This window comes from Micrococcaceae bacterium Sec5.1 (assembly GCA_039636795.1).
In the GTDB taxonomy this organism is placed as follows: domain Bacteria; phylum Actinomycetota; class Actinomycetes; order Actinomycetales; family Micrococcaceae; genus Arthrobacter.
Genome location: CP143430.1, coordinates 5,227,036 through 5,283,212 on the forward strand (window position 1 = coordinate 5,227,036; position 56,177 = coordinate 5,283,212).

Genomic DNA, 56,177 nt, shown 5'->3' on the forward strand with positions numbered 1-56,177 from the left:
TGACGCGTCGCCTCCGCGATCTAAGTCCGGGAGAGGTTCAGCAACTTGCCAGGAATCGTGCAGGAGTGAAACGGTATCGGGCGACGCCAACTGCCGTCGACGCACTTCAGGAAGCACTGATACCAACTGCCGGCGCGGCGCTGCGCAATAACGAGATCGCTCACCGATTTGGGCTCGCCGGCGGAGGCGGATTCTTCGACGGGTACGCAGCGCCGGGAGATGGCAGCAAGATCGCCGCCGCGCTGGGAATGGTCGATGATCCCAGTGGAAACGTGACCATCCGGGAAACCTCGCTGTCTGAACCTTTCGTGGAGCAGACCACACCCCTGGCCGCCATCGCGGTGGACCTCATGGATTCCCTGGCTACCAGGGAACGTTCAGCTGGTATGCGCGTCCTTGAAGAGCTGCTCAATGGATGATCAAAATCGCCGGAATCTTGGCAAGCGGCCCACTCGCGACATACCCATACCAATTGGAGGTTGGGGAAGTCCATGGCCACAGTGCATGGAGTTGGCAAAGGCGCTACCTGCTACAAAGTGGACGCTGGTCGGTGGGCTCATGGTGCAACTGCATGCGGCCGCGGCAGGCCTTCGGGTCACCCGGCCAACGGCCGATGTAGACATAGTCCTTCATGTCGAAACGGGGGCTGTAACCGCATCCGAAGTCACCGAATCGTTGGGCGGACTCGGTTACGAACTGCAGCCATCCATCGATAGATCCGCCCCGGCGCACCGCTTTATCCGCGGCCAGGAACAAGTGGATGTTATGGTCGCTGATCATGGAGTCGCAAAGCCTCCCCAACGCCTTGGCGGACGAGACATTTTCAGGCTCCCGGCGGGCACGCAGGCCTTGCAGCGCACCATGTACTGCCAGATCACCACAGGTAAAGAAGCAGTGACTATCAGCATCCCAAACACGCTTGGCGCTTTGGTCCTGAAGGGCGCAGCATTTAGGGAAGACTCACGCGATGGTCGTCGCCATCTTGACGATGCAGCGGTGCTGGCCGCAACCATTACCGACGCCCTAAAGGTGGTGCCAGAACTGAAGGGCAGCGACCGCAGCCGTGTCCAAACAATCCACACAGCTTTGCTGGATCCTCTTCATCCCTCTTGGCTCATGCTTGAAGAACATGATCGAGTCGGCGCAAGGGATGCCTTGCGCATCCTGGCCTCAAATCCGCAAGGACTCGTTCTACCGATGGGGCTACGGCAGTGAATCCGCCGAACGCGCCAAAGCTTCCAGTCGCCGTCGAGCACTGTCAGGACTAGTACTGGCAGGACGAGAGCTACACGAAAACGGAGGCCCCGACGCCTTCGCGTCCGGGCCTCCGCAAGCTCGATGAATCAAGCCTTCCTGCGCGTGACCAATCCCCAGATGACCAGTACGATCAGCGCACCTCCGATTGCGAGCAACCAAGTGGAGATCGACCAGAATTCGTTGATGCCGACCTTGAAGATGGCACTACCGATCCAGCCACCCAGCACGGCGCCCACGATTCCCAGCAGGAGTGTTGCGATCCAGCCGCCTCCCTGCCTGCCCGGCATGATGGCCTTGGCAATGGCTCCTGCAATCAAACCCAAAACAATCCAACCAATGATTCCCATGTGTTTCCCTTTCTCGTACGTTGGCCTCGGTCCAGCACCAACAGGTGGCGCCGCCATCGGCCTGATTGCTAGCTGCCCGCGTGTGCGGCGAATTATCCCGACAACTGCGGGCAGACGTTTTGTAGGGCTTCCCTGTTACTGAAGGAGGGATTCAATCTCTCCAACTGGCAGTCCGGCTACTTCGGCAAGTGCCCGGGGTTCGACTCCGGCGTCGACGGCCTTCTTGAAAGCCAGGGCGAGAGTGTTCTGGGAAATGGCCAGCTCATGTTGAAGGCTTTGGCGGCGAAGTGCCGCGACCCAGACGCCGCTGACCGGGTCAAGGGCGTCAATGTCCATTCTGAATCCGCAACTGCAAGCCCACTCCGGCCATATTGGCTCCACGGTGATCCACTGCATGGAGTCGTAGCCGGGTCCTGCGGAGATAGCCATGTGCGAACCGCAGTGGACGGGGCCCATCGGCAGTACCCGTTCCGCAGCGAGGTCCACGCTATTCCCAGTCACTGGTGTGGAGCTTGGTTCACGCAGTGCGACTGTCATCGTCTTCTCCCACACATTCCCTAGTAACTAACTTGGCTAACTAGTTATATGTGTACTTATCATTTAAGTCCAGCCAGCCGGGACAGTCGCACGCACCCGCCGCCAAAGACTGGGCGCCACCACTACCGCCGCGCCGACGGCGGCACCGATGACCGTTTCGATGATGCGGTCCCGCAGCAGCAGGCCGGGATCGACAGGGGCTGCCAGCAAAGTAGCGACCAAGGCAAGCGGCGTAACGAAAATCTGCGCCACAAGGTACTGCCGCGCGATGAACATTTCAGCGCCGAACTGGCAAGCAGCGATCACCAGGACCATGGCCCACGGCGCGGGATTGAGCCAGAGGATGCCAGCAAGCAGCACCAACCCGACCACCGTTCCGGCGATTCTTTGGATGCCACGGCTCACGCGATGGCGCGTCGAATGCCCCACCAATGGAACCACTGCCGCGACCATGGCCCAATAAGTGTGGCCGAAGCCAAGCCTCTCCCCCACCAGCGTCGCGATGGTCCCCGCAAGGCCGGCCGCAATCAGGTATCCACCGCCTTCCAACCAGATCGCCCGACGTTCCGGGGTGGTGTGGCGGATGCGCGGCGGCCGCTTCCACGGGGTCCTGTGGCTCTTGAAAACCCGGGATGACATACCGATCAGAAGGCAGAAGACCGTCGTCCCTGCCGCAACGAGCATTGCCTCCCCAAGCGGCGGCTGCGCCTGGATGGATGCGATCGCAGCGAAAGCGAAGATGTGAAAGAGGGAGCCGCCGGGTCTCAGCCTCCAGGCCGCGACCACCACCGAGCACCCACCTGCCACGAGAGTGGTGGCAGCAGTCAGCAGCCACGAATACGCGGCGCCTTCGATCCCCCAGGATTGCGCTCCCCGCGCCATGAGCGTCGCCAGCAGGATGATCAGCAGCATGAAACTACCGGCACGCAGCTGACTTCGGAAGCGGACGCTGTGCGGTTCATTGCGACCATAAATGCCCGTAAAGGCACCGAACGAAGCAAATACGGCCAGATCCAACCGCCCCAACAGCGTCAGTGAAATCAATGGAACAAAGACACCTACAGCGCAACGGAGAGCTGGGTGATGGTCCTTGTTTCCTGGACCCATCGTGAACATTTCCGCTACAGCCTTCAAGGTGCGGTTCGCCTTTCGTCGCAGGATAAAAACGTACGACGGCGGCGCTGGCGTCCGCTCCAAGGCTACGCTCCGGGCGCTGGACTACTCCGGGTTTGCGTACAGATAGTGCCCCTTATCACGAGGAATAAGGGGCACTATCAGTTGTGCATTACTTGTTGCTAGAAGCGGGAGGCTGTAGGACTGGTGAACTGGTTGGTTGAGAGCGGATTGCTCGCAATATCCGTAATGCCGGATGCCGGCGTGTAGCTTGGGACCGGAGTGGGGGACGTGGAAACCGTGTTGCCGCCAGCGGTTCCACCGCCCAGTGTGATGGTGAGCGTCCTTGCCGCCGGATTCCAGCTCAGGCTGGAGGCGTTATTGCCATTCCCGCTAAAGCTGAGCGCCGAGTCTGTGTAGTTGCCGCCCAGTGCAACACTGCCGAACCTGAGGGTTGGGCACCCGGCCCCGGTTACAGTCAGTGCGCTGCTGGTAGAGCTTACGTTGACGACGTTGACTACCACGTTGTCTGCATTGTTGCCGGCTTGGGTCTGCACGTTGGTGGTGTTGTTGGCCCATATGCTGCAGATCGTGGTCGGGTTGACGGGTTCCGAGAAAGATATCGTCACCGAATCGCCCTTCTCCATCTTGCCGAGAGTGCCCCCCGAAACGTTGTTCAGCTGAACCCCCGTCACCGTTGGCGAGCTCACGTCCTTAGTGGATGTCGCCGTTCCCGCAGGACCGGTGTTACCTGCCGCATCGGTGGCTCGTGCGGAGTAGTTGATGGTCCCTGGGCCGAACGCGCTCAGGTTCAAAGGCGTCGCCGTCCAGTTGCCGGAACTGTTGGCGCTTACAGTCTGGGTCACGGGCTGAGCTCCTGTACCGGTAACAGTCAGAGCCACCGAAGACAAGGCCTCTGCCGTACCACTTACTGGAACAGCGCTTACGTTTCCACTGTGGACATATGCTGGCACCGTCAAGGTTGGGGCCAGCGGTGGAGTGGTGTCCGTAACAGGTGTTGCGCCGGTGCTTCGAGCGCTTTCCGCGCCCTGCCACAGGGAAAGCAGAGGCGTCACCGTGTAGAACCAGGTGCCGGCAGGAACATTGCCCTCCACACAGCTGAGGGCCGTGATCGTGCCGCTACAGGTTCCCGTCGCGCCAACTTTTGTACCGCCGGTCGCTGAGGCATAACGCGCGATGCTGTACCCGCCCACGGACCGGCCTGCCGCCGTCGTACTCGCTGCCCAAGTAACCGTCACGCTGGTTCCGGAAACGGAAGTAGTGGGCTTTGCGCCTTGGGCGACGGCGTCGGCCTTGGAAGCAACAAAGCCACTGTTAACAGAACTCCAGAAAGCGCTGGCAGCGGGTCCGCCCCAGGAGACGAGGAGGATGCCGAGAACGATCACGAGGGCGCGGTTCCATGCGCCCATCGTCAGCCGGGACGAGGACGGCGAAGCAGCGGACAGACGAAGCGGGCTCACTTCCGTACCTCCAGCGTGACGGGGACCTTGAATTGGGCGCCTTGGCAGGCGGAGAGTGAGGCCGCGCTCATGCTGGCTGCATCCGGCAGCGTCAGCAGGATGGACGTATTTGCCTGAATGGTGACGGGCTGGGCCAACGGTGTAGGAGGTGGCGTGAAGGTCACGCCGGTGGTGGTGCAGGCGGCATGCCCGGCATCGGCAGTTACGGCGCCATTGCCAGCAATACCGTAGATGGTGACCGCATGGGCATTTGGGTTGCTTGCGCGGAGGATGACATCGGCTGTTCCACCCGGAACGAGGCTGGTCTGCAGGGTATCCCCCGCGACCAACGCATCCACCGTCACCGTTTGCATGGTCCCGTTGATCGCCGAACCGCTGCCGATCCCGGTGGTGGCCCAATAGGCGTAGGCGGTCCCAGCGCCGCCCAGAATGCAGAGGGCAATAGTGGCAGCAGTGGTGCGGGCGATCCGTCCGCTACGGAGGTTCCGGCTGAGCGTTTTCATGTCAGTTCGCCTGTCCCGTCCCGGAGTAGATGAGTTGGAGTGTCGCGCCTTTGCAACCGTCTTGGAGCTGCAACGTGTCCAGCATCCTCACTTGCGGCCACTTGCTTTGGGGCACTCCCAGCGAGGTCAGCGAGCTGGGACCCGAAGGAGCTGCGAACGGGTACGTTCCGGTGTATTGCGTGATTTGGTAGTCAGCGCTGCTACAGGGGAGGTTGGCCGCAACCGCTGCCGGCGTCCGCACCACCTGCGCAATCGAAACCGTGAGGTTGGTGACGGCGATGCTCTTGTTCTCGGGGTTGGAAATCTGCAGTTCCACTGCCCGCGACACCCCTGGGGCGAGCAGACCGTTCAGCGAACCCGTGAGTCCGAACGTCCGCTTGACTTCCTGAACCTGCAACTGCCCCGGTGCGGCGTTGGACTGGAGGGTCCCGCTAGCCCCCGTGACTGTGAAGTCGGACTTGCCGGCCGGCGTCGTGGTCGCCGTGGTGACGGTCAACGACACCTGGGCGGTGGCGCCGGATCCCAGAACCATCGACGACGGCGACCACGCGACTGCCGCTCCAGCCGGAAGGCCCGTAACGGTGAACGTTACGGGTCCAGTGAAACCGCCCGTAGAGGTGGCTGCCACCGTAAAGGTGGTGGATTGCCCTTGATCCAAGCTGCGGCTGGAGGGAGACAACGTCACCGCAATCCCCTTGCCTACTTTGGCCGAATTGCCCTGCGTAGCGCTTTGCCCGCCGCTTGCAGCGAGTGTCGCCACCGAAACAAGGGCAACCATCAGCGCAAGCAGCAGCGCCCGGAGTGGTAGTCCGGATCGACGGAAAGGCGCGATGCGCTCTGGCCGGTGGTCCATGGAAAGCTCTCTTTTCGGACGGAAGCGTTCAGGTGGGAAGAATGCGGAAGCCGGGGACCACCACTCGCAAGGTGGTCCCCGGCAGGCACGCGCTACTGGCTGGTGACGTTGACCGTGACGGTCGCGGACTTGCAGGCATCCTGGTTGGCGGTGCCGCTGTCGTTGAACTTCAGGACACCGCTGCCAACGGACGTTCCGGTCGAATTGGCGGCGACGAGTGAGTTGCTCGTATCGGCGGTGACGTCAAACCATGCCGGAAGACAGGCGGCGTCGCTCGTGGTTACGTTTGCACTCAGGGCTCCGACTACTGTCCCCGAAGTCGTCGAGTTATCGGCGGTGTAGGCCACTGCAGTTTGGTTGCCCGGTGCCAGGCCGGCATTGAACGTGGCGTGCAGCGTGACAGTTCTGCCACCTGATGAGTTGGCGGCTGAGCCGTTGCCTGATCCGGTGGTGGTCCAGTAGGCGTAGGCAGCTCCGCCACCTACGGCTACCAATGCCACGCCTGCGACGGTGGCGGTGATCCGGCTCTTCTTGGAAAGCTTGCGCATGGTATGACTCCTTGGTTGATCTTTTTCCGGGGAGCCGCATCGCAACCCCCAGCACCCGACCGTTTCCGACGGATGAAGCGATGCCCCCAATAGTTCAGCCAGCAGTGGCACCGTGGCTACTCTTGGGTGTACGCCTCTTTTCCGCCCGACCAAGGGGTCAGGAATACGCTGAACCGGCTGGCGAGTACTCAGTTTTTGCGTTCGGGACTACTTGGTTCGGCGTTGCGTCGTCAGCGTGCAGGACGGGCTTCTGTGCGGATCAGATAGCGCGCTTTGCCGCACCATCTCTGGACCTTCCGCGTTGATGGCTATGTTGGCGCCGGCTGGTTCAGGAGTACTCAGTTTTAGGCGGCCTGGTACTTGACCGCAGGCGGCCGTTGCGGGCCACGCATTACGGAAATTCAGGTGTCGATGAGCCAACATTGTGCCCATCTTGAGCAAAAACTGCGCTGGCGTTCGATCATGACGGAGGCATGAAGGGGTGCATCACCTCAAAAGAGTGCCTTGCCGGGACCTTTCAGTTGGGGCCCCGCCCCTTCCCTGGCTTCTCGCCACTCTGGCCCTTGCCGTCGGATTGGCCGCCCCCTCGGCCCACGCCTGCTGATGGGCTGTCTCCCGGCTCAACGACCCCCGGCGATTCGGTTTCCTGCGCAACGTCAGTTGGGCTGGCCTGTTGGCTGGCTTCTGACGACGGAGCATCCCCTTGCCCGCTGCCCGAGTTCGACTGAGGCAGCTGAGACGGAGGCAGCTGAACGGTTTGAACCGGCCCTGGAATGAGAACTGTTTCCACCGGCCCAGGGGTGGTAATCGTCACCACTGGCGCGGGAGTGCTGGTCGGGGACGGGACGTTGGATTCCTGCGTAACCGGGGACGGCGATGTAACGTCTGCTGGCAGCGGACCCTGACCAGACAGGGCAACGGCGAGGGGGATGGCTACCGCTGCCGCCAGAAGGACCATCAACAGCGCCCGGAGTCGGCCCCCTCCGCCACTTCTATGAAGCTTCGGGGAAACTACGGTTCTTGGCCCGACGGCGGGTGCCCTGGCGGGCAGGGGCGGCAAAAGAGCGGTAGCTGCTGGGTGTGCGTACGCCTCTTGCCAGGGGCGACCCAGGAACTCTTCGATCTGCTCAGCGGTTGGCCTGTTGTCTGGCTCAAGGTCCGTCATGGACTTCAGCAGCTCGGCTATCGGGTGATGGATCTGCTCTGGAATGACGGGGGCACGGTGAAGACGGGCTGCAGCCGACTCGATCGGCGTCCCGGGATACTCGGTCCTACCAGTGAGGCACTCCAGGAGCACCAGGCCGAGGGAGTAGATGTCGCTGGCAGGAGTCAAGGGCCGGCCGAGGGCTTGTTCAGGACTGAGGTACTGTGCGGTTCCCACCGTCATTCCGGTGGCGGTGAGGCGGCTGCCTTCCAATATTCTGGCCACGCCGAAATCGGCGAGTTTCACTACGCGATCAGGGCCTGGAGTTTCCGAAACCAGGATGTTGGCGGGTTTGATGTCCCGATGAATCACTCCGCTGCCGTGAACTTGCACTAAGGCACCCGCAAGGGCGTGGCCGATATGCGTTGTTTCCGCGAGGCTGAGCGGTCCCTCAGCAAGCACCGCCCGCAGATTATTACCCGAAACCAGTTCCATGACGAGGAAAGCCTGAGGCGGGCCGGAAGTTCCGGCGTCCACACCGGCGTCGTAAATGTGCACCAAACCTGGGTGGTCAAATCCTGCCAGCAACCGCATTTCTGCCTGCTGACGCTCTTCGAAGCCCTCATCTGCTGAGCCCGGCGAAAAGATCTTAAGTGCAACGTCGCGGAGCAGGACTTCATCACGGGCCCTGCAAACAGTGGACATCGCTCCGTGCCCGAGTAGCTCCAGAATCCGGTAGCGGCCGTTGAGTATGTCCCCGCCGCCTGTTGGATCAACGAGAGCTTCACCGCCTGCGCTCACGGCCCTACACCTCTTGCGTCCAAGCGCGCTGCGCCGATTAATCCTGCGCTGCGATGCAGTTGATAAGTAACCTTCTTATGGCAAACGTACAGCCTCCAGGCCACCTTGCCAACCATGAAGTTTGCTACTACTTTTCCGGGAAAAATCGTCGGAATTGCGCGCCTCGGAGCTCCATTTACCGCCGCCCCTGGACCACTGCTTGCGGCGTTGGGAGTGCGTCCAAGGAATTGAAACTGTACAGCTGAATGCCCTCGATCCCCGGGCGGGCTGAGAGCTCCTCGATGAGTGCGTCCGGCGTGTACCGTTCCCCGATCAGGAGCCTCCGCGCAAGCGGACCTTTGCGGCTGAGGAATTTCAGGGACGATCCAACTCCGATCTTGGTGGCAAGCGAGACCAGCTTTGCCTTGGGCACCGCCCCCGCCACACCTGCCCAGACTGGAAGCAGCACACCTTCACGGCGGAGCATGGCCACATACTCCTGGATCTTGTCAGCCGAGAAACACATCTGGGTGACGATCTTGGTGGCGTTGTCTTGCTTCGCCAGCAGCGCATCAACCAAGTGCAGGTTGGTGATGTCCGGATGCCCTTCGGGGTACCCAGCCACTCCAACGCTCATGGCACCGGAGGTTATCTGGGCGATGTCACGCAGCAATTCCCCACCTGTGGAATACGAACCCGAGGGCTGCCCGTCGCCACCGATGGCGAAGACTTCCGTGATGCCCGACGCCGAGCAGTCGCCCAGTATTGCGGACAGCTCGGCGCGGCTTTCAAGAGCCTTCGCCGCAAGATGGGGAACAACCGTGTAGCCGAGCTCCCGTAGTTGGACGGCAGTACGCAGCGTGGCGCCGACACCGTGCTTGGGCAGGCACGTAATGCTTATCGCGGTTGACGTCGGCAAAGCCTTGCTGACGGCGTCCACGATTCCCTCGGACGGGATGATCTCAACGCGAAGGGGAAGCATGAGGTGTCCTTTTGATGTGGGGTTAGGCGTGGGCGGCGAGGATGGTGGAGGCTTCCTGGCGGGTGGTGCCGGAGGACTCGATGTGGGCCAGGGCGGCGGGGATTTCCCAGCCCTTCTTGCGCATTGCGGTGGCCCACAAACGCCCGGCCCGGTAGGAGGAGCGGACCAGGGGCCCGGACATGACACCGAGGAAGCCGATTTCTTCGGCCTCGTGCTGGAGGTCCACGAATTCCTGGGGCTTGACCCACCGGTCCACGGGCAGGTGCCGTTCGGAGGGGCGCAGGTACTGGGTGATCGTGATCAAATCACACCCGGCCGCGTGAAGATCGCGGAGGGCTTCGGAGATTTCCTCGCGGGTTTCGCCCATGCCCAGGATCAGGTTGGACTTGGTCACCATGCCCAGGTCCCGGCCCTGGGTGATGACATCCAGGGAACGTTCGTACCGGAACGCCGGGCGGATCCGCTTGAAGATCCTGGGCACGGTCTCGACGTTGTGCGCGAACACCTCGGGCTTGGAATCGCAGATCGCGGCGATGTGTTCGGGTTTGCCGGAGAAGTCCGGGATCAGCAGTTCCACCCCGGTGCCGGGGTTCAGTTCGTGGATCTTGCGGACCGTTTCGGCGTACAGCCAGACACCTTCATCGGCGAGGTCATCACGGGCCACCCCGGTGACCGTGGCGTAGCGCAGCTGCATGGCCTGCACGGACCGGGCCACCTTGGTGGGTTCGAACATGTCCACCGGGGAGGGTTTGCCGGTATCGATCTGGCAGAAATCACAGCGCCGGGTGCATTCGGACCCGCCGATCAGGAACGTCGCTTCCTTGTCTTCCCAGCACTCGAAAATGTTCGGGCAGCCGGCCTCTTCACAGACAGTGTGCAGGCCTTCCTTCTTCACCAGCTTCTTCAACCCGACGAACTCCGGGCCCATCTGGACCTTGGCCTTGATCCACTCGGGCTTGCGTTCAACCGGGACAGCCGAGTTACGCTGCTCAACGCGCAGCAACTTACGGCCTTCAGGTGCCAGGGTCATGGGTTTACTTCCTTGTTGGTTGTAGGGGTCAGCATTCGACGACGTTCACGGCCAGGCCGCCCATCGCGGTTTCCTTGTACTTGGAGGACATGTCCTTGCCGGTCTCGCGCATGGTCACGATCACCTCATCCAGCGACACCCGGTGCGTCCCATCACCCCAGAGCGCCATCTTCGCCGCGTTGATCGCCTTCGCCGCAGCAATCGCGTTCCGCTCAATACACGGAATCTGCACCAACCCTCCGATCGGATCACACGTGAGCCCCAGATTGTGTTCCATCGCGATCTCCGCCGCGTTCTCCACCTGACCCGGCGTACCACCCATCACCTCGGCCAACCCGGCAGCAGCCATCGACGACGCCGAGCCCACCTCGCCCTGGCAGCCCACCTCAGCACCCGAAATGGACGCCTGCTCCTTGTACAACACACCCACCGCACCGGCGGCGAGCAGGAACTTCACCACCACATCGTCCCTGTCCTTTTGGGTGGCCTGATCCATGCCCGGGGCGTAGTTCAATGCGTAATACAACACCGCCGGGATGATCCCCGCCGCGCCGTTCGTCGGCGCCGTGACCACCCGCCCGCCCGTGGCGTTCTCCTCATTAACAGCCAAGGCGATCAGGTTCACCCACTCCTGCCAATACTTCGGATCGTTGCGGTCCTTGTCTTCCTTCAACAACCGCTCCAGCCAGTCAGGAGCACGACGGCGGACCTTCAACCCCCCGGGCAACACACCCTCACGCTTCAGGGATGTTTCGACACACGCCTCCATCACGTGCCAGATATGAAGCAAACCCTCCCGGATCTCCTCCTCACTCCGGGACGCACGCTCGTTGATGAACATGATGTCGGAAATCCCCAGACCCTTGGACGAGCAGCGGCCCATCAACTCAGCAGCGGTCCGGAACGGCAACGGCAACTCCGCCTTCGTCTCCTCCAACTCGGCCCGCGCAGCGTCCTCCTCACCCTCCCGGACAATGAACCCGCCCCCGACCGAGAAGAACGTCGCCTCCCGCAGGATGTTGCCCTCGCCATCAGCCACGGCGAACTTCATCCCGTTCGTATGCCGCGGCAACACCGTCAACGGATGCAGGATCATGCCCTCAACCGCATATTCGAGAAGCTGTCCGCCAGCCAGATTGAGCTTCCCGGTCTCCGCGATCGAGGCCAACCGCTCCTCCACTTGGTCAGGCAGGATCTCCTCGGGGTCGAAGCCTTCCAGCCCAAGCAACACCGCGGTGAACGTGCCGTGTCCCTTACCCGTCGCAGCCAACGACCCATACAAGTCAACCCGCAAGGACGCGACCGACCCGAGCACGTCGGACGCACGTAGCTCACGGGCAAACACCGCCCCAGCCCGCATCGGCCCCACAGTATGGGAACTCGACGGGCCAATACCCACAGTGAACAGATCGAAAACACCAACAGCCATAGCCGTGATCCCTTTCAAAACAAAAGATGTCTAAAGCAACCCGGGGTCACTTATGGCCCCCAAACGCACCCCACATGGGCCACAAGTGACCCCGCGTTGCATGAATCCCAGTGCGCCGTCGCCGATTCGGGGCTCCGCTGCCAAACATGCCGTGCGCACGGCACACTTCGCAGCCACCCCCCGAATCGGCCCCCAATACATTCCCAAACCAAAAGAAGAATGTGGGCTAAAGCAACCCGGGGTCATTTATGGCCCCCAAACGCACCCCACATGGGCCACAAGTGACCCCGCGTTGCAGCTGCACCCGAGGCTCCCAAACCAACCCTGCGTCCACGGAACACCCTCGGCAGGTAGACCCATCCAACACAAGCCAACGAACCCGCCAATCCCGCCCCAAAACGGCAACCCGACCACCGGCCCCCATTGGCCCGGCATCCCGACCTGCCGACCCAAGAGCTGCCCCTTCGGGTCAGGGCTCCGGCAGCATGCGTCTAAGGGAGCGTCACGTCCGCCCAGCGGGCGTCTACGCGACCGAGCATGCAGAGGGGGTCGGACTCGACGGGCCTTCCGAGCCCGACGACGAACCGAACCCGACGACGAACCGAACCCGACGGGCGACTTACGCGAGGTTCGAAACACCCGGGTAGAGCGGATGCGCCTTCGCCAGCACATCAACCCGGTGCCGCAACCCGGAAAGGTCCGCATCGGCGTCGGCAATCAGAACTTCGGCGATGATGTCCGCAACCTCACGGAAGGCAGCTTCCCCGAATCCGCGTGTAGCGAGGGCCGGGGTGCCGATGCGCAGGCCGGAGGTGACCATGGGCGGGCGCGGGTCGAAGGGGACGGCGTTGCGGTTGACGGTGATGTCGATTGCGGCGAGACGGTCTTCGGCTTGCTGGCCGTCGAGTTCGCAGTTGCGCAGGTCGACGAGCACCAAGTGCACGTCCGTGCCACCCGAAACAACTGTGATCCCCTTTTCGGCAACGTCCGGCTGGACCAGGCGTTCGGCGAGAATCCGGGCGCCAGCAAGGACGCGTTCCTGACGTTCCCGGAACTCCTGGGAAGCGGCGATCTTGAAGGCGACGGCCTTGCCGGCGATCACGTGCTCCAGCGGTCCACCTTGCTGGCCCGGGAACACCGCCGAGTTGATCTTCTTGGCGATGTCGGCGTCGTTGGAGAGGATGATGCCACCACGAGGACCGGCGAGGGTCTTGTGCGTCGTTGACGTCGTGACGTGGGCATGCGGGACCGGCGACGGGTGCAGGCCAGCTGCAACCAATCCGGCGAAGTGAGCCATGTCCACCATCAAGTAAGCGCCAACGGACTCGGCGATCCGACGGAACTCGGCGAAGTCCAACTGCCGCGCGTAAGCGGACCAGCCGGCAACGATGAGGGCAGGCTTGTGTTCTTGCGCCAGGCGTTCGACTTCGGCCATGTCCACGGTGTGGGTGTCCTCGCGGACGCCGTACGGGACCACGTTGTAGAGCTTGCCGGAGAAGTTGATCCGCATGCCGTGGGTCAGGTGGCCGCCGTGGGCCAGGTTCAGGCCCATGATGGTGTCGCCCGGCTTGATCAGCGCGTGCATCACCGACGCATTGGCCTGGGCACCGGAGTGCGGCTGAACGTTCGCGTACTCGGCGCCGAACAGGGACTTGATGCGGTCGATCGCGAGCTGCTCGATCACGTCAATGTGCTCGCAGCCACCGTAGTACCGCTTGCCCGGGTAGCCTTCGGCGTACTTGTTGGTCAGCACGGAGCCCTGAGCCTGCATCACAGCAACCGCCGTGTGGTTCTCTGAGGCGATCATTTCCAGGCCGTCGCGCTGGCGGCCCAGTTCGTCGTCGATCTTTGCGGCGATCTCAGGATCCAGGTCCGCCAATTGGGCGTCCAACGACGCCGACACGACCTGCTCGAATTCGGTCACGGCTGCCGGGTTCATAGTTCGCCACCGTTCGTTGCAGCATATTCTTCGGCCGACATGAGCGGGCCTTCTTCCGTGGCGGCCACCTTGAAGAGCCAGCCGGCACCGTAGGGATCGTTGTTGATCAGAGCGGGATCGCTGACAACGGCGTCGTTGATCTCAGTCACCTCACCAGTAACAGGCGAGTACAGGTCAGACACGGACTTCGTGGACTCAACTTCACCGCAGGTCTCCCCTGCAGTAACCGTGGAGCCAACCTCAGGGAGGTCGACGTACACGATGTCGCCCAAGGCATCCGCGGCTACCGCAGAGATCCCAATCCCCACAGGCCCGGCCCCATCCGAAGCAACCCACTCATGCTCAGCCGAATACTTCAGCTCGGCAACTACTTTGCTCATTCCAATTCCTAACTTCTTGTGTGTTTTGAAAACTGTTCGTGATCCCGGCGGTACTTGGGTTGGGTGGCGGGGAACCGAACTCCTCCGCGTGCTCGGTCGCGAGGACGCCCGCTGAGCGGACGTGTCGCTTCCTTAGACGCACGCTTCCGGAATCCGGCTCCCCACCGCTGGCCCACACTTTATAGACCGCTCACCCTCCGAAAGACCCGCGAACCGAGGCTTGGAACCTGCTTTTCAGCAGGTTGCCTCGGTCTACTGGACCCGTGCGCAAGGTGAGCCGCGCGGTCCCCTTCGGGTCTGGCCTCCGGCAGCATGCGTCTAAGGGAGCATCGCGTCCGCCCAGCGGGCGCTTCTGCGACCGAGCATGCAGAGGAGGTCAAACCCGACGGGACTTACCTGACCGCTTGACCTACTTTTGGCGCTTGTAGAACGGCAGGGCCACGACTTCGAACGGTTCCGATTTGCCTCGGAGGTCCACTTCGACGATCGTTCCCGGCGCTGAATGTTCGACGTCGACGTACGCCAGGGCGATCGGGTAACCGAGTGTTGGGCTCGGCTGGCCGGAGGTGACTTCGCCGATGAGGGAGCCGTCCTTGAGGACCGAGTAGTGGGCGCGGGCTGCGCGACGGCCTGCACCTTTGAGGCCGACGAGCTTCTGTCCGATGGTGGATCCGACGCCGGCAGCCTTGATTGCAGTCAGGGCTTCCTTGCCGATGAAGTCGCTTTCCTTGGTCAGGGAAACAACGGGGCCCAGTCCTGCGGCGTAGGCGTTGACGTAGCGGGAGAGTTCGTTGCCGTAGAGCGGCATTCCGGCTTCGAGGCGGAGGGAGTCGCGTGCCGCAAGGCCTGCGGGGATGAGCCCGTGGCCCTCGCCGACTTCGAGGAGGGCTTCCCACAGGCCAGCTGCGTCAAGGTTGGGGATGTAGATCTCGAAGCCGTCTTCGCCGGTGTAGCCGGTGCGGGCGAGCAGCAGGTCCTGCCCGTTAATGGAGACTTCAACGGCCGCGTAGTACTTCAGTTCCGTCACCAGTGCGTGCTGCTCGGCAGGAATCAAGGTCAGCAGAATGGCTTCGGCGTTCGGACCCTGTACTGCGATCAGTGACGTCTCGGCCGAGGAGTCGTCAACCACGACGTCGAAGCCCCCGGCCCGTTCCAGCAGTGCCGCCGCAACTACCTTGGCGTTGCCCGCGTTGGGGACCACGAGGTACTGATCGATGCCTTCTCCGGGAGAGGGGCGGCGGTAGGAGATGAGGTCGTCGATGATGCCGCCGTCGGCGTTGCAGATCAGCGAGTACTTGGCCTTGCCCACGGCGACCGCAGACAACTTGCCCACCAGCGCGTAATCCAGGAACGCTGCCGCGTCCGGGCCGCTGACCCAGACCTCGCCCATGTGGGAGAGGTCGAACAAGCCGGCGGAGTTCCGGACTGCGTGGTGCTCGGCGAGCTCGGACTCGTACTTCAGGGGCATCTGCCAGCCGCCGAAATCCGTGAAGGACGCGCCGGCCTTTTTGTGCTGCTCATAAAGAGCGGTGTAGTTCTCAGTCATGACAGTGAGTCCTTAGTTTTCGAAGTCCGTGAGCGGAGGGCAGGAGCACACAAGATTCCGGTCCCCGGCGGCGCCGTCAACGCGGCCGACCGGCGGGAAGTACTTGTCCTGCTTGAGGTGGTGGACCGGGAACGCTGCCTGCTCACGCGTGTAGCCGCGGTCCCATGCAGAACTCACGACGGCGGCGGCCGTGTGCGGCGCGTTGCGCAGCGGCGAGTTCTCAACAGTGAAATCGCCGGCGGCAACCTGCTCGATTTCAGCGCGGATGGTGATCATGGCCTCGATGAAACGGTCGAGCTCGGCCAGGTCTTCGGACTCGGTCGGTTCCACCATCAAAGTTCCGGCAACGGGGAACGCCAAGGTGGGAGCGTGGAAACCGAAGTCGATCAGGCGCTTGGCCACGTCCTCGGCCGTGACACCTGTGCGGGCCGTCAGTTCGCGGAGGTCCAGGATGCACTCGTGGGCAACAAGTCCGCCCTCGCCCGTGTAAAGGACGGGGAAGTGCTCATCCAAGCTGGAGGCGACGTAGTTGGCCGCGAGCAGCGCCGACTTGGTCGCTTCCGTGAGGCCCTGGCCGCCCATGAGCTTCACGTAGGCCCAGGAAATCGGGAGGACGCCAGCGGAGCCGTAGCGGGATGCCGAAATGGCCACGCCACCTTCAGACGAAACGTTGTTCGCATCACCGGGCATGAAAGGTGCCAGGTGGGCCTTGGCCGCGACCGGGCCAACACCGGGTCCGCCGCCGCCGTGCGGGATGCAGAACGTCTTGTGCAGGTTCAGGTGCGAAACGTCGCCGCCGAACTTGCCCGGCTGGGCGAGCCCAACGAGGGCGTTGAGGTTTGCACCGTCAACGTACACCTGGCCGCCAGCAGCATGGATGGAGTCACAAACCTCGCGGACATCGGCGTCGTACACACCGTGCGTGGACGGGTAGGTGATCATGATGCAGGACAGGACGTCCTTGTTGGCCTCGATCTTGGCCGCCAGATCAGCGTGATCGATGGTGCCATCGGCGGCCGTAGCCACCACAACAACCTTCATGCCGGCGAGCACAGCAGAGGCTGCATTGGTGCCGTGAGCGGAGGCAGGGATGAGGCAGACGTTGCGCTGCTCGTCGCCCCGGGAGAGGTGGTAGCCGCGGATCGCCAGGAGCCCAGCAAGCTCGCCCTGCGAACCGGCATTCGGCTGGATGGAGACCTGGTCGTAGCCGGTGATCTCAGTCAGGTCGGCTTCCAGGTCCTCAATCAGTTCACGCCAGCCAGCCGTCTGGTGGTCCGGAGCGAACGGGTGGATCGAGGCGAACTCGGGCCAGGAGATTGCTTCCATCTCGGCGGTTGCGTTGAGCTTCATGGTGCAGGAGCCCAGCGGGATCATGGTGCGGTCCAAGGCGAGGTCCCGGTCGGACAGCTTGCGGATATAGCGCAACAGCTGAGTCTCGGAACGGTGAGTGTTGAACACCGGGTGCTGGAGGAAATCACTGGTGCGGAGCACATCAGACGGAAGCTCAAACCCTGAAGCGTCCTTCACCGGGCCGGCACCAAAGGCGACGGCTACCGCGGAGAGGACCTCCGGCGTCGTGGTTTCATCGAGGGAAACGCCGACCGTGTCAGCATCAATGCGACGCAGGTTGATGCCGCGGGCTTCGGCGGCCGCGATGACTTTGTCGGCCTTGCCGGGTACGCGGACCGTGAGGGTGTCGAAGAAGACGTCGGAGACGAGCTCGCGGCCCGCCTTCTGCAGCGTCGCGGCCAAAACACGGGCGTGGCCGTTGACGGTTTCGGCGATCGCCTTCAGACCTTCGGGACCGTGGTAAACCGCGTACATCGAGGCCACGATCGCGAGCAGTGCCTGGGCCGTGCAGATGTTGGACGTGGCCTTCTCGCGTCGGATGTGCTGCTCGCGTGTCTGGAGCGCGAGTCGGTACGCGGGGACGCCGGCGTTGTCCTTGGAAACACCAACGATGCGGCCGGGAAGCGTCCGCTCCATGCCTTCGCGGACAGCCATGTACGCAGCGTGGGGGCCGCCGAAGAACAGCGGAACACCGAAGCGCTGCGCAGTTCCGACGGCGATATCGGCACCTTGTTCGCCCGGGGGCGTGATGAGGGTGAGCGCCAAAAGGTCGGCAGCGACAGTGACCAGCGCACCCCGTCCCTTGGCCGCCGCGATGACGCCGGAGTGATTGAATACGCGGCCGGAAACACCCGGTTGCTGCAGGACGATGCCGTTGATGTCGCCGTCGGGAAGGCCCGCCGAAAGGTCAGCGATCTCCACTTCGAAGCCCAGCGCCTCTGCCCTGCCCTTCACGATGGCGATGGTCTGCGGGAGGAGGTCGGCGTCGAGAACGGTCTTGCCGTCCTTGGCAGTTTTGGACTTGTTGGCGCGGCGCATCAGCAGCACGGCCTCAGCCACAGCGGTGGCTTCATCCAGCAGGGAGGCGTTGGCTACGGGCAGCCCCGTGAGGTCCTGGACCATGGTTTGGAAGTTCAGCAGTGCTTCGAGGCGGCCCTGGGAAATCTCCGGCTGGTAGGGCGTGTACGCCGTGTACCACGCGGGAGCCTCGAGGATGTTGCGGCGGATGACCGGGGGCGTGACGGTGTCGTAGTAGCCCTGGCCGATCATCTGAACGGCGGTCTTGTTCTTGGACGCGAGCTTCCGCAGCTCGGCGAGGACCTGCACCTCGGTGAGGGCGTCGTTTCCACTCGAAAGCCTAAGTGCAGCGTCCTGGCGGATGGAATCGGGGACCGCAACGTCTACCAAGCCGTCTACGGAGTCGTAGCCGATGGCCTTGAGCATGGTGTCAACGTCGGCCTGGCGTCGGGCGCCGATGTGCCGGTCCGCGAAAGCGGTGGGGGTTGATTGAACAGTCAAGAGGAACTCCATGATTCAGGCGCCCTATGAGCGCCACGATGATGTGGGTTCCTCCCCGCTCTGTATTGGACCTGAGAGATTCCGCAGGAATGGTCGCCTGCTTGCACCGTCGGTGAGCCCAGTTACCTGGACTGCTTTCCAGAGTTGCCTCGCCGTGGCGGTACGTGGGCCTGAGAGATTCCTGGGGAGGATTTGCTCCTACGGCGCCTGACTGGATGTACCGGCAGGACTCTCCCGCCACAGATCAAAAGCGTTGCGTCACATCAGTGACACGGTTCACACCATAGCCGGTTATCTCGAAAAAGCGCAAGCAAGGGATACCTACCGATGCATTGCCTCGTGGATCTGGAGGGCGAACCACAACTGGGCAACCGCGGAGGTTTCACCCATGTCCAGCCCCGTCAATTCGCCGATTTTCCGGATCCGGTAGATGATGGTTTGCCGGTGTGCGAACAGGGCAGCCGCAGTCTTTTGCCACGAACGCTGCGAGTCCAAATAGGTCCTCAGCGTGACGAGGAGATCGCCTTCCTGACTCTGCTCGTAATCGAAAATCGGCCCCAGAAGACGCCGGACCAGCGCAGTCCCTTCCTCGAAACCTGTCAGCCCCAGCCATGATGGTCCTTGCGCGTAGCGAGCCAATCCGAGCTTGTTCGCCCGGGCCGATCCGAGCGCCCAGAGGGACTCCTGCAGCGCGCGCTGAATGCCGGCCACTGCCGCCGGAGCGCTGATTCCGATCGCCGCATCCACCCCTGCGCAATGCACCAGGATGTCGTCCGGCACATCAGCAGGGATCACCACGTGCAGCCGACTGTTCCGCTTCAAGGAAGCCGACGCAACCCCGTGCCGCCACAGCTCGATGTGCACGTTGGCCAGCCTGTCGCCGTCGTTCGCTGTTTTGTCTCCGGCGGTCTCGGACATGGAAACGAGCAGGAAGTCGTGCGGCGGAACCCCAAAAGTTGCCAGCCGGCTCTCCATCTCGGCCGCGCCCAAGCGCCCATCCATGGCCTGCAGCAGGAACTCGCCCGCCAGCCGATGGCGGCCTTCCAACGACAAAACGATGCGCGAGAGCTGCAGTCCCAGCACGGTTGCGGCGTGCAGGAGGACGACGGCGTCCGGGTGCGGTTCGCTGTTGGGCAGCACCACGAGGAGCGCGTTGGCGTGGGTCGGGATGTCCATGGTCAGCACGTGCCGGCCCCGGATCCGGTGCCACTGGAAATTCTTGCCCGCCAAGGTCACTTGACCCGAAAGCGGAGCCCATTCATCGGCGAGGAATCCAGGGAGCCCCTGTCCTTCCGGGTGCCACGGATGGAGGCAGCGGCGATCCACCACGAACAGTTCCGCGTCCAGCTCGGTGGCAAGCCGTTGGACCAGGCTCTGCCAATGGTCCTCGGAGGCTCCGGCCGTGCGAAGAAGGTCGTAAACCCTGGCTGTCTGCCGCAAGCGCCGCGACTCTTCGAGCAGGGAAGATTCAGCAACCGAGCGGGCGATCGCGATGAACGGCAGCGGGTACGGGACGTTGATCAGTGGCAACGGCAGCCGGTCGCAGGCCGCCAGGAACTCCTGCGTCAGCGGGGGTGCGTGCATCTTCTCGCCGATCGCCAAGGCGCTTGCCCCGCTGTCCATGAGGGCCTCTGCGAGCGCCACTTGTCCCGCGGCATCGGCGGGAATCGACAGCCCATTGGTCATCATGAGCTCGCCGCCGGTGACCCATTCCCACAGCCTGGGCAGGTCAGAAGTGTGGGCCCACGTGATCCGGTTGTCGCGGCCTGTGTCACCGGCCAAGAGGGTGAGCCCCAGCTGCGGTTCAGCCACGAGCTCGGCGACGGTGATTGCCATCGGATGGGGTCCTGACTCTATGATTCCGGGGACCGTTTCGGGCGGTTTAGACATTCGTCTAAGCGCCTCGGCCATTTGTAGTCAATGTACCGCTATTCGCCGTGACCCGCGTCACGAAGAATGGAATTACTTACTTCCCGCTCAATGGCGAGCACCCCCTCACACCAAGGATCCGTCAATGACAATTCACAAGCCCATCGGCCCTGTCGACGCAACCAAAGTCCCGCGGTATGCCGGCCTGGGCACCTTCGCCCGCCTCCCCCAAATCGACCGGGTTCCGGACTACGACATTGCGATCGTCGGTGTCCCGTTCGACGGCGGAACCTCCTTCCGGCCCGGCGCCCGTTTCGGTCCTGCCGCGGTTCGCGAGGCCTCGCGTCTCCTCCGCCCGGGCTACCACCCGGAGCTCGACGTCGAACCTGTTTACGAAGCCCAGGTTGTGGACGCCGGCGACATCGCCTGCACTCCCTACGACATCACCCGGGCGGTCCGTGAGATCGAGGAGCAGGCGTTGCCCTTGATCAGTGAGGACAAGCGGCTGATCTCGATCGGCGGCGACCACACGATTGCCTTGCCCATGTTGAGGGCCCTGAACAAGGTCCATGGTCCGGTGGCGTTGCTGCACTTCGACGCTCACTTGGACACGTGGGACACCTACTTTGACCAGCCCATCACGCACGGAACCATCTTCCGCCGGGCGTTCGAGGAAGGCCTCCTTGTGGAGGACAAGTCCATGCACGTCGGCATCCGCGGCCCGGTGTATGACCGTAATGACTTCCTCAGGGACCACGAGTTCGGGTTCCAGATCATCCGCTGCTCGGACCTGGATGTTATCGGCGTCCCGGCTGCAATCCAGCAGGTGAAGGACAGGCTCGGCGATACCCCCGTCTACGTCTCCATCGATATCGACGTCCTCGACCCCGCGTTCGCACCAGGGACCGGCACCCCGGAGATGGGCGGGCTCCACTCCCGCGAACTCCTGGCCCTGCTCCGCGGCCTGAACGGCATCAACATTGTGGGCGCCGATGTCGTCGAGGTCGCCCCGGCTTACGACCATGCGGACATCACCACGGTCGCCGCAGCCACGCTCGTCTTTGACCTCCTCGGCCTGATGGTGAACCGCAGCAAAGCCACCAGCTCTGCTGTCCGTGAACTGGCTTCGACCTCCCGGAGTGCGTCATGAGCACCGTGCCAACAACCGAAGTACCGCGCCTCGAGGACAAAACCATCCAGCCGATCCCGCTGAATGAGCGCCACGGCAAGGCCAGGGACCTTTTCACCATCTGGTTTGGCTCCAACATCATGATCATGACCATCGTGACCGGCGGACTCGCCACCACGGTGTTCGGCCTCGGTTTCGTGCCGGCGCTGGTGGGCATCATCATCGGCAACGTAGTGGGCGGCGTCTTCATGGCCCTGCACTCGGCCCAAGGTCCACAGCTGGGCGTGGCCCAGATGATCCAGACGCGTGGCCAGTTCGGCTCGTTCGGCGCCCTGTTGATCGTGGTCATCGTGGTGGTCATGTACGTAGGGTTCTTCGCCGCCAACCTTGTCTTTGGTGGAGAAGCAATGGCCGCCGTCAGCCCCGGCATCAGCGTGGATGGCGGTATCATCATCATCGGCGTGGTCAGCGTTATCGCCACGATTTTCGGCTACCGGCTCATCCACGCTTATGCCCGCGTCCTCAGCGTCGCGGCGGGCTTGGCGCTGTTGCTCGCCTTCGTCTGGATCCTGGTGGTCCACGGCCTTCCCGCCAGCTTCCTTGGGGAGGGCAACTTCAACTGGGTCGGCTTCATGGGGACCATCTCCGTCTCGGCCCTGTGGCAGTTGGCCTACGCACCCTACGTCTCCGACTACTCCCGCTACATGCCGCAGGGCACGGGGTCAGCACCGGCGTTCTGGGCTTCCTACTCGGGCTGCGTCCTGGGAACGTTGTTCCCCATGATCCTGGGCGCCTTGGTGGGCACCCTCGCCATGACCATGAGCGCCGACAACGTCGAAATCGTTGGCAGCCTGGGTGCGTTGCTGCAACCGTGGACCCTGATCATCGTGGGCATTTTCTGCCTGGGTGTCGCGGCGTCCAACGCCATGAACCTCTACTGCGGCGTCCTGTGCACCTTGACCATCGGCCAAACATTCAAGCCCTCGTGGTTGCCACGGGCCAAGACCCGCACCGTGGCGGCGATCATCCTCTTCGTCGTAGCTGTCTCGATCGCCTTGTTCGCCCGCGACAACTTCATCCTCTTCTACACCAACTTCCTCTCCTTCCTGATGTACGTCCTGGTCCCCTGGACTGCCATCAACCTGGTGGACTACTACCTTCTGCGGCATGGCGACTACCGGGTTGAAGACTTCTTCAAGCGCGACGGCGGCGTGTACGGGCGGTTCAATTGGGTCGCCATCGGCTCCTACCTGGCAGGCGCCCTCATCCAGGTTCCCTTCTCGGCCACCGCAATCTACACCGGCCCCATGGCCACCGCGTTGGGCGGCGTGGACATCTCCTGGATCGTCGGCCTGGTGGTTGTTGCTCCCCTCTACTACTTCGCGGCCCGGATCTTCCGTCAGAAATCAGAAGCCGCTTCCCTTCGTTCCGCTGCACTCACCCCAGACCTCATCTGAAAGCGAATTGTCATGCCCCTCACAGACACTGCCCACCCGGAAACCGTCCAGTTCACCGTTCGACGCACCAGTGCTGACCCCTCCCCGGCGGGCGTGCTGCCTTTACCTCCGGCCGGGCACTTCATCAACGGATCCTTCGTCCCGGGCTCCACCGGTCAGCTGATCGACGTCGTGGACCCCACCACCGAGCAGGTCATCGCCTCAGTGCAGGCGGGCACCGCGGATGATGTCGACGCCGCCGTCCAGGCCGCCGTCGTCGCCCAAAAGACCTGGGGTGCCACCACCCCCAAGGAGCGCGCGGACGTCCTGAACCTGATCGCCAACATTATTGAAGAGAACCGGCAGGCGTTCGAGCTCATTGAGTCCGCCAATACCGGCAAGCCGCAGGCGGTGGCCGAGGACGATGTCACCAGCACCATTGATACGTTCCGCTTCATGGCCGGAGCTTCGCGGACCCTGACGGCCATGGCCGGCGGCGACTACGCCACTGACCACACCTCCGTGATCCTCCGCGAGCCCGTGGGCGTCGTCGGCGTCATCACCCCTTGGAACTACCCGCTGCTGATGGCTGCCTGGAAGGTCGCACCGATTCTGGCTGCCGGCAACAGCATCGTCCTCAAGCCGTCCGAGCAAACCCCGTTGTCCACCCTGAAGCTGGCGGAATTGCTCGCCGGACGCATCCCTGATGGGATCCTCAATGTAGTCACGGGCCAGGGCCGAACTGTGGGACAGCGGCTTTCGGAGCATCCGGACATCGCCCTCGTTGCCTTGACCGGCAGCGTCGTGAGCGGCCAGGCTGTCGCCGAAACTGCGGCCAAGTCCGTCAAGCGCGTCCACTTGGAACTTGGCGGCAAGGCGCCGGTTGTTGTCTTCCCCGACGCCGATCTCCGCGCCGCCGCTGCTGGCGTCCGCAATGCAGGATTCTGGAATGCCGGCCAGGACTGCGGTGCTGCCTGCCGGGTGTTGGTGCACGAGTCCGTGGCTGAGGAGTTCACCCAGCACTTGGTCCGGGAGGTCAGCACCCTGGTGATCGGCGCACCCGACGCCGGCGACGACGTCGAAATCGGCCCCATGATTTCCCGGCCCCATTTTGAACGTGTCAAGGAATCCTTGGCCGAAGCCCGCGAGGCGGGCCTGAATATCGCGATTGGGGGCTCGGCGCTGGAAGGACCCGGTTACTTCATCGAGCCCACTGTCATCTCCGATGTTCCTGCCGGAGCCCACATCGCCACCCACGAGATCTTCGGGCCCGTGGTCACCGTGGAGACCTTCAGCACCACCGAAGAAGCCATCACGCGCGCGAACGAGAGCCCCTATGGCTTGTCGGCCTCCGTCTGGACGCGCGACTCGAGCCTCTCCCTGCGGATTCCGAAGCAACTGGACTTCGGCACGGTCTGGGTCAATGCGCACCTTGTCCTGGCGTGCGAGGTACCGTGGGGCGGATTCAAGGGATCCGGTTACGGCCGCGACCTCTCGCTCTACGCCCTGGACGATTACTCGCGCACCAAGCACGTGATGATCAACCACGGCGCATGAGCATTCAGACAAGCAACGGAGCTTTCACCATGACCACCAACGTTTCCCGCCCTGGCTCTCTGCCAGGTGCCGCCACGCCTTCCGCCCCCTTCGGGACGGACGTGACTTGGACGAATTGGGGTGGAAACCAGAGCGCGACACCCGCCTTTACGGTTCGGCCCAGGAACGAACAAGAAGCGCTCGACGCCGTCCGTTTCGCCATCCGCGAAGGGTTGCCTGTGCGGGCGGTCGGTTCGGGGCATTCGTCCTCACCGCTGGTTCAGACCGGCGGAGTGCTGATGGACATGTCCGGCCTCTCGGCGATCACGGGCACAGATCGTGTGGCCCGCCGCGCCAGGGCCCTTGCGGGAACCACCATCAACGCTTTCGGCGATGCCCTGTGGGAGCAAGGGCTCGCATTGGGGAACCAAGGCGACATCGACAAGCAGCAGATCGCCGGCGCCCTGGCCACCAGCACCCACGGTTCGGGCAAAAACCTGGGCAGCTTCTCCTCCAACCTTCGCTGGGTGAAGCTGATCAATGGCTACGGCGAAGTCGTGGAAATCGGGGAGGGCCAGCTCCGCGAACTCCGGGCTGCACAGGTTGCGTTGGGCACGCTGGGAATCTTCCTGGAAGTGGAACTGGCCGTTGAGGACAGCTACTACCTCCAGGAGCAGATCACCTACCCCACGTGGGCGGAAACCACGGCTACATGGCAGACCGATATCGATTCCAACAGGCACTACTCCTTCCTTTGGTGCCCGGAGGAAGATTCCTGCGAGCTTCTGGACCTCCCTGGTTCACCAGACCACGCTATGGGCGACCGCAGCTACACCAAGCGTTACAACATTGTGGACGTCCAGGACGAACGCGAGCTCTCCGCCGTCGAGGGTGCCAGGCTGGATCGCTCCTACCGGATCTACCCGGGCGGCTTCACTACCCAGTTCCACGAGCTCGAGTACTTCGTCCGCAGCGAGGACGGCTTTGCCGCCGTCGAGGCCATCCAGGACCTGATCCGCACTAAATACCCCGAGCAGAAGTACCCGGTGGAGGTCCGCTGGGTGAAATCCGACGACGCCTACATGTCCCAGTTCCAAGGGCGCGACAGCACTGTCATCACTCTGACCACCGAGCCCGGAACCGACTACTGGCAGTTCTTCCGGGACGCGGACGCGCTCCTGCAGGAATTCGAGCCCCGCGCACACTGGGGAAAGATCCACTTCATGACCCGGGGCCGCCTTGAGCGCCTCTACCCGGAGTTGGACACCTTCATCCAGGTCCGCCGCGAGTTCGACCCCAGGGGAATGTTCCTCAACGACCACACCCGGGCACTGCTCGCCTGACCGAGCATTCTCGGAAAACAGGCCACGATGTGAGAGAGCATTCTCGAAAACAGGTCAGGATGTGAGAGAGCATCGATCAAACCCGATGCTCTCTCACATCCCCACCCCCTCCCGGCATCCCTCTCTCACATCCCCACCCCCAGGCGGCATCCCTCTCTCGCATCCCCACCCCCAGGCGGCATCCCTCTCTCACATCCCCACGCCCTGGCAGGATCCCTCTCTCACATCCCCACCCCCTGGCGGCATCCCTCTCTCACATCCACACCCGCTGGCGGCATCCCTCTCTCACATCACGTTGACACCCTTTTGAAACCTTGGAGTGGTAGTTTGATCTCTGCTTGAGCCAGACACCCGCACCCAATCGGAGGACATTTCCATGCTTAAGGGTTTCAAGGACTTCATACTTCGCGGCAACGTGATCGAACTGGCTATTGCCGTGGTCATCGGCAGTGCGTTCACCGCACTCGTCGCCGCTTTCACCACCAACATCATCAACCCAGTCATCGCGGCTGCAGGCGGCGTGAACGCCGACGGTCTGGGCTTCCGGATCTGGCAGGACAACCCTGCCACGTTCATCAACTTTGGTGCCGTGCTCACGGCAATGGTGACCTTCGTGATCACCGCCGGAGTGGTCTACTTCATCTTCGTAGCGCCCATGAACAAGATCAATTCAATGGTCAAGAACCGCCTCTCCACCGAGGAACCCGAAGAAGAGCCACTGCCGGCTGACACCGCCCTTCTGGCCGAAATCCGGGATCTCCTGAAGGATGCAGCGGCCCATCGTGGCACCGGACGGGGCTCGGATCTGGATTCTGATTCCGTCCACTAAGACAAATTCGCGAGCGCTCCTCCCCGGTTGCTTCACATAGCCCGGCGTTCTCCCCGCGAGAACGCCGGGCTTTTGCGTTGCCAGCGTGGTGCGGGCAGGTAGTAAGTGGGCAGGAATGCAGCCGTTCGACGCCAGTAACCAGAAACGTGACGCGCAGGCAACCCTCACGAAACAGGCGTCGGGCAGCATGAAACCATGAAGCCCAAAGCGAGCTCTCCCGTCACCGCGGACCTCCGATGCGATGTCTGCGGACAGTTGCCCGAACCGCCCAAGGCCCGGCTCACCCTGGCCAACATCGCGGTGATGCTTCCCATTGAGCTGCTGGTTCACGCCGCCGTTGTGGAAACTCACCTCCCCTATGTGGCCAAGGTCCTGCTGCTGACCGTGACTGCAACAGTGCTGGTTATCTGGGTGGCCGAACCGTCGGCCGCCAAGGTTCTCCGCCGCTGGTTGCATGCCCCTGCCCTCCGCCAGCGGCACAAGCTACATGCGGCCCCGTCTTTGTGGCGTGCTCGGGTCACGCTGCGCGACCAACCCGGTTCCCTGCAGAAAATCACTCAGTCCCTGGCCAAGCTTGAAACGAATATCCTCAGCATTCACGTTCACCCGATGGACGGCCCGGCTCGCGAGGGCACGGACCGCCAGGCTACAGAAGCCGCGCAAATAGTGATGGATGAGTTCGTCCTCTCCGCCCCGGGTGAGGTCACTGAACACGAACTGCTGAAAGCGCTCGACGACGGCGGCGGGCGTGAGTCCCACGTGTGGCCTACCACCGCACTCGCGATGGCTGATGGCCAAACCAAGGCGCTGAGCCTCGCCACGCGTATTGCCGGGAACCCGGATGAACTCCCGCACGCTGTTGCCGAACTGCTGTCCGCGAAAGTAGTCCCCAACGATCCGGAGAATCCGGCACCCGAGGCGAGTGCCGGCGTCGGGCCTTCAACGGACATCCTCAAGATTCCAACAGCATGGCATGGGCCTCTTGTCTTCTCCCGTCCAGGCGAGCCATTCACGCCCGCAGAGTCTGCCCGCGCGCACCGGCTTGCTGAGCTCGCGGAGATTTTGGCATACAGTCCTGACATATCTCCAAGTTCGGCATACCAGCGCTAATCAGCGCCCCTTCCCAGTTACCGCCCCGAAAGCCCGGAATTTCCCAGGAAAGGCCAGATTTTCTGGCGTCCGTGCAGGAGTAACCGGGCAGGAGCGTTCGCCAACCAGCCCACCCGGTCACATTCCGTTCCCAGATTGGGTATACCAAAACTCTTGACAGTGCCGCCCGTCACATCTAACTTAGATTTTGGGATCCCAAAACGGGATCCCAAAAAGACCCGCTACCGGCTGCGGCCCCCGCCACCAAAAGGGCAGGGATCGCAACAGTTGCCGCCGGCACGGATCCAGCTGAAGCGATATCGCGCCCCGGCTCATCCCCCAAAGACATACCCAAAGACATTCCACCCCCTGTTGACTCCTCTGAAGGAGAAGCTGTGTCTCCCCAAAACACCCAACTGGCAACCCAGGAAAACCAGGAAAACGAGCCCAAATCCGGCAAGGGCGGCGTGCAGCGACGCACCAACGTCCGCTGGAAGCTCTTCATCCTGCTCCTGGTCCTTGTCTCGGTCAATTACATTGACCGTGGATCCATCTCCGTAGCCCTGCCCATCATCCAAAAGGAATTCAACCTCCCGCCCGAGCTTGTGGGGCTTCTGTTGTCGGCGTTCTTCTGGACCTATGCACTGATGCAAATCCCCGTTGGATTGCTGATCGACAAGTTTGGCCCCCGCAAGGTGGTTACCGCTTCCTGCATTGGTTGGGGCGCGGCGACTGCCGCCTCAGGTTTCGCCGGCGGATTCCTCAGCATGTTCATCGCCCGCCTGGGCATCGGCGTAACGGAGGCAGGCGTCATGCCTGCCGGCGGCAAGCTCAACGCCATCTGGATGCACAAGAAGGAACGTGGCCGCGGCGCCACCATCCTCGACGCCGGTGCTCCCCTGGGTGCTGGCCTCGGCGGCATCCTCATCACCTGGTTGATTGCCTCCACCGGCAGCTGGCGGATGTCCTTCATCATCGCCGGCGCCCTCACGATTCTCATGGGCCTGGCCGTCTGGTGGTACGTCCGCGACAACCCCCGTCAGCACAAGAGTGTCAACAATGCTGAAGCTGACTACATCGAGGCTTCACACGCCGAGGACGACGCTGAAGCTGCCAAGGAAGGTGCGCAAGGCAAGCGCGCCCTGCTGCCCTACCTGAAGTTCCGTTCCTTCTGGGCAATGTGCTTCGGCTGGCTCGGCTTCAACGGCGTGTTCTACGGCCTGCTCACCTGGGGCCCGCTTTACCTGGCACAAGCCAAGGGTTTCGATCTGAAGACCATCGGCTGGTCCACGTTCGTAATCTTCGGCGCCGGGTTCGTCGGCGAAATCCTCGGCGGCATCATCGCGGACAAGTGGCGGGCATCCGGCGCATCCGCCAACCGGGTCATGCGCACCCTCCTGGGTATCTCCAGCGTCGTAGTGGTGGGCGGCCTGGTAGGCGTCACGGTCGTCGCAGACCCGATCACCGCCGTCGTGCTTCTCTCGGTAGTCCTGTTCTTCCTGCGCTGGGTTGGCCTATTCTGGTCCATCCCGTCCATCCTGGGCGGCCGCACGAATGCGGGCGTACTCGGCGGGGCCATGAACTTCAGCGGCAACATCGCCGGATTCGTCACCCCGATTGTGGTAGGCCTGATTGTCGGGGCAACCGGCTCTTACACATGGGCTCTGCTGTACTTTGTTGGATCCGCCGTGATCATGGGCATCTCCGTCCTGGTCCTGGATTACAACAAGCGACTCCCGGTCTAACTCGCCTGACCGGGCTGGCCTGACGGTCCTGAACCGCCGGATGGCCGGAAGCCCACCTGGTCGCCGGGCGCACTGCCTCACACATCACGAAATGGAGCTGGAAATGCTAGCCGCAGAAGACACGAACATCACTGACCGCCCCCTGCGGGAGTCAGTGCGTGACACGCTCCGTTCCAGGATTTTTGAGGGGCACTATGCGCCCGGCACCAGGCTGGTGGAGCGCGACCTCGCCGCCGAATTCAACGTCTCCCGACTGCCCATCCGCGAAGCACTGCGCATGCTGCGGCAGGAAGGACTTATCCGGGACCGCGCCGGCCGTGGTTCCGAAGTCAGCGGCCTGAGCCCCAAGGATGTGGAGGACCTCTTCGACGTCCGTCAATCCTTGGAAGTCCTCGCCTGCCGGCTCGCCGCCAAGCGGGCCACCACCGAGAACCTTAAACACCTCGCTGGCCTGCTGGAGGAGGCCGATCGCTGCCTGGCCAAGGGCTCCATCCTGGAAGCCCACCGCGCCAACAGCGATTTCCACGATGCCATCACGGCCATCGCCAACAACGACTTTCTCCGCTCCGCGCTGGAACCACTCCAGGGTCGCATGCACTGGCTGTTCCGCCACGTCAGCGATCTCCCGGAACTCATCCAGGAACACCGTGACCTGTTCGCTGCCATCGCCAGTGGTGACCCTGACCGGGCCGCTCTCCAATCGGCGTCGCACATCGGCAAGTACCGCGAACAGTTCCCCGAGGATTCCAGCCACACCGAGCCCAAACTGCAACGGAAAAAACCATGAGACTCCTGGTCATCAACCCCAACATCAGTGACGACGTCACCGCCCTGATCCAGGCCGAGGCCTTGCGCTCAGCCGGGCCGGACACCGAATTGATCGTTCGGACTGCCGGGCACGGCGTCGAATACATCGAAACCCGCTTCGAGTCGCTCATCGCGGCCGGCGCAGTGGCTGAGCTGATCGCCGAATACGCGCACGACGGCGGCGCCAGCCTTGGGCGGGAACGCGACAGCCTTGGGCGGGAAGGCGGCCTTGCCGCTGTGGACGGCATCGTTGTGGCTGCTTTCGGCGATCCGGGAATGCCCGCACTGAAGGAACTGGTGGACGTACCGGTCATTGGCATCACCGAGGCGGCATTGTGCGCGGCGGCCTTGCAGGGCCACCGTTTCTCGATCATCGCCATCTCGGATCGGATCCAGGCTTGGTACCTGGACTGCGTGGAACGCTTCGGTTTTGCCGGCCGTCTCGCTTCCATCCGCTCCATCAACCAAAGCCTGAACTCGATAGGGTCGGTGCAGGCAGACTTCAAGGAAACCCTGCTGGCGCTCAGCCGGCAGGCCGTCGCTGAGGACGGCGCCGACGTCGTGATCCTTGCGGGTGCGCCGCTCGCAGGGCTTGCCCGGGAGCTCGAAGGACAGATCCCCGTGCCCGTGGTGGACGGCATTTCCGCCGGGATCCGCATGACGGAGGCCGTGGTCGCGTTGAAGTCCGGCGTTCACCGAGGCGGCTCGTTCGCAGCGCCACCGGTCAAACGGCGGCAGGGTCTTTCGGAAAACCTCGACGCTGTCCTGACCGGTGCTCAGTCAGCAGCCCACTCCGCGCACCTCTCCTCCGCGCCGGTTCCGGCGTCGCCCGCCCTCCCGTCCCGCTAAAACTTCCACGAACAAGGAGGACAACGATGTCCCACTTCCCCGATCTCGTCATCGCCAACGGCACCGTCGTCAACAGTTTCGGCAGGCAAGCCGCCCATGTCGTAGTCGACGGCGGACGCATCGTTCAGCTCGTTGACGCTGCCGAAGCCATTCCCGCGGCCGCACGAACCATTGAAGCCTATGGCCAGTTGGTCATCCCCGGCGGCATCGATGGCCACTGCCATGTTGCCCAAGTGACGGGCCGATTCCGCACTTTGGATGACTACCGGACCACGTCAACGGCGGCGCTCTGGGGCGGCACCACCACCATCATCGATTTCGGCATCCCCCGCGATGCACAGGAGACTCCGCTCGAAGCGGTCCTGAACAAGAAGCGCCTCGCCACAGAATCCCGCTGCGATGTTGCCCTGCACGGCGCTGTTGTCACGTGGGATGAGACGGTTCCGTGGCAGCTCGAGCAGCTTGCAGCCGAGGGCGTCAGGTCCGTGAAGATGTACACCACCAATCGCGGCTCAACCATGGCCGATGGTGACACCATCCTGAAGGTCATGCGCGAGATGGTGCGCTTGGATGGCCTCACGTACATCCATGCAGAGCACGATCCCATCATCACCGACTGCACTGAGCAGCACGCCTCGGACGGCCGCATCGGCATCGAGCACCTGCACCGCACGCGGCCCGAGCTTGCCGAAGAGATCTCGGTCAAGGAAACCCTGGCCATGGCTCAGTACACCGGAGCGCCCGTCTATTTTGTCCACCAGTCGACTCCGGGCGCCGTGGACCTCGTGGCCGAAGCCCGCGAGAGCGGCCAGGAGGCGTACTCGGAGACGTGCCCGCACTACCTGACCTTGGACGACACCGTTTATGGTTCCGCGTTCCCGGAATGGTACGCGTGCTGCCCGCCGATGCGCAGTGCCGAAACGGTGGCCGCTTTGAAGGATCGGCTTGCTGCCGGTGCCATCCACGCCGTTTCCTCGGACCATTCCTGCTACGACCTCTCCCAAAAACGCGAGCGCACGGACGATGTCCGCTACATGCCGCACGGCCTCCCCGGCGTGGAAACCCGCATGCCCGTGACGTTCACGGCACTGGTCACCCAGTCGGGCGGCTCTGTGGAGGACTTCGTTGAGGTCTTCTCGGCAGGCCCCGCCAGGATCAATGCAGTCCCGCGAAAGGGCGCGATCGTGGAAGGCTTCGATGCCGACATCGTGATCTTCGATCCCGCCTCACAGCAAACGGTCGACGGCGGTGCGTTGCACATGGGGACCGATTTCTCGCCTTTTGAGGGGAAGACGCTCAGCGGCTGGCCCGCAGTGGTGATCTCCGCGGGACGGGTGGTCCTTGATGAAGCAGGTTTCCACGATCCCGGGCCGGTGGGTCGCTTCGTGCCCCGCAACGGCTTCATGGAACACCGCGACGCCCTCTCCGTTCCCGTCATTCCTTCTGCCGAATCCCTCAGCGCCTAGGAGCAACCATGCCTTCAAACAACCGCCCCATCCGCATCGGCATGATCGTGCCGTCCTCCAACACCTGCCTCGAGCCGCAGACATACCGGATTCTTGGCGACCGCCAGGATGTAACCATCCATTCAACCCGCATCCCCGTCACCCGGATTGCCTTGGACGACTCCTCGGACAAGCAATTCGATTCCTCGGTGATGCGCGCTGCCGCCGAGTTGCTGGCCACGGCGAATGTGGACGTTATTGCATGGAACGGCACCTCCGGATCCTGGCTGGGCGCTTCCCACGACCATGCCTTGGTCCGTGAGATCACCGACGCCACAGGCATACCGGCCACAACGTCCACGCTCGCCTACTTGGACGCGTTCTCGTCCTTTGGCACCGAGCGAATTGGCCTGTTCACGCCTTACACGGCAGACGTGAATGAGGCCGTGATCGGGTCCTATGCCAGGGAAGGGATCAAGACGATCGATCACCGGCACCTTGATCTCACCGATAACGAATCCTTTGGCCGCGTTACTGATGAGGAAATGCTGCCAGGTTCATTGGAGCTGGCTGCAGCTCATCCCGATGCCTTGGTCTATTTGTGCACCAACCTCTATGGAGCCAACATCACAGCAGACGTGGAAGCCCGAACAGGCGTCCCGGTACTCGATTCCGTGGCAGTGACACTCTGGCATGCCCTCAAGCTTGCCGGAGCTCCGCTGCTGGACCCGAAATGGGGGCGGTTGCTGGCTGACGCCGTGCGCTAATCCTCATTATCCTCATCGATGCGTTCGAGCAGCTTGCCGAGCGCATCCCGGATATCGTCATAGTCGTTCTGCGCCGCACGGCTCTCGGCAGAGATGACCGCACATCTGTGGATCTTCTTGAAGTCGCCGAACGGGAATTTGTAGTGGCCCTTTTGGTCATCCGGGTGATCGTCGTCCACACCGAGATACCACTTGGAATACTCCGCCTGGCCGTGCTTCTCCAGGAACTTATTCTCGTCCTGGGTGGACGGGGCATGCTCGCTCCAGTCATCCCGGACGTCCTTGACGATCTTCCCGTCGCTGATCAGGTGCTTCGCGGTATCGAATGCTTTCTTGTTGAGTTTGACGGTCATGGCGCAACCTCGCTTAGATGTGGCGGTTCGGCATGGGTTGGGTAACTCGTACGGTTCAGCTTAGGACGACGGCGGATGGCCGGGAAGGGTGCGAGGCCGGGGCATGCGCCTGAGCTTTGTGCTCAGGTGATGAGCCGTACCCGAAGCCCTGTTCCCGCTTCCTTCATGACAAGCCGACGGTTGGTTGCTCCCTCTTGTTTGAGCCATAAAACGTCGCCGTCAGCGGTCACCGCTTCCACCAGGCCTTGGTCCACGATCTTGTTGCCGCGCCAGATTTGAACGTCCAGGCCAACCAGTGGCCTCCAATCTGTCACCCTCTTGCTTTGTGGTTTGTCGAAGCGGGAATCCGGCGTCGAATCGTTCATATCGTCTTGCAATCGATGACTCCTAGCCATGCATCTTTCCGCAGTCGCCTTTCTGGGCAGACTTCTGTTTAAAAGATGTGGCCTCACCAGTCGGAACGTGACGCGAAATTAGGGGCCGAAATTAGAGGGCCGATCCTCCTAGAGCGCCTTTACTGCGCCCAACACCTTGGTCAGCGAATCCTTTGCGTCGCCGAACAGCAAAGTGGTCTGGGGCTCGTAGAGAAGTTCGTTTTCTATGCCGGCGAATCCAGGACGCATGGAACGTTTGAGGAATACCACCTGCCGGGCGTCAGCTACTTCCAGGATGGGCATTCCGTAAATCGGCGAGCCGGAGGTGGTCTTGGCTGCAGGGTTCACTACGTCGTTGGCACCCACCACCAAAGCAACATCGGCCGTCTTGAACTCCGGGTTGATATCGCTCATTTCCTTCAGCGACTCATACGGCACGTTTGCCTCGGCCAGGAGGACGTTCATGTGCCCGGGCATGCGTCCGGCAACAGGATGGATGGCGAAGTCCACCTCTGTCCCGCGTGCCTCCAAAGCCAAGGCCAACTCAGCGGCCGTGTGCTGGCCTTGCGCCACGGCCAAGCCGTACCCGGGAACGATAATCACGCGCTGGGCGTAGCCAAGGAGCACCGCAACATCCTCCGGGCTGGAGGATCTGACCGGGCGCTCACTAACCGCAGTGGACCCAGCCGTGGAGCCACCCTTGAAGGCACCGAACATGATTCCCGCAACGCTGCGGCCCATCGCGGCGGCCATGGCCCGCGTGAGGATGGTGCCTGACGCTCCAACCAGGGTTCCGGCCACCACCAGGAGTACGTTGCCAAGTACCAATCCGGATGCGGCGACAGCCAATCCAGTGAAGGCGTTGAGCAGCGAGATGACAATCGGCACGTCGGCACCACCCACCGGGAGCACCAGCAGGATGCCGGTCACAAGACCAAGCATCAGCAGCGCAAGCGCGAGCAGCAACGAGCCATTCAGTATCACCACTATCCCTGCGCCCACCGCGGCCAGCAACACCAAGGCCATCAGCACGGGCAGGCCCGGGAACGTCACTGGCCGGGTGGTCACCAGCCCTTGGAGTTTGGCAAACGTAACTCCAGAACCGGCGAAGGAAACGGCCCCGACGAGCAGCGTGAACACAATGGCCAGGCGGACCCACGCATCCCCTGTATGCGAGAGCTCCAGCAAGGCCACGAGCGCGGCAGCGCCGCCGCCCACACCGTTGAACAGGGCAACGAGTTGGGGCATCTGCGTCATCTGAACGCGCCGTGCCACGGGTGCGGCCACTACCGATCCCACAGCTATTGCCCCAACGATCCACGGAACGTTGTCGAGCTTCACCGAGATGAAAACCGTGACCACGGCCAACAAGGCGCCGAACGCTCCAATGAGGTTTCCACGCCGTGCCGTCCGCGGTGAGTTCAGACCTTTGAGCGCCAGGATGAAACAGGCTGCGGCTGCGAGATAGAGGAGCGCTGTCCAGGTGGGATCCAGAAGAGTCACCGGCCGAGCTCCTTACCCGCGTGATCCTCGGATGAAACAATTGACGACGGCGGCCGTTGCCTCCCGCGGAACATCTCCAGCATGCGGTCGGTCACCACGAAGCCGCCCACAAGGTTGGCAGTGGCAAGGACAACAGCCAGCAGGGCGACCGCCAATACCCAGGGATCAGAGGCCTGGCCCGCGACAATGATGGCACCCACGAGGATGATTCCGTGGATCGCATTTGCCCCGGACATGAGGGGTGTGTGGAGGGTGCTGGAAACTTTGGAGACGACCTCGAAGCCCACGAAAACTGCCAGTACGGTGATCGTCAGCAGACTCATGCCATCCATCAATGCGCTCCTTCACTGCCAGGGTTGGCCGCGGTGTGGGCACTGCCAAAGGGGCCGGTCTCACCCGCGAGCGCCGTGAGTGCCTCAGCCGTCGGCGCGTGCCGCACGTCGCCGTCGTGAGTGAGGCAGGTTCCCGCCACAACCTCGTCTTCAAAGTCCGGAGCTACAACTCCGTCCCGGGTCATCAATGCGATCAGGTTGGCCACGTTCTTGGCGAACAAGCGTGAGGCATCGCCGGGCATCGCGGACGCTGGGTCCTTGAGCCCCACCAAGGTCACTTCGCCTTGCCCATCAGCGGTGGGGATGTGGATGTCCTGCCCGGGGATGCTGCCTTCCACGTTTCCGCCGGACTCAGCCGCCAGATCTACTACGACCGATCCCGGGCGCATCCCCTGGACCATTTCGCGGCTCACCAGAAGTGGTGCCCGGCGTCCGGGGACGGCAGCAGTGGTGATGAGGACATCTGCCTGCGCTACGTGCGGGGTGAGGAGCGCACGCTGCAAGGCACCCCTGTCTGCGCTGAGTTCACGGGCGTACCCGCCTGAAGCTTCGGCGGTTTCGAGGTCCAGCTTGATGAAGGTCCCACCCATGGAAGCCACTTCGTCTGCCGAGGCCGGACGGATGTCGTTGGCTGAAACGCGCGCGCCAAGCCTTTTGGCGGTGCCGATCGCTTGGAGCCCGGCCACACCTGCGCCCAGCACCAGGACCCGGGCGGGCGGAATGGTCCCGGCCGCAGTCATGTACAAGGGGAAGAACCGCGGCAGGCGCGTCGCAGCCTCAAGGACGCAGCGGTATCCGGCCACCAAGGCTTGTGAGGTGAGGGCGTCCATGGACTGGGCCCGCGAGATCCGGGGAACCAGTTCCAGTGCAAAGGAGGTGATGCCACCTGCCGCGAGCGCGCGGACGGTTGGCAACTCCGACGACGGCGACCCCAAACCGACGGTGACTGAACCCGGGCGGAGAGCTCCCGCCGTCGACGGTTCCATGGGACGCACGTGGCAGTAAACGTCTACGGATCCGAGATCCAAGGACTGCACAACAGAAGCGCCGGCCTGTCGGTAATCATCGTCGCTGTGTCCGGAGGCAAGCCCCGCTCCGGACTCGATCTCAACATCAAGGCCCAACCCGGTCAATTGCTTGACCGTTTCGGGCGTGGCTGCCACTCTGCGCTCACCATCGAGTGCCTCGCGCGCTACGCCTGCTTTCACCCGCCACCCCTCTTCGGGAACTCTCCGGAACCAGTTGGCATGAGTCTATGGCCGCAAGGGTCCGGACGGGAGTAGGGGGTGCGCTATGTGGACAAGTCCATTAGGGTCGGTGGAAGCTGGGGCAACCAGCGTCCACACCGTCGACGAGCCGGTTCCGGCCGTGCCGTCGGGAAGGAACGCCGCTATGGACACATTCAAAATCGGCTATTTCGTCGGAAGCCTCTCAAGTACCTCGATCAACCGGGTCCTCTCCAAGGCGCTGATCAGCGTGGCGCCGCCGGAATTGGAATTCCATGAAATCGCCATTCGTGACCTCCCCTTGTACAGCTCCGACTATGACTCCGACTTCCCGCCTGCCGGCAGGGAATTGAAGGACGCCATCGCCGCATCGGACGGCATCCTGTTCGTCTCCCCCGAGTACAACCGCTCCATTCCAGGCGCATTGAAGAACGCCATCGACTGGGGATCACGGCCGTGGGGAAGCAACTCCTTCGCACGGAAGCCGACCGGCATTATCGGCGCGTCGCCTGGTGGCATCGGAACCGCGGTGATGCAGTCATCCATGCGCAGCGTCCTCAGCTTCCTCGACGCACCTCAGCTGAATGCGCCGGAGGCTTACATCCGCTTCGTCGCAGACGCGTACGACGACGACGGCTCGGTTAAGGACGAGGGCACGGCAGGGTTGCTGCGCCACTATATGGAGGAATACAGCGCGTTCGTCCAGCGTGTCCTGGCAGCCAACGCTCCGGGCCATATCGGCGATCCGGAGCCTGATTCGGCCAAACTCACGCGCTAACCCTCGGGTGGGGTCGCCCCTTGTCTGGTGGGCGACACCCACCCCATTTTCTTTGTTAGTCAGTATGCTTACTACTATGAGGATTCGCGGACACGCCCTATCCCACAGGAGAAACGATGCTTCGTAGATTAGCCCTGACAACGCTGGCACTGACCCTCTTCACCGGGTCCATGTTGTCCATCGCGGCAGCAGCAAACGCAGCAAACCCGGCCGCCCTCCAAGGTCACGTAGCTGCCACCACCCCCACGCCGTCGGCCTCGCCCAGCAACCCGTCCGGCCCATCAACGGCGACACCCACAAACCCAGCTCCATCGTCCGGCGGGCAAACCACGTCCAACCCGGCAAGCAGCGGACCCGCGAACCCAGGGACCGGAGAGTCCCAACCCCAGGAACAAACCCGGACCGACGTCACGCCGTGGATCCTGGCAGCCGTTGCTGCGATCATCGTCATTGCGCTAATCATCTGGGCGGTTCGCGGACGCGGTCGGAATGAGGAAGTGCGGGACGAGGAACTCTAGACGGCGCCAGGCGCGGCCGTCCGGCTGAGATCAAGCGCGGGAAGCAACTGCGGCCTGCCTCTGTTCCCACAGATACGTGATGAGAAAACAGAGAGTTGGCTGACATGACTGAGTTGCGTGATGGGCACCCTTCCGACCAAACGAGTGGGGAGCAGCCTTCGGACGTGAGGCACGAGACTTTCAGTATCACGCGCGACTTCGATGCGAACCGGGCGGACCTCTTCGCCGTGTTCGCGGATGATCGGTTGCGCCGGCAATGGTTTCGGATGCCAGGAACGGGGTCCGTCTATGATCACGACTTCCGCATTGGCGGCGGTGAGGAAGCGAGCAGCACTTTCGTCATGCTAGACGGGCAGGCCGAGAAACTGCGCAATCGTTCGCGCTACCTCGACATCATTCCCGATCGCCGGATCGTTTTCGTCTATGAAGCGATCGTGGACGATGCAACCCGGTGGGCATCGCTTGTAACAGTGACCTTGGCGGATGCGGAAATGGGAAGAAGCAGGCTGACCTGGACAGAGCAGGTCACGTTCCTCAAGCGAACCGGAGACGGCAGCGCTGACCTGCCTCATCTGCGCACCGGGACGACCCTTCGCCTCAACGGGATACCGGGAGCCCTCAAGACATAGTCTGGCGGTTAGTGTCGGCCGTTTAAAGGGAAGTAGTACGACTGCTACCGGATGCTGCACATCCATTGAGCTTTCGCGTCGGCGCGCGCATGTGCGCCGACAGATCCGCAGTGCCGGACGCCGAAGCCCCCGAGCACCACGAGCTCCGAGGCTTTTGCGTCAATCTGCAGCGTTAGGAACTTTTCCTGCTGCCACGATCCGCGGAGGTTCTCGCCAAGCCGTAGCTTTAGACCAGTGCCGCCCTTCACCGCTGATGGGGGCAGCATTTGGCACACCGCCAGGTTGGCTACTAGGGACTTGAGCTTGGCGACGGTCGAGTTCCCGGCCTTTGCGAGCTCTGCGATCCTGCCCTCTAAATACCGGACATTCTTGGGCGCAGTGATTTCCTCTGGCTGACTGTCGTTAGGTGGTGTGCTCAAGATGTTTCCAATTCTTTGATGACGCGGGCTGCGGCTGCTGAATCGAGCAGACCACGCTGCTCCGCTTTGCGGGCCGCATCGACCAGACGCTCAGTCATGATTCGTCCTCGAGAACCCAACAGGGCGCTTTCCACACCCATGGCTGGAATACCTTCAATGTAGCCGCTGTCCCAAAGAGGCACTTTCCGCTGTTCAATCTCGACCGTGTCCGGGAGCCGGCTGCGGACCCTCCGAGGGGTGACCACCCTGATTTTGCGGAGGTTGACCTGACCCAAGCCGTAGGCGGCGAGCACAGATTCGTCGGCGAGTACAGCTTCTTCTCCTCCGAGGGCTACGGCTTCAGCGAACTCGTCGAGGTTGCTGGAAGGGGCTTCGATCATCCGGTACACGCCGTGCCCTATGCGCCGCAGGGCTCCTCGCGCAGTCAATTTCCGGAGCTCCACGGGCGGCACTCCTGCTTCGCGCGCGCTGGCCACTGTGATGACGCCATGGGTGTCGTAGGCAAGTTCCCTCAGGATCTGCCGGTACGAACTAGTCAGCCTCACGGCAAAAGCGTACCGCTTTCGGTACGCTTGTGCCATCCTTACGGCCATTTTGGTCATCATCTCATCCTCGCCCGCAAGTCGGTCCACCATGGCCGTCCGAACGCCCAGCTTGTCGACGAAGTCCAATTATCCGAGGCGTTCGAACACCATCGTTGCCTGAATGCGGTCCCCGCCAGCGATCATCCCCTTGCTCCCGCTGCTCGCCGTGGTGATGGTGTGGAGCCGGTAGCCCTTCGCGGCCTGATCGTTGATGGCCTTCTCCAGAGAGGTCAGATTGCCCGAACCGGTTCCCCAGAGTTTCTCCTTAAGGATCACTTGCAGGACGACATACTGCTGCATGATGCGACTTCCTTCCGTTGCTGGTCAATTGGGGGCAATGCTACTCAACCCGGTGGCGCGGGCGGCCGCGCTTCTTAACCGCTGACTGTCCCCGCCGTTAGCCGGCCAATAGCGCTGCTTTCCAGATTCTCCAGAAGGTGCCGTGGATTGTCGTAGACCTCCGCGGCGCCTGCGTCACGCAGTTCTCCCTCGCTGATACCACCGCAGGTGAGGGCGATAGCGGGAACGCCAATTGCCGCAGCAGCCTTCACGTCCCAGACAGCATCGCCAACAAAGACGACGTCCGCTGGATCGAGTTCCAACTTCTTCAGGCACGCCAGGAGGATATCTGGGGCAGGCTTGCTTTCGTCCGCGTCATTGGAGCTGGTCCACGCGTCAATGGACCCACCGGCGTCGAGGAGCCGCCTGCTGACGTCAAGGTCGCGCTCTTGCGCTGACGACGCCAGCCCAACCGCCAGCCCGGAATCGGAGCAGGCTGCAAGGAGGTCCCTGGCGGAGTCGAAGGCGCGTAATGACGGCCAGAATGTCGAAAACACAGCTCCGTGCGCGGATTTCAATTCCTTTTGCATGTCTTCCGGACAGTCCGGAACCAGGTGCTGGACCAGCTTGTCGCCGCCCATTCCGACGCTGCGATGAATGTCGGAGATCTGGACGTCCAAGCCTTCGCGCCTGAACGCCTGCCACCAGGCGAGGGCGTGGAAGTAGCTGGAGTCTATCAACGTCCCATCGACGTCGAAGAGGACACCGCGTTTCTTGGAGTTGGAGTTCGCTGGAGTAGACATTTAGTAAGTCTACTTATCACCGCCATGCGCGGAAACTGGACGCGCTCTTCGACATATTGCGTAACGCCGGAAATACGCGTCTGCAACATCTTGTTGGCGGGAGTATGACAACAATCGGAATCATCGGTGCAGGACACATTGGCAGCCAGGTTGCGCGTAAAGCGGTTGAACTCGGCTACGACGTCGTGATCAGCAATTCGCGGGGGCCGGAAACCCTCGCGGACCTGGTCACAGAACTCGGGCCGCGGGCCCGGGCCGCGACGGCGGCTGAGGCAGCAGCGGCAGGTGATTTCGCCGTCGTGACCGTTCCCCTGAAAAACTATCAAGACATCCCGGCGGGACCGCTCGAAGGCAAGATCGTCATCGACACCAACAACTATTACTGGGAGCGCGACGGCCGTATTCCCGCGCTCGATAACGGCGAGACCACCACCTCGGGCCTGCTCCAGAAGCACCTGCCCACATCCAAGGTGGCCAAGGGCTTCAACCACATCTTCGCCAAGGACATCACTACCGATGGCACTCCAGCCGGCACGCCCAACCGCCGCGCATTGGCCACAGCCAGCGACTTCCCGGAGGCCGCCGAACGCGTGACCAAGCTGTACGACGAGTTCGGTTTCGACACCGTCAACATCGGGCCGCTCGAAGACAGCTGGCGCGTCGAGCGCGATCGCCCGGCCTACGTCATCCGTCAGAACGCGGACGAACTTCGCGAAAACCTCGCCAAGGCGACCCGCACCGCCTGATAGACCGCACCATCTCATAACAAAACACGCACGACGGCGGCAGGCGGCTTACGCCTGCCGCCTCCTTTGTGCTGGGGTGCTGTGGGACTACCACTCCACGACGGGTGGGCACGATTTGCGGCCAAGATTTGGGCCGAATCGCATCACGAATTGGACGCTGGACGCACAAAAGGAGTGGCTGCCTCCCAGGAAGCCCGGCGCATAGGGCATTCCGGGAGGCAGCCGCGCCAATTAAGCCCTGAATCCGAGGAGTTGCTATGTCTACCCAAACTGAGAAATGGCCTGCAGGAACACCCGCGTGGGTGGATCTGGGGGTCGATGACCTCCCTGCCGCCAAGGCCTTCTACTCGGAGTTGTTTGGCTGGGATTATCTCTCCGGCGACGAAGAAGCCGGGGGCTATCTACTGGCCCAACTGGATGGACAGGCTGTTGGCGGGACTGGGCCCCAAGCAGGATTCCAACATGCCAACTGCCTGGACCACGTATCTGGCCTCGGACAATGTTGACACCACGTGCAAAGAAGTAGCGGCTGTTGGTGGCCAACTCATCGCTCCTCCCTTCGATGTAATGGATTCGGGGCGCATGGCAATTGCCGCGGACAGCGTTGGTGCAGTCTTTGGCATCTGGCAGGCGGGAAGCCATATCGGGGCGGAGCGCGTCAACGAGCACGGGGCATTGTGCTGGAACGAACTCCACACCCGCGGCTACGCGCTGGCCCGGTCCTTCTATGCCGATGTTTTTGGCTTCACCTACCAGGACATCGACCAGGACGGATTCATTTACGCAACCGCCAAGCGGGCCACTGATGGCCGAGAAGTGGGCGGCATTCAGCACGACACCGAAATGGCCGAGGGCGCGCCGAATCATTGGCTGGCCTGGTTTGCCAGCGACCATGTAGATCGAACCGCCGCAACCGCCGTGGAAGTGGGCTCTTCGGCATTGGTCCCAGTCACAGACAGCCCCATGGGGCGGATGGCAATCCTGCAGGCGCCGCAGGGAGAAATCTTCGGCATCATCGACGCGCCCCGGACCAAGGATTAAGCCCGGACCAAGGACTAAACCCGCACCAACAAGTAATCCTGGACCAACGGCTACGTCAGGACAGGGTCCAAGGCTTCGCTGATGACCTCATGGGCGTGTGCCGCAGCGAGCGGCGCGGCGAGCCGGTGCACTGCCTGGAAGGTCCGGCGGACTTCCGGCCCATGCCACTCTGGCGGAAGGTAGTCCGACGGCAGGTTGGGGTCCCGGTAAGGGAACTTGCGCCACAAGGTGAGCATCGGAATGTAGTAGCGGAAAGCGTCGCGCCGCACCTCGGCCGTGGAATCAGCCAGGGCCGCCTCAGGGTCGGTGCCCACCAGGTCAATCCACTGCTGCTCTGCGCCCCGGTAGATCTCAAGGAACTCCGTGAACTGTTCATCGAGTTCCTTGAGATCCCACCATTCGGAGATCTTGGGCCGCATGGGGCCATCGAAAACATAGTCGCTGCGGAAGAGGTCCACGAACTCGATGAGCCCGCTGGCAGTGAGGCGTTCGCGAGCTTGCTCCAGCTTGTGTGCTGGAGCAATCCATACACCGGAAGCCACGGACCCAAATCCCAGGCTGGACAAGGCGGACCTCAGCTGGTGCCGGCGGTTCCGCATCGATTCGGGCACGGAGAACACGGCGAGCACCCACGTATCCACGGGAGCTGGCTGTTCGGGGGCGAAGATCCGCCGATCACCTTCACGGAAGACGTCGCTCACCGATTCGGCAATCTTGTACTTGGCAATGCCGCCTTCGCGGACGCTCTTCAGGACACCCTTGGCCTTAAGCCTGGAAACGGACGACCTCACACCTGGCGCGTCATAGCCGAGCGTACCGAGCATCGAAACCAGCGCGGAGACCGGCAACGCATCACCGGCATTCCTGCCATAAAGACCGAAGATCGTGACCAGGAGTTGCTGATGGCGCACCGGGGGTGCCGGGACGGCGAACATTGAAGGACCCTCATTTCCGCGCCAGTTAAGGCGCCAGTCATGTTCATCATAGGTGCGGAACCATCAATGGCCGGGAAGGGCGGACCCCGTCCTGCCGATGCTGAGGGCGGCCTTCCTCCGAGATGGCATTTAACCCCAATGCCAAGGCTCAACATTGGGGTTATCTGCCATCTCGCGACGCTATTCGGTGGCACCGCACAGCGCGGACAAAATGTTCCGGCCAAGGCTGCGCGGCGGTGTTGCCGTTGGGGACGTGGACCGTGGTGACCGTCCCGAACGCGGCCACCTCGCTGCCGTCCGACGACGCACCCTGGTGAGTGGCGCCGTCGGACGTTCCGCCAGCATCTTCACGCGAGTGGCCGCGGACCTCGAAGGCCATGGTCAGCGAGGTCCGGCCGAGCGCGTGGATTTTCACCGTGGCGGTGACGCGCTGGCCGAACCAGAGCTTGGCCTTGTAGTTGATCACCTGTTGGACGCGGGGAGCGTTGGGGAAGTAGTCCGGCAGCTCCAGGGAGCGAAACAGCTCTGCTTCGGCGGCTTCCACCCACCTGAGGATCGCCGAGTTGTGTTGGTGGCCGGAGGCGTCGGTGTCCACCCACTCAACCGTCCGCTGAACACTCGCTTCAGGAAACGCGTCCATGATTCTCCTAGCGGGTGCTGACTACCGCGGTCTCGTCGTCCGGATCCGCGACGTCGGCTCCCGCGCTGGGCGCAACAAATGTCACCTCGGGTTGCGGCTTCGGAATCATTGCGACGGCGGCTGCTGCCACCACTGCGATGCCCGCGAAGATCGCGAAGTTGGCCTCGAACGGCAGCTTGGAACCTGCAATCCAACCGCCGATCAGTGGCCCGGAGATCGCGCCCAGACGGGCGAAGCTGAGAGCCCAACCCGTGGCGGTGCCGCGCACCTTGGCCGGGTAGTAATCGGCTATGTAGCCCGTGAGGACCAGCGACGTTGAGATGGAACCGACGCCTGCGAAGGCCACGAAGAGCAGGTTGACCACCATGGTGTTGGGGAAGACGAGGAGCATGATGCCCAGGCCACCCAGGATGTAGAACACCACCAGGATGAGCTTCTTGCCATACTTGTCTGCCGCACGGCCCAGGAGCAGACCGCCGATCGCGGAGGCAAGGCTGAAGACCAAAAGGAACGTCAGGGACGAGCCGAGATCGTAGCCGGCCTTCTTCATGATGCTCGGCAGCCATGTGTTGAGCCCGTAGACGAGCACCAGGCCGCAGAACAACGAAACCCAGAAGAACACCGTGGAGCGCAGGTACTTCCTTGAGAACATCGTGGTGATGGTTTTCCACCACGGATCGGCGGCGTGTGAGGCGGCCTGGGAACCGGACTGTGCTACCGGCGCCACCGGCTGGTAGTCGACGATCTCCAGCTTGGCAGCCAAGGCCTTTGCCTCCGTGTTACGTCCCTTGGACTCGAGGTACTCCAACGATTCCGGGAGGAATTTCCAAATGATGGGCAGCAGGACAATCGGCGCGGCACCAATAGCGATGACCGCCCGCCAGCCACCAACCGGCAGCACGAACATCGCAGCAAGCGCGGCCGCAACGATGCCCAGCGAGTAGCCCGAATACATGAGGCCGTAGTTGTAGGAACGCCTATTGGGAGCTGAGTACTCGATTGTCAGGGCTGCCGCCACGGGGATGACGCCGCCCATGCCTAGTCCCCCAATGAGGCGGAAGATGCCAAACAGCTCGGGCGTGGGAGCCCAGGCCGCACCTGCCTGAGTGATCGTGAAGATGACCATGGAAGCCAACAGCATCTTCTTACGGCCTACGAGGTCGCTGAGAGTCCCGATGAACAGGGCTCCAATAAGCATGCCGATCAAGGCATATGATCCCAGCCCACCCAGGGCAAGCGGGCTGAGGTTCCATTGCTTGTACTCGGCCAGCGCCGGAAGCACTGCCCCCAGAACACCGACGTCGTAACCCTCAGCGAGGATGGCGAGCCAGCAACAAAACAACACCAAGCCGGTGGTGCGCTTGGGCACGTTCCAGTCATTAACCGGTTCGGCGGCCATGGCTACTTCACCAACGCAGATGCAGTGGCGGACGCGGGTGTCCAGCGGAGGTGGGTGGTGGTTTCTTCGGTGTCGGGTTCCTTGAGGAGGGACAGGCGGGGGCGGACGGCGTCGGTGCGGGCGCTTGGGGGTTTGCGGCGGCCGGCGCGGAATTGCGGGATCCATTGTGCGCCGGGGCCGTAGTATTCCTGTTCCGCGGCGGCGTGCAAAGTCCATTGCGGATCGTAAAGGTGTGTACGGCCCAGGGCGATCAGGTCGGCCCGGCCTGCGAGGAGGATGGAGTTCACGTCGTCGTAGCTGGAAATAGCGCCGACGGCGATCACGGCCACGCCTGCCGGAGCGGCCACTTCCTGGCGGATGCGGTCCGCGAACGGCGTCTGGTAGCTGCGGCCGAATGCGGGCTTCTCCTCCTTGGCGACCTGGCCGGTGGAAACGTCCAGGCCGGCGGCGCCGTGCTCCACAAACGCCTTGGCAATCTCGATCGAGTCGTCGGAGGTGTTGCCGCCTTCGATCCAGTCCGTCGCGGAGATACGCACTGTGATCGGCTTGTTGGCAGGCCAAGCCGCGCGGACGGCGTCGAATACTTCCAGCGGGAACCGCAGCCGGTTCTCCAGGTTGCCACCGTATTCGTCGGTGCGCTTGTTGGAAACCGGAGAGAGGAAGGAGGACAGCAGGTAGCCGTGGGCGGCGTGGATTTCCAGGAGGTCAAAGCCTGCCTCATCCGCCCGGACCGCGGAAGCCACGAACTCCGCCTTGATGGCATCCATCCCTGCGCGATCCAGCTCCACGGGGGTCTGGTTTTCGTTGCTGTACGGCAGTGCAGAAGGCCCGACGGCGGTCCAGTTGCCCGATTCGAGGGGCTGGTCGATGCCTTCCCACATGAGCTTGGTGGAGCCCTTGCGGCCTGAGTGGCCCAGCTGCGCGCCGATCTTGGCGGTGGAGCGGGCGTGGACAAAGTCCACGATTTCCTTCCAGCTGTCCCGTTGTTCGTCCGTGTACAGGCCGCTGCAGCCGGGGGTGATGCGCCCCGTTTCGGACACGCAGACCATTTCGGTCATGACCAGGCCCGCGCCGCCGAGGGCTTTGGAGCCGAGGTGGACTTTGTGGAAGTCTCCCGGGATGCCATCGGTGGCGGAGTACATGTCCATCGGGGAGACGATGATGCGGTTCTTCAACTCCAGTTCCCCGATGCGGAAGGGCTGGAACATCGCCGGCGCGACCTGGGCCAGGCCCTGGGATTCGGCGAAGTTCCGGTCCACGGTGTGGGCGAATTCGGGATCGCGGAGGCGCAGGTTTTCCTGAGTGATGCGGCGGCTGCGGGTGAGCAGGTTGAACGCGAACTGGGTGGGGTCCTGATCCTTGTACTGGCCGATCCGTTCAAACCATTCCAGCGATGCCTGCGCGGCGCGTTGCGTGGAGGCGACGACGGGACGCCGCTCAGCCTCGTACGCGGCCAAGGCGGAATCCACGTCCCGGTGCTCGTGCAGGCATGCAGCCAGAGCAAGGGAGTCTTCCATGGCCAGTTTCGTGCCCGAGCCGATGGAGAAGTGCGCGGTGTGGGCGGCGTCGCCGAGCAGGACAACGTTGCCCTTGCGCCAGCTCTGGTTGCGGACCGTGGTGAAGTTGATCCACTTGGAGTTGTTGGTGAGGACCTCGTAGCCGTTCAGTTCTTCCGCGAAGATTTCACGGATTTTGGCAACGGCCTTCTCGTCGGAGACCCCGGGCGGGAAGACATCGTTGGCGGTCTCGTCGAAGCCGGCGGCCTGCCACACTTCCTGGTGCATTTCCACGATGAACGTCGAACCCTCATCGGAGTACGGGTAGCCGTGGATCTGCATGACACCCCACTCAGTTTCCTTCACAAAGAACTTGAAGGCCTCGAATACCTGGTCCGTGCCGAGCCACATGAACTTGTTGGTCCGCGGGTCCAGGTCCGGGCCAAACGCGTCGGCGTACTTCGCACGGATCTGGGAGTTCACACCATCAGCGGCGAGCACCAGATCGTGGTTTGCTTCGAGTTCCTCAATGGCAGGCGCCATGGTGCTGAACCGGACGTCGACGTTCAGTTCCAGGCAGCGGCGCTGCAGCAGTTCCAACAGTTCCTTGCGGCTCATCGCCGCGAACCCCTGCCCGCCGACGGTGATCATCTGATCGCGGAAGTGGATGTCGATATCAGACCAGCGCGCGAACCGGCGGCTCATGTATTCGGCCACCACGGGATCGGCGTTGCCGATGCCGCCGAGGGTCTCATCGGAAAACACGACGCCGAAGCCGAAGGTGTCGCTGGCAGCGTTGCGTTCCCAGAGGGTGATGTCGTGCGACGGGTCCAGCTGCTTCATCAGTGCTGCGAAGTACAGGCCGCCCGGGCCGCCTCCAACAATTGCGATCTTCATGCTCATGCTCCTTCTCAAGCCTGGCTCTGGCCGGCAGGGGTAAGTTGTTGGGTTTCTGCTTCGCCTGTGGCGCTCTCCTGGCGGAGGCCATCGCGGAGCTTGAAGTGCTGGAGTTTTCCGCTCGGATTGCGGGGCAACTCGGTGACGAAGCGGACATCGCGCGGGTACTTGTACGGGGCGATGGTCTGCTTCACGAAGTCCTGGATTTCCTTGCGCTTCGCAGCGTCGCCAGTGACGCCCTCACGCAGGACGATAAACGCGCAAACTATGCTCCCGCGCTCAGGATCAGGCCGGCCGATCACCGCGTTCTCCACCACGTCCGGGTGCTGGTCGATGGCGGTTTCCACCTCGGGCGCGCCGATGTTGTAGCCGGAGGACACGATCATGTTGTCCGAGCGGGCCTGGTACGTGAAGTAGCCGTCTTCATCCATGGAGAACGTATCGCCCGTGACGTTCCAGCCCTTCACCACGTAGTTCTTTTGGCGTACGTCGTCGAGGTAACGGCAACCCGTGGGCCCAATCACGGCCAGCCGGCCGGACTGGCCTGGGCCCAGCTCGTTCCCGTCCTGATCAAGAATGGTTGCGCGGAAGCCCGGCACAGCCTTCCCGGTGGTACCTGGACGGATGTCGTCTCCGGCCGCGGAAATGAACACGTGAAGCAACTCCGTGGCGCCGATTCCATTGACCAGCCTCAGGCCCGTCACTTCACGGACCGCTTCCCACGTCTCCTTGGACAGGTGCTCACCCGCCGAGACAGCAACGCGGAGGCCACGGAGCAAGTCACCGCGCTTTTCCTTCAGGATCGCCCGATAGGCAGTGGGGGCTGTGAAGAGGATGGTGGCTCCAGCAGCCGAAGCGTGCTCGGCCAGTTCCACAGGCCCGGCCTTCTCGGTCAGGAGCGACGATGCGCCAAACCGCAGCGGGAAGATCACCAGTCCGCCGAGCCCGAAGGTGAAGGCAAGCGGAGGAGAGCCGGCGAAGACATCATCAGCCGTGGGCTGCAGGATGTAGCGGGCAAACGTGTCCGCATTCGCCAGGACATCACGGTGGAAGTGCATGGTCACCTTGGGCACACCGGTGGTCCCGGACGTTGGACCCAGCAGGGCTACGTCGTCTGCAGACGTGTCCATAGCCGTGAACTCCCCGCTCTTGGCCGTGCAGCGTTGGGTGAGGTCGCCGTCGTCGGGTCCTCCATAGCTCAGGACGGTGACGTCCTCGCCTGCCGCCGTCGCGAGTTCGTCCACGAAGCGGTGATCGGAAATCGCGACCACGGGCTTGGTGAGCTGGATCAGTGTGGCCACTTCGCTGGAACGCAGCATGGGCATCGTAGTAACTACTACCGCGCCCGCCTTGAGCACACCCAGCCAAGCGGCAACCAGCCATGGATTGTTGGGGCCGCGGAGCAGCACACGGTTTCCGGGCTCTACTCCGAGGTCTTCGGTAAGGACCTGGGCAACCTGGTTGGAGTGCAGCTGCAGCTGTCCATAAGACCAGACTGTGCCATCCGGAGTACGGAGCGCGGGACGGTCCGGGCCGAACGTCTCGACGGCGTTGTCGATCAGCACGGCGGCAGCGTTCAGCCGCTCCGGGTAGTGGAGTTCGGGCAGGGTAAATTCGAGCGCCGGCCAGGTGTTGGCGGGCGGCAGGTGGTCGCGGGTGAACGTGTCCACGTGGGCCGATGGCGTCATGCTCATGGCCGTTCCTTTCAGTGGTGCGTCAGTGAAGCTGGGGATGGTGGTGGGGGTAAAGCTGTTCAGGCGCGGATCATGCCTTCTTGGGCGACTGTGGCGAGGAGCCTTCCTTGCCGGTCGAAGAAGCGGCCCATGGCCAGGCCCCTGTTGCTCTGGCCTGATATGGCCTCTTGTGCATAGAGGACCCAGTCGTCGGCGCGGCCATTGCGGTGGAACCACATTGAGTGGTCAAGGCTTGCGGTGGCGAGGCCGGGAGTGGACCAGTTGAGTCCGTTGACCCGGAGTAGCGGCTCCAGGATGGTGTAGTCGCAAACGTAGGCAAGGGCAGTGCGGTGGAGGTTGGCGTCGTCGGGGAGGCTGTCGAAAGCCTTGACCCAAATTGCCTGCTGCGGCATGGATCCACCCTCAAGCTCGATGTATACCGGTCCCGGAATATGCCGCATGTCGAAACTACGGCCTGTAGACCAATAGTCTGCGGCTGGGCCTTCAGTGCCGTCCAGTGCTTCCGCTGCGGAGCGCAGGGATTCAGGCTCGACGGCGGCAGGAGCCTCCGGCTGGAAGTCCGGGCCATCTTCGGGAACCTGGAACGAACCCATCGCGGCATATACAGGCTTGCCGTTCTGGAAACCACGGACATTGCGGGTGGAGTAGCCCCGGCCGTCACGCAAGCGCTCCACTTCATAGCGAACATGGGCACCGATGTCCACGGGCCGCATGAAGTAGCTGTGCATCGAGTGGAGCTGCCTGTCGGCCTCCACTGAAAGCATCATGGCGGCTGCAGCTTGGGCCACCATGTCTCCGCCATAGGCTTTTGGCCACGGAACGTATTGGGTGGTGGCTTCGTAGGCTTCGTCAAAAACCTCCGCTTCAACGGCTGTCATCTCCACAGCCCTAAGGAAGGTCTCCGAGGTCAAGGTTCCAGTGATCATGGTGGTTATGCCCGGCGGTAGTCGGCGAGGGTTTCGTCCGGGACGTCGTCGAGGTTGACCACGAGGTTCTCCGGGGTGCGGGCTGTGAGCCACACGAGTTCTTCGGTGACGGACATGTTTGCTTCAACGTGCGGCATGAACGGCGGAACGAAGACCCAGTCGCCGGCCTTCATGTCCAGGAACTCTGAGTAGTTTTCGCCGAAGTAGATGCGGCCGTGGCCACGAAGAACGTAGCCGCCGGTTTCGGCTTCACCGTGGTGGTGCGGCAGGGAACGGTAGCCGGGGGTGTTGGAAACCTGGCCGAACCAGATCTTGGTTGCCGGGGTGTGCTGGATGCTTACTCCGGAGACGCGGATGCAATCCCCGGACTGGGCGGTGTTGGTGTCTTCTTCGCCTGCGCGGGTCACGACGGGGACAACCTTGCCGTCAGCGCCGGCGTAGATGGAGTTGTCGCCTTCCAGGCGGTAATCGGTGGTGGTCTGGCTCATGGGGTTCTCCTTTTGGCGGTGGGTTTTAGGCGTTGGCGGGGACTGGCGCGACCGGCGCGTGGATTCGGAACTGGTTTTCCAGGCGGCCGATGCCGTCGATCTCGGTGGCGAGGACGTCGCCGTCGTTCAGGAAACGCGGCGGGGTCATCCCCATGCCTACTCCCCCTGGCGTGCCCGTGAGGACAAGATCGCCGGGGCGCAGGATGGTGAACTGGGAAATGTAGGACAGGAGCTGCGCGGGGCCGAACACCAGGGTGCTGGTATTGCCCTGCTGCACGAGCTCACCGTTGACGTAGCCACGGACCTCGAAGCTTTCGCTTGCTTCATCCGCAGTCAGCATCACGGGGCCCACTGGGGTTGTGCCGTCCCAGGCCTTGCCTTGGAACCACTGCAGGGTGCGGCTCTGCCAGTCACGCATGGAGACGTCATTGGCAACGGTGTATCCCGCAATTGCCGCCCGGGCCTGCTCTTCGTCAGCGCGAAACAGCTCAGAACCCACGACGACGGCCAGCTCGGCTTCCCAGTCCACGCGACCGCTGCCATGGACTTCTACTGCGTCCGCGGCTCCGATCAGGGTGTCAGCGTATTTGGCGAACAGGGTGGGAAATTCAGGAAGTTCGCGTCCCATTTCCTGGATGTGGTCCCCGTAGTTCAGCCCGCAACAGATGACCTTTCCTGCGCGCGGCAGGAGCGGGGCGAAGTCAGCTTCAGTCGCTGCGATGACGGCTTGCCCGCCCTCCGCCGCTGCTTCGGCTGCCTTCTCGGAGATCATGCGCCATTCCGGTTGGGCCAGGAGCGCGCCGACGTCGGTGGCCGGCAGCGCAACGTAAGTGTCGGTGCCCGTGGCGAGTGCCGCCGTCGTACTTCCGCCGGAGGTGCGCAAGGTGGCAAGTTTCATGGGTTCTGCTCCTTCGAGATTCAATGTGTCGACTTTTTTACGATCGTCACATATGCTCAACGTAGCACGGCAGAAATGATCTGCACAGAGGCATTTCAAAACTTTTTGCAGTCGCCACAACAAGGAGGAACAGCATGAGCCACAAAACAATCAACCCGGAGTCACTCCCCAAGCCATCCGGTTTTGCGCACGGCATGCTTGCCGGCAACACGGTGTTCCTGGGTGGACAGACTGCCTTGGACAAGAACATGAACATCGTTCCCGGCGGCATTGTGGAGCAGTTCACGCAAGCGTTCTCCAACGTGCTGACCACGTTGCGGGAAGCCGGTGGACAGCCGGAGGACCTCGTCAACGTCACCATCTACCTAATCGACGTAGACGACTACATGGCGAACGGCCGCGAGATCGGACGGATCTGGCGTGAAATGGCTGGCACTCAATACCCGGCCATGGCCGGCATCGGCGTGACCCGGCTGTGGCAGAAAGAGGCCCTGATCGAAATCCAGGGCATCGCAGTTATTCCTGAGGGCTAAATCTCTGGCCTCTGCTGCGGCCTTAGTGAAGCATGTCCCCTATGGGAACCGTCACCGAATATCTGGAAAACGTCAGCGAGGGCAATCGCGAAATCCTGGAGCGGATAGTTGCGATCGCGCGTGAACTTGCCCCGGACGCCGAGGAAGGCACCAGCTACGGCATGCCTGCTTTGCTGGTGGACGGCAAGGGCTTCGTAAGTGTGATCGAAACCAAGAAGCACCTTGCCCTGTACCCGTTTAGCGGGCAGATCCTGCCTGAGATGTCCGAGGAGCTGGGCGGCTACTCGTGGTCGCCGGGGACGTTGCGGTTCTCTGCGGACAACCCGGTGCCGGACTCCATGGTTCGGAGGATTCTGGAGACGAGGCTGGCTGCGATCCGTAAGTAGCTATCTAGTGCTTTGCTGACACGTCCTGCGATATAGCGTTGGCTGTGGCGACGACTTCCTGCCGCACTGACTCGAGATACTTGTCCGGGTCCGGCTCCGCCGCGACAGCCTGGGCCTGCAGGGACACGTTGATCGCCGCAACATTATCGCCGTTGTTGTGGTTCCACACCGGCGCCGCGATGGACATCAGCCCGATTTCCAGCTCCTGGTCCAGCAGGCACCAGCCTTGCGCACGCACCTGCTCGACGGCGGCCCTCAAGTCTGCAGCGTTGGCCACGGTTCGCGGCGTGATGGGCTTGAGTTCGACGTTGGCCAGGTATGCCTCGAGCTTGGCCTGTGGCAAACCGGCGAGCAGCACCCGGCCCATGGAGGTGGCGTATGCCGGGAAACGGGTGCCCACCGTGATACCCACGTTCATGATTCGGCGAGTAGCGACGCGGGCAACGTAGAAGATGTCCGGGCCATCCAGGACTGCGGCCGACGTGGACTCCCCCAGCTTTAGGCTCAACTGCTCCAGATGTGGCTGAGCCAGCTGAGGCAGGGACAGCGCCGAAAGATACGAATAGCCGAGCTGCAGCACCTTGGCGGTGAGGGCGAAGGTCTTGCCGTCCGTGCGGACGTAGCCGAGCTCAACAAGGGTATGAAGAAAACGGCGTGCCGTTGCGCGGGTCAAGTCAGTGCGGGCTGCCACCTCACTGAGGGTCATGACCGGGTTGTTCGCGTCGAACGCCCGGATCACGGCCAGCCCCCGGGCCAACGACTGAACATACTGGTCGCTGGCCTGCGGGGTAACTGCGGAATCGGTCATGGTTACCAATCCTAGGGTGCGTTGCGGGGCCTACTCTGCATCCGCAGAGCAGGCTCGCAACGAGAGGAGTGTTAGGCGCCGGGCTTCAGGGGCAGGGGAACGAGCTCCTGGATTTCCTCGAAGGTGCAGCCGAACGTCTCGCGCACAGTGACGCCGTCGGGCCCTGTGAGGAAGACAGCTTTGTCCGTGTACACGCGGGTGACGCAGCCGACGCCCGTGAGCGGGTAAGTGCACTGTTCCACGAGCTTGGACGCTCCCTCGCGGGTCAAGAGCGTCATCATCACGAACACGTCCTTAGCACCGGTGGCCAGGTCCATCGCGCCACCGACGGCGGGGATCGCGTCCGGGGCTCCGGTGTGCCAGTTGGCGAGGTCGCCTGTGGCGGAGACCTGGAAGGCGCCGAGGACGCAGATGTCCAAGTGACCGCCGCGCATGATCGCGAAGGAGTCGGCGTGGTGGAAGTACGATGCTCCAGGCAGCTCGGTGACGGGGATCTTGCCAGCGTTGATCAAGTCACCGTCGATCTCGTCGCCTTCAGCCGCGGGACCCATCCCGAGCATCCCGTTCTCCGTGTGGAGCGTGATGTTCTGTTCTTCGGTGAGGTAGTTGGACACGAGCGTTGGCTGGCCGATGCCCAGGTTCACAAAGGAACCCGGTGCGATGTCGCGTGCCACCAACTGGGCGAGTTCGTCGCGACCCAACGGCTTCTCGGACGTCTGGATACTTGTCGCAGTGCTCATGATCAAGCCACCTTCCCTTTTGTGCCGGCAGAACCAACCCGGACCACACTGTTGACGTAAATCCCCGGCGTCACCACGTTCTCCGGATCCAACGAACCGGTGGGCACGATCTCCGAGACCTGCACAATGGTGTGCCTGGCAGCGGCCGCCATGATGGGGCCGAAGTTACGGGCGGTCTTGCGGTACACGAGGTTGCCCTTGCCGTCCGCCTTGAGTGCTTTGATCAGTGCGACATCGGCGTGAATCGGCGTTTCGAATACCTGCCACTTCCCGTCCAACAAGCGCGTTTCCTTGCCCTCAGCCAACGTGGTGCCGTAGCCGGTAGGTGTGAAGAACCCGCCGATTCCAGCGCCGGCGGCACGGATGCGCTCAGCCAGGTTCCCCTGGGGAACCAGTTCCAGCTCGATCTCACCCGCATGGAACTTGGCATCGAAGTGCCAGGAATCGGACTGCCGAGGGAAGGAACAGATCATCTTGCGGACCCTGCCTTCCTTGATCAGCAACGCTAGCCCCTGATCGCCCTGGCCGGCATTGTTGTTCACCACGGTGAGGTCCTTCGCGCCACAGTCCATCAGGGCGTCGATCAATTCGAATGGCTGCCCGGCGTTGCCGAACCCGCCGATCATCACCGTGGAACCGTCCTTGATACCAGCGACTGCTTCGCCAACAGTGTCAATGAAATTCAGCATGACTCTTTACCCTTCTAAGCCGATGCGCCGGCAGTGACGTTTTCGAGCACCACAGCCAGGCCTTGGCCCACGCCGATGCAGATCGCCGCGACACCCCAGCGCCGTCCGGAGGCCTGCAGGGAACGGGCAAGCGTGCCGAGGAGGCGGGTGCCGGAGGCACCCAGTGGGTGGCCCATCGCAATTGCCCCGCCATGCTGGTTCACGATTCCGGGGTCGATCCCCCACGCGTCAACGCAGGCCAGCGACTGCGCGGCGAAGGCTTCATTAAGTTCGACGGCGCCAACCTGGTCCCAGCCGATGCCCGCCTTCGCGAGGGCCTTGTTTGCCGCCTCCACCGGGGCGAACCCGAAGAACTGGGGATCGTTGCCATGGGCGCCGCGGCCGGCGATACGGGCCAGAGGGTCGAGACCAAGGATGGAAGAAGCAGCCTCCGAACCGATCCACGCAGCCGAAGCTCCATCATTCAAAGGCGAGGCGTTACC

Annotated in this window: 59 protein-coding genes and 1 riboswitch (2 of these 60 only partly in view); of the genes, 22 read left to right on the forward strand and 37 right to left on the reverse strand. The window is 62.7% G+C overall.

What is annotated here, in order from left to right; translation table 11 throughout:
* Both VUN82_24000 and VUN82_24005 read left to right on the forward strand, forming a co-directional pair.
* Positions 1–419, forward strand: the 3' portion of a protein-coding gene (locus VUN82_24000) for a helix-turn-helix domain-containing protein (GenBank protein XAS72098.1). Its footprint begins 262 nt before the window's first position; 419 of the gene's 681 nt are visible here — the last part of the coding sequence; the start codon falls outside the window, past its left edge; its stop codon occupies positions 417–419.
* Positions 420–504: 85 nt separating this feature from the next.
* The gene (locus VUN82_24005) at positions 505–1,215 is read left to right on the forward strand and encodes a hypothetical protein (protein ID XAS72099.1); all 711 of its coding nucleotides are present in this window, start codon (positions 505–507) and stop codon (positions 1,213–1,215) included.
* A gap of 128 nt (positions 1,216–1,343) precedes the next feature.
* Here the strand turns inward: VUN82_24005 and VUN82_24010 are convergent, their stop codons facing one another.
* The 3 genes from VUN82_24010 to VUN82_24020 all read right to left on the reverse strand — a co-directional run bounded on the left by VUN82_24010 (position 1,344) and on the right by VUN82_24020 (position 3,275).
* Entirely contained in the window at positions 1,344–1,604 is a 261-nt protein-coding gene (locus VUN82_24010; protein ID XAS72100.1) for a GlsB/YeaQ/YmgE family stress response membrane protein, read from the reverse strand.
* Between the two features lie 135 nt (positions 1,605–1,739).
* The gene (locus tag VUN82_24015; GenBank protein ID XAS72101.1) at positions 1,740–2,141 is read right to left on the reverse strand and encodes a hypothetical protein; all 402 of its coding nucleotides are present in this window, start codon (positions 2,139–2,141) and stop codon (positions 1,740–1,742) included.
* 63 nt (positions 2,142–2,204) lie between these two features.
* Positions 2,205–3,275: an FUSC family protein gene (locus VUN82_24020; GenBank protein ID XAS72102.1), complete on the reverse strand. Its 1,071-nt coding sequence runs from the start codon at positions 3,273–3,275 to the stop codon at positions 2,205–2,207.
* On the opposite strand from VUN82_24020, the gene VUN82_24025 reads away from it, so the two are divergent.
* On the forward strand, positions 3,250–3,384 hold the full coding sequence (locus tag VUN82_24025) for a hypothetical protein (protein XAS74798.1): 135 nt from the start codon (positions 3,250–3,252) through the stop codon (positions 3,382–3,384). The genes VUN82_24020 and VUN82_24025 overlap by 26 nt on opposite strands.
* Before the next feature lie 52 nt (positions 3,385–3,436).
* On the opposite strand, the gene VUN82_24030 is transcribed toward VUN82_24025, so the two are convergent.
* The 13 genes from VUN82_24030 to VUN82_24090 all read right to left on the reverse strand — a co-directional run bounded on the left by VUN82_24030 (position 3,437) and on the right by VUN82_24090 (position 20,573).
* Positions 3,437–4,735: a hypothetical protein gene (locus VUN82_24030; GenBank protein XAS72103.1), complete on the reverse strand. Its 1,299-nt coding sequence runs from the start codon at positions 4,733–4,735 to the stop codon at positions 3,437–3,439.
* Positions 4,732–5,238: a hypothetical protein gene (locus VUN82_24035; GenBank protein XAS72104.1), complete on the reverse strand. Its 507-nt coding sequence runs from the start codon at positions 5,236–5,238 to the stop codon at positions 4,732–4,734. Before VUN82_24035 ends, VUN82_24030 begins: the two co-directional genes overlap by 4 nt.
* Position 5,239: 1 nt before the next feature.
* Complete coding sequence (locus tag VUN82_24040; GenBank protein ID XAS72105.1) at positions 5,240–6,091, reverse strand: hypothetical protein; 852 nt, start codon at positions 6,089–6,091, stop codon at positions 5,240–5,242.
* Positions 6,092–6,183: 92 nt separating this feature from the next.
* Complete coding sequence (locus VUN82_24045; GenBank protein ID XAS72106.1) at positions 6,184–6,639, reverse strand: hypothetical protein; 456 nt, start codon at positions 6,637–6,639, stop codon at positions 6,184–6,186.
* A gap of 517 nt (positions 6,640–7,156) precedes the next feature.
* Positions 7,157–8,584, reverse strand: a complete 1,428-nt coding sequence (locus tag VUN82_24050; protein XAS72107.1) for a protein kinase — start codon at positions 8,582–8,584, stop codon at positions 7,157–7,159.
* Between the two features lie 175 nt (positions 8,585–8,759).
* Positions 8,760–9,545, reverse strand: a complete 786-nt coding sequence (locus VUN82_24055; protein ID XAS72108.1) for a methylenetetrahydrofolate reductase — start codon at positions 9,543–9,545, stop codon at positions 8,760–8,762.
* A 22-nt stretch (positions 9,546–9,567) separates the two neighbouring features.
* Positions 9,568–10,575, reverse strand: a complete 1,008-nt coding sequence (gene lipA / locus VUN82_24060) for a lipoyl synthase (protein XAS72109.1) — start codon at positions 10,573–10,575, stop codon at positions 9,568–9,570.
* A 28-nt stretch (positions 10,576–10,603) separates the two neighbouring features.
* Entirely contained in the window at positions 10,604–12,004 is a 1,401-nt protein-coding gene (locus VUN82_24065) for an L-serine ammonia-lyase (GenBank protein XAS72110.1), read from the reverse strand.
* A 619-nt stretch (positions 12,005–12,623) separates the two neighbouring features.
* On the reverse strand, positions 12,624–13,943 hold the full coding sequence (gene glyA / locus VUN82_24070; protein ID XAS72111.1) for a serine hydroxymethyltransferase: 1,320 nt from the start codon (positions 13,941–13,943) through the stop codon (positions 12,624–12,626).
* Complete coding sequence (gene gcvH, locus VUN82_24075; protein ID XAS72112.1) at positions 13,940–14,323, reverse strand: glycine cleavage system protein GcvH; 384 nt, start codon at positions 14,321–14,323, stop codon at positions 13,940–13,942. The genes glyA and gcvH overlap by 4 nt, the downstream gene beginning before the upstream one ends.
* Before the next feature lie 409 nt (positions 14,324–14,732).
* Complete coding sequence (gene gcvT / locus VUN82_24080; protein XAS72113.1) at positions 14,733–15,869, reverse strand: glycine cleavage system aminomethyltransferase GcvT; 1,137 nt, start codon at positions 15,867–15,869, stop codon at positions 14,733–14,735.
* A gap of 12 nt (positions 15,870–15,881) precedes the next feature.
* On the reverse strand, positions 15,882–18,737 hold the full coding sequence (gcvP, locus tag VUN82_24085; protein XAS72114.1) for an aminomethyl-transferring glycine dehydrogenase: 2,856 nt from the start codon (positions 18,735–18,737) through the stop codon (positions 15,882–15,884).
* Between the two features lie 148 nt (positions 18,738–18,885).
* A riboswitch (glycine riboswitch) is annotated at positions 18,886–18,984 on the reverse strand.
* Positions 18,985–19,058: 74 nt separating this feature from the next.
* Positions 19,059–20,573: a PucR family transcriptional regulator ligand-binding domain-containing protein gene (locus VUN82_24090; GenBank protein ID XAS72115.1), complete on the reverse strand. Its 1,515-nt coding sequence runs from the start codon at positions 20,571–20,573 to the stop codon at positions 19,059–19,061.
* Positions 20,574–20,751: 178 nt separating this feature from the next.
* Between VUN82_24090 and speB the strand changes: the two genes are divergently transcribed.
* The 11 genes from speB to VUN82_24145 all read left to right on the forward strand — a co-directional run bounded on the left by speB (position 20,752) and on the right by VUN82_24145 (position 33,581).
* A complete protein-coding gene (gene speB, locus VUN82_24095) occupies positions 20,752–21,756 on the forward strand; it encodes an agmatinase (GenBank protein XAS72116.1) in 1,005 nt (334 codons plus the stop codon).
* A complete protein-coding gene (locus tag VUN82_24100) occupies positions 21,753–23,192 on the forward strand; it encodes a cytosine permease (GenBank protein XAS72117.1) in 1,440 nt (479 codons plus the stop codon). Before speB ends, VUN82_24100 begins: the two co-directional genes overlap by 4 nt.
* A 12-nt stretch (positions 23,193–23,204) precedes the next feature.
* Positions 23,205–24,728, forward strand: a complete 1,524-nt coding sequence (locus VUN82_24105; protein ID XAS72118.1) for an aminobutyraldehyde dehydrogenase — start codon at positions 23,205–23,207, stop codon at positions 24,726–24,728.
* Complete coding sequence (locus VUN82_24110) at positions 24,725–26,050, forward strand: D-arabinono-1,4-lactone oxidase (GenBank protein ID XAS72119.1); 1,326 nt, start codon at positions 24,725–24,727, stop codon at positions 26,048–26,050. Before VUN82_24105 ends, VUN82_24110 begins: the two co-directional genes overlap by 4 nt.
* A 376-nt stretch (positions 26,051–26,426) precedes the next feature.
* Positions 26,427–26,879 carry a large conductance mechanosensitive channel protein MscL gene (gene mscL, locus VUN82_24115; GenBank protein XAS72120.1) on the forward strand — a complete coding sequence of 151 codons (453 nt, stop codon included), beginning with the start codon at positions 26,427–26,429 and terminating at the stop codon, positions 26,877–26,879.
* Positions 26,880–27,074: 195 nt separating this feature from the next.
* Entirely contained in the window at positions 27,075–27,989 is a 915-nt protein-coding gene (locus tag VUN82_24120; GenBank protein XAS72121.1) for an amino acid-binding protein, read from the forward strand.
* 374 nt (positions 27,990–28,363) lie between these two features.
* On the forward strand, positions 28,364–29,713 hold the full coding sequence (locus tag VUN82_24125; GenBank protein XAS72122.1) for an MFS transporter: 1,350 nt from the start codon (positions 28,364–28,366) through the stop codon (positions 29,711–29,713).
* 103 nt (positions 29,714–29,816) lie between these two features.
* Positions 29,817–30,500, forward strand: coding sequence for a GntR family transcriptional regulator (locus tag VUN82_24130; GenBank protein ID XAS72123.1), 684 nt, complete (start codon positions 29,817–29,819; stop codon positions 30,498–30,500).
* Positions 30,497–31,369: an aspartate/glutamate racemase family protein gene (locus VUN82_24135; protein XAS72124.1), complete on the forward strand. Its 873-nt coding sequence runs from the start codon at positions 30,497–30,499 to the stop codon at positions 31,367–31,369. Before VUN82_24130 ends, VUN82_24135 begins: the two co-directional genes overlap by 4 nt.
* Positions 31,370–31,395: 26 nt before the next feature.
* Positions 31,396–32,835, forward strand: coding sequence for an amidohydrolase family protein (locus tag VUN82_24140; GenBank protein XAS72125.1), 1,440 nt, complete (start codon positions 31,396–31,398; stop codon positions 32,833–32,835).
* A gap of 8 nt (positions 32,836–32,843) precedes the next feature.
* Positions 32,844–33,581: an aspartate/glutamate racemase family protein gene (locus VUN82_24145; protein XAS72126.1), complete on the forward strand. Its 738-nt coding sequence runs from the start codon at positions 32,844–32,846 to the stop codon at positions 33,579–33,581.
* On the opposite strand, the gene VUN82_24150 is transcribed toward VUN82_24145, so the two are convergent.
* The 5 genes from VUN82_24150 to VUN82_24170 all read right to left on the reverse strand — a co-directional run bounded on the left by VUN82_24150 (position 33,578) and on the right by VUN82_24170 (position 37,351).
* Positions 33,578–33,934, reverse strand: coding sequence for a hypothetical protein (locus VUN82_24150; GenBank protein ID XAS72127.1), 357 nt, complete (start codon positions 33,932–33,934; stop codon positions 33,578–33,580). The genes VUN82_24145 and VUN82_24150 overlap by 4 nt on opposite strands.
* Positions 33,935–34,056: 122 nt before the next feature.
* On the reverse strand, positions 34,057–34,311 hold the full coding sequence (locus VUN82_24155; GenBank protein XAS72128.1) for a hypothetical protein: 255 nt from the start codon (positions 34,309–34,311) through the stop codon (positions 34,057–34,059).
* Positions 34,312–34,437: 126 nt separating this feature from the next.
* Entirely contained in the window at positions 34,438–35,811 is a 1,374-nt protein-coding gene (locus VUN82_24160; protein XAS72129.1) for an NAD(P)(+) transhydrogenase (Re/Si-specific) subunit beta, read from the reverse strand.
* The gene (locus VUN82_24165) at positions 35,808–36,143 is read right to left on the reverse strand and encodes an NAD(P) transhydrogenase subunit alpha (GenBank protein XAS72130.1); all 336 of its coding nucleotides are present in this window, start codon (positions 36,141–36,143) and stop codon (positions 35,808–35,810) included. Before VUN82_24165 ends, VUN82_24160 begins: the two co-directional genes overlap by 4 nt.
* Entirely contained in the window at positions 36,143–37,351 is a 1,209-nt protein-coding gene (locus VUN82_24170) for a Re/Si-specific NAD(P)(+) transhydrogenase subunit alpha (protein XAS72131.1), read from the reverse strand. Before VUN82_24170 ends, VUN82_24165 begins: the two co-directional genes overlap by 1 nt.
* Before the next feature lie 184 nt (positions 37,352–37,535).
* Between VUN82_24170 and VUN82_24175 the strand changes: the two genes are divergently transcribed.
* From VUN82_24175 to VUN82_24185, 3 genes are all read left to right on the forward strand, one after another.
* The gene (locus tag VUN82_24175; GenBank protein XAS72132.1) at positions 37,536–38,147 is read left to right on the forward strand and encodes an NADPH-dependent FMN reductase; all 612 of its coding nucleotides are present in this window, start codon (positions 37,536–37,538) and stop codon (positions 38,145–38,147) included.
* A gap of 116 nt (positions 38,148–38,263) precedes the next feature.
* The gene (locus tag VUN82_24180; protein ID XAS72133.1) at positions 38,264–38,665 is read left to right on the forward strand and encodes a hypothetical protein; all 402 of its coding nucleotides are present in this window, start codon (positions 38,264–38,266) and stop codon (positions 38,663–38,665) included.
* Positions 38,666–38,829: 164 nt separating this feature from the next.
* Positions 38,830–39,294 (forward strand): SRPBCC domain-containing protein, encoded by a 465-nt coding sequence (locus VUN82_24185; GenBank protein ID XAS72134.1) that lies wholly within the window; start codon positions 38,830–38,832, stop codon positions 39,292–39,294.
* A gap of 44 nt (positions 39,295–39,338) precedes the next feature.
* On the opposite strand, the gene VUN82_24190 is transcribed toward VUN82_24185, so the two are convergent.
* The 4 genes from VUN82_24190 to VUN82_24205 form a co-directional block, all read right to left on the reverse strand.
* On the reverse strand, positions 39,339–39,713 hold the full coding sequence (locus VUN82_24190; GenBank protein XAS72135.1) for a hypothetical protein: 375 nt from the start codon (positions 39,711–39,713) through the stop codon (positions 39,339–39,341).
* Positions 39,710–40,258 carry a type IV toxin-antitoxin system AbiEi family antitoxin domain-containing protein gene (locus VUN82_24195; protein XAS72136.1) on the reverse strand — a complete coding sequence of 183 codons (549 nt, stop codon included), beginning with the start codon at positions 40,256–40,258 and terminating at the stop codon, positions 39,710–39,712. Before VUN82_24195 ends, VUN82_24190 begins: the two co-directional genes overlap by 4 nt.
* A gap of 126 nt (positions 40,259–40,384) precedes the next feature.
* Entirely contained in the window at positions 40,385–40,597 is a 213-nt protein-coding gene (locus VUN82_24200) for a DUF4177 domain-containing protein (GenBank protein XAS72137.1), read from the reverse strand.
* A 74-nt stretch (positions 40,598–40,671) separates the two neighbouring features.
* Positions 40,672–41,379: an HAD family hydrolase gene (locus VUN82_24205; GenBank protein XAS72138.1), complete on the reverse strand. Its 708-nt coding sequence runs from the start codon at positions 41,377–41,379 to the stop codon at positions 40,672–40,674.
* Between the two features lie 104 nt (positions 41,380–41,483).
* Here VUN82_24205 and VUN82_24210 point away from each other — a divergent pair, with 104 nt between their 5' ends.
* The 3 genes from VUN82_24210 to VUN82_24220 all read left to right on the forward strand — a co-directional run bounded on the left by VUN82_24210 (position 41,484) and on the right by VUN82_24220 (position 43,166).
* A complete protein-coding gene (locus VUN82_24210) occupies positions 41,484–42,125 on the forward strand; it encodes an NAD(P)-binding domain-containing protein (GenBank protein XAS72139.1) in 642 nt (213 codons plus the stop codon).
* Between the two features lie 257 nt (positions 42,126–42,382).
* Positions 42,383–42,631, forward strand: coding sequence for a hypothetical protein (locus tag VUN82_24215; protein ID XAS72140.1), 249 nt, complete (start codon positions 42,383–42,385; stop codon positions 42,629–42,631).
* Entirely contained in the window at positions 42,588–43,166 is a 579-nt protein-coding gene (locus tag VUN82_24220) for a VOC family protein (protein ID XAS72141.1), read from the forward strand. The genes VUN82_24215 and VUN82_24220 overlap by 44 nt, the downstream gene beginning before the upstream one ends.
* A 50-nt stretch (positions 43,167–43,216) precedes the next feature.
* Here the strand turns inward: VUN82_24220 and VUN82_24225 are convergent, their stop codons facing one another.
* From VUN82_24225 to VUN82_24260, 8 genes are all read right to left on the reverse strand, one after another.
* On the reverse strand, positions 43,217–44,101 hold the full coding sequence (locus VUN82_24225) for a PaaX family transcriptional regulator C-terminal domain-containing protein (protein XAS72142.1): 885 nt from the start codon (positions 44,099–44,101) through the stop codon (positions 43,217–43,219).
* Between the two features lie 160 nt (positions 44,102–44,261).
* Positions 44,262–44,741, reverse strand: coding sequence for a thioesterase family protein (locus tag VUN82_24230; protein XAS72143.1), 480 nt, complete (start codon positions 44,739–44,741; stop codon positions 44,262–44,264).
* 7 nt (positions 44,742–44,748) lie between these two features.
* The gene (locus VUN82_24235; protein ID XAS72144.1) at positions 44,749–46,140 is read right to left on the reverse strand and encodes an MFS transporter; all 1,392 of its coding nucleotides are present in this window, start codon (positions 46,138–46,140) and stop codon (positions 44,749–44,751) included.
* A gap of 2 nt (positions 46,141–46,142) precedes the next feature.
* A complete protein-coding gene (locus VUN82_24240; GenBank protein ID XAS72145.1) occupies positions 46,143–48,533 on the reverse strand; it encodes a bifunctional salicylyl-CoA 5-hydroxylase/oxidoreductase in 2,391 nt (796 codons plus the stop codon).
* Between the two features lie 14 nt (positions 48,534–48,547).
* Positions 48,548–50,227: an AMP-binding protein gene (locus VUN82_24245; GenBank protein XAS72146.1), complete on the reverse strand. Its 1,680-nt coding sequence runs from the start codon at positions 50,225–50,227 to the stop codon at positions 48,548–48,550.
* 59 nt (positions 50,228–50,286) lie between these two features.
* On the reverse strand, positions 50,287–51,153 hold the full coding sequence (locus tag VUN82_24250) for an acyl-CoA thioesterase domain-containing protein (protein XAS72147.1): 867 nt from the start codon (positions 51,151–51,153) through the stop codon (positions 50,287–50,289).
* A 5-nt stretch (positions 51,154–51,158) separates the two neighbouring features.
* Positions 51,159–51,641: a cupin domain-containing protein gene (locus tag VUN82_24255; protein ID XAS72148.1), complete on the reverse strand. Its 483-nt coding sequence runs from the start codon at positions 51,639–51,641 to the stop codon at positions 51,159–51,161.
* A gap of 25 nt (positions 51,642–51,666) precedes the next feature.
* A complete protein-coding gene (locus VUN82_24260) occupies positions 51,667–52,539 on the reverse strand; it encodes a fumarylacetoacetate hydrolase family protein (GenBank protein XAS72149.1) in 873 nt (290 codons plus the stop codon).
* A gap of 134 nt (positions 52,540–52,673) precedes the next feature.
* Between VUN82_24260 and VUN82_24265 the strand changes: the two genes are divergently transcribed.
* Positions 52,674–53,072: a RidA family protein gene (locus VUN82_24265; protein XAS72150.1), complete on the forward strand. Its 399-nt coding sequence runs from the start codon at positions 52,674–52,676 to the stop codon at positions 53,070–53,072.
* Between the two features lie 41 nt (positions 53,073–53,113).
* Entirely contained in the window at positions 53,114–53,458 is a 345-nt protein-coding gene (locus VUN82_24270; protein XAS72151.1) for a DUF1801 domain-containing protein, read from the forward strand.
* A gap of 4 nt (positions 53,459–53,462) precedes the next feature.
* Here VUN82_24270 and VUN82_24275 read toward each other — a convergent pair whose 3' ends face one another.
* The 4 genes from VUN82_24275 to VUN82_24290 all read right to left on the reverse strand — a co-directional run.
* On the reverse strand, positions 53,463–54,266 hold the full coding sequence (locus VUN82_24275; protein ID XAS72152.1) for an IclR family transcriptional regulator C-terminal domain-containing protein: 804 nt from the start codon (positions 54,264–54,266) through the stop codon (positions 53,463–53,465).
* Positions 54,267–54,337: 71 nt separating this feature from the next.
* Entirely contained in the window at positions 54,338–55,006 is a 669-nt protein-coding gene (locus tag VUN82_24280) for a 3-oxoacid CoA-transferase subunit B (GenBank protein XAS72153.1), read from the reverse strand.
* Positions 55,007–55,008: 2 nt separating this feature from the next.
* Positions 55,009–55,695, reverse strand: coding sequence for a 3-oxoacid CoA-transferase subunit A (locus VUN82_24285; protein ID XAS72154.1), 687 nt, complete (start codon positions 55,693–55,695; stop codon positions 55,009–55,011).
* A gap of 14 nt (positions 55,696–55,709) precedes the next feature.
* Positions 55,710–56,177: the 3' portion of a thiolase family protein gene (locus tag VUN82_24290; protein XAS72155.1), read on the reverse strand. 747 nt of this gene lie beyond the right edge of the window; 468 of the gene's 1,215 nt are visible here — the last part of the coding sequence; its start codon lies beyond the right edge, outside the window — the gene reads right to left on this strand; the stop codon is at positions 55,710–55,712.

What these genes read in the sequence shown, in the direction of transcription:
- VUN82_24205 (XAS72138.1), bottom strand. Translation starts at nt 41,379, where the DNA reads ATGTCTACTCCAGCGAACTCCAACTCCAAGAAACGCGGTGTCCTCTTC.
- VUN82_24065 (XAS72110.1), bottom strand. Translation starts at nt 12,004, where the DNA reads ATGGCTGTTGGTGTTTTCGATCTGTTCACTGTGGGTATTGGCCCGTCG.
- VUN82_24120 (XAS72121.1), top strand. Translation starts at nt 27,075, where the DNA reads ATGAAGCCCAAAGCGAGCTCTCCCGTCACCGCGGACCTCCGATGCGAT.
- VUN82_24230 (XAS72143.1), bottom strand. Translation starts at nt 44,741, where the DNA reads ATGGACGCGTTTCCTGAAGCGAGTGTTCAGCGGACGGTTGAGTGGGTG.
- glyA (XAS72111.1), bottom strand. Translation starts at nt 13,943, where the DNA reads ATGAACCCGGCAGCCGTGACCGAATTCGAGCAGGTCGTGTCGGCGTCG.
- VUN82_24260 (XAS72149.1), bottom strand. Translation starts at nt 52,539, where the DNA reads ATGAAACTTGCCACCTTGCGCACCTCCGGCGGAAGTACGACGGCGGCA.
- VUN82_24255 (XAS72148.1), bottom strand. Translation starts at nt 51,641, where the DNA reads ATGAGCCAGACCACCACCGATTACCGCCTGGAAGGCGACAACTCCATC.
- VUN82_24105 (XAS72118.1), top strand. Translation starts at nt 23,205, where the DNA reads ATGCCCCTCACAGACACTGCCCACCCGGAAACCGTCCAGTTCACCGTT.
- VUN82_24035 (XAS72104.1), bottom strand. Translation starts at nt 5,238, where the DNA reads ATGAAAACGCTCAGCCGGAACCTCCGTAGCGGACGGATCGCCCGCACC.
- VUN82_24100 (XAS72117.1), top strand. Translation starts at nt 21,753, where the DNA reads ATGAGCACCGTGCCAACAACCGAAGTACCGCGCCTCGAGGACAAAACC.
- gcvT (XAS72113.1), bottom strand. Translation starts at nt 15,869, where the DNA reads ATGACTGAGAACTACACCGCTCTTTATGAGCAGCACAAAAAGGCCGGC.
- VUN82_24110 (XAS72119.1), top strand. Translation starts at nt 24,725, where the DNA reads ATGAGCATTCAGACAAGCAACGGAGCTTTCACCATGACCACCAACGTT.
- VUN82_24280 (XAS72153.1), bottom strand. Translation starts at nt 55,006, where the DNA reads ATGAGCACTGCGACAAGTATCCAGACGTCCGAGAAGCCGTTGGGTCGC.
- VUN82_24225 (XAS72142.1), bottom strand. Translation starts at nt 44,101, where the DNA reads ATGTTCGCCGTCCCGGCACCCCCGGTGCGCCATCAGCAACTCCTGGTC.
- VUN82_24275 (XAS72152.1), bottom strand. Translation starts at nt 54,266, where the DNA reads ATGACCGATTCCGCAGTTACCCCGCAGGCCAGCGACCAGTATGTTCAG.
- VUN82_24150 (XAS72127.1), bottom strand. Translation starts at nt 33,934, where the DNA reads ATGACCGTCAAACTCAACAAGAAAGCATTCGATACCGCGAAGCACCTG.
- lipA (XAS72109.1), bottom strand. Translation starts at nt 10,575, where the DNA reads ATGACCCTGGCACCTGAAGGCCGTAAGTTGCTGCGCGTTGAGCAGCGT.
- VUN82_24215 (XAS72140.1), top strand. Translation starts at nt 42,383, where the DNA reads ATGTCTACCCAAACTGAGAAATGGCCTGCAGGAACACCCGCGTGGGTG.
- VUN82_24180 (XAS72133.1), top strand. Translation starts at nt 38,264, where the DNA reads ATGCTTCGTAGATTAGCCCTGACAACGCTGGCACTGACCCTCTTCACC.
- VUN82_24200 (XAS72137.1), bottom strand. Translation starts at nt 40,597, where the DNA reads ATGCAGCAGTATGTCGTCCTGCAAGTGATCCTTAAGGAGAAACTCTGG.
- mscL (XAS72120.1), top strand. Translation starts at nt 26,427, where the DNA reads ATGCTTAAGGGTTTCAAGGACTTCATACTTCGCGGCAACGTGATCGAA.
- VUN82_24285 (XAS72154.1), bottom strand. Translation starts at nt 55,695, where the DNA reads ATGCTGAATTTCATTGACACTGTTGGCGAAGCAGTCGCTGGTATCAAG.
- VUN82_24240 (XAS72145.1), bottom strand. Translation starts at nt 48,533, where the DNA reads ATGAAGATCGCAATTGTTGGAGGCGGCCCGGGCGGCCTGTACTTCGCA.
- gcvH (XAS72112.1), bottom strand. Translation starts at nt 14,323, where the DNA reads ATGAGCAAAGTAGTTGCCGAGCTGAAGTATTCGGCTGAGCATGAGTGG.
- speB (XAS72116.1), top strand. Translation starts at nt 20,752, where the DNA reads ATGACAATTCACAAGCCCATCGGCCCTGTCGACGCAACCAAAGTCCCG.
- VUN82_24005 (XAS72099.1), top strand. Translation starts at nt 505, where the DNA reads ATGGAGTTGGCAAAGGCGCTACCTGCTACAAAGTGGACGCTGGTCGGT.
- VUN82_24140 (XAS72125.1), top strand. Translation starts at nt 31,396, where the DNA reads ATGTCCCACTTCCCCGATCTCGTCATCGCCAACGGCACCGTCGTCAAC.
- VUN82_24040 (XAS72105.1), bottom strand. Translation starts at nt 6,091, where the DNA reads ATGGACCACCGGCCAGAGCGCATCGCGCCTTTCCGTCGATCCGGACTA.
- VUN82_24055 (XAS72108.1), bottom strand. Translation starts at nt 9,545, where the DNA reads ATGCTTCCCCTTCGCGTTGAGATCATCCCGTCCGAGGGAATCGTGGAC.
- VUN82_24220 (XAS72141.1), top strand. Translation starts at nt 42,588, where the DNA reads ATGCCAACTGCCTGGACCACGTATCTGGCCTCGGACAATGTTGACACC.
- VUN82_24235 (XAS72144.1), bottom strand. Translation starts at nt 46,140, where the DNA reads ATGGCCGCCGAACCGGTTAATGACTGGAACGTGCCCAAGCGCACCACC.
- VUN82_24165 (XAS72130.1), bottom strand. Translation starts at nt 36,143, where the DNA reads ATGGATGGCATGAGTCTGCTGACGATCACCGTACTGGCAGTTTTCGTG.
- VUN82_24145 (XAS72126.1), top strand. Translation starts at nt 32,844, where the DNA reads ATGCCTTCAAACAACCGCCCCATCCGCATCGGCATGATCGTGCCGTCC.
- VUN82_24210 (XAS72139.1), top strand. Translation starts at nt 41,484, where the DNA reads ATGACAACAATCGGAATCATCGGTGCAGGACACATTGGCAGCCAGGTT.
- VUN82_24015 (XAS72101.1), bottom strand. Translation starts at nt 2,141, where the DNA reads ATGACAGTCGCACTGCGTGAACCAAGCTCCACACCAGTGACTGGGAAT.
- VUN82_24090 (XAS72115.1), bottom strand. Translation starts at nt 20,573, where the DNA reads ATGGCAATCACCGTCGCCGAGCTCGTGGCTGAACCGCAGCTGGGGCTC.
- VUN82_24270 (XAS72151.1), top strand. Translation starts at nt 53,114, where the DNA reads ATGGGAACCGTCACCGAATATCTGGAAAACGTCAGCGAGGGCAATCGC.
- VUN82_24250 (XAS72147.1), bottom strand. Translation starts at nt 51,153, where the DNA reads ATGATCACTGGAACCTTGACCTCGGAGACCTTCCTTAGGGCTGTGGAG.
- VUN82_24010 (XAS72100.1), bottom strand. Translation starts at nt 1,604, where the DNA reads ATGGGAATCATTGGTTGGATTGTTTTGGGTTTGATTGCAGGAGCCATT.
- VUN82_24130 (XAS72123.1), top strand. Translation starts at nt 29,817, where the DNA reads ATGCTAGCCGCAGAAGACACGAACATCACTGACCGCCCCCTGCGGGAG.
- VUN82_24265 (XAS72150.1), top strand. Translation starts at nt 52,674, where the DNA reads ATGAGCCACAAAACAATCAACCCGGAGTCACTCCCCAAGCCATCCGGT.
- VUN82_24245 (XAS72146.1), bottom strand. Translation starts at nt 50,227, where the DNA reads ATGAGCATGACGCCATCGGCCCACGTGGACACGTTCACCCGCGACCAC.
- VUN82_24045 (XAS72106.1), bottom strand. Translation starts at nt 6,639, where the DNA reads ATGCGCAAGCTTTCCAAGAAGAGCCGGATCACCGCCACCGTCGCAGGC.
- VUN82_24135 (XAS72124.1), top strand. Translation starts at nt 30,497, where the DNA reads ATGAGACTCCTGGTCATCAACCCCAACATCAGTGACGACGTCACCGCC.
- VUN82_24175 (XAS72132.1), top strand. Translation starts at nt 37,536, where the DNA reads ATGGACACATTCAAAATCGGCTATTTCGTCGGAAGCCTCTCAAGTACC.